The organism is Vibrio sp. QJM3NY_39, from assembly GCF_057785895.1.
This window is the reverse complement of the sequence record NZ_CM173505.1, coordinates 3,111,537-3,169,207: the sequence shown is the minus strand read 5'-3', so window position 1 is coordinate 3,169,207 and position 57,671 is coordinate 3,111,537. Positions and strand designations below refer to the sequence as shown.

At 45.2% G+C, this 57,671-nt stretch carries 50 protein-coding genes and 1 other RNA gene (2 of these 51 cut by a window edge); 38 read left to right on the top strand and 13 right to left on the bottom strand.

All coding sequences use genetic code 11. The annotated features are described in order from the left end of the window. Positions 1-203 carry the 3' portion of an undecaprenyl-diphosphate phosphatase gene (locus AC3CHU_RS14050; RefSeq protein ID WP_004735967.1) on the top strand. The gene continues 601 nt to the left of window position 1, outside the view, so 203 of the gene's 804 nt are visible here — the last part of the coding sequence; its start codon lies off the left edge, out of view; its stop codon occupies positions 201-203. A gap of 99 nt (positions 204-302) precedes the next feature. Here AC3CHU_RS14050 and AC3CHU_RS14045 read toward each other — a convergent pair whose 3' ends face one another. Continuing rightward, the gene (locus AC3CHU_RS14045; protein WP_237291160.1) at positions 303-1,619 is read right to left on the bottom strand and encodes a multifunctional CCA addition/repair protein; all 1,317 of its coding nucleotides are present in this window, start codon (positions 1,617-1,619) and stop codon (positions 303-305) included. Positions 1,620-1,655: 36 nt separating this feature from the next. Between AC3CHU_RS14045 and AC3CHU_RS14040 the strand changes: the two genes are divergently transcribed. Both AC3CHU_RS14040 and AC3CHU_RS14035 read left to right on the top strand, forming a co-directional pair. Further along, complete coding sequence (locus tag AC3CHU_RS14040; protein ID WP_488524761.1) at positions 1,656-3,326, top strand: ExeA family protein; 1,671 nt, start codon at positions 1,656-1,658, stop codon at positions 3,324-3,326. After that, positions 3,326-4,309 (top strand): general secretion pathway protein GspB, encoded by a 984-nt coding sequence (locus tag AC3CHU_RS14035; RefSeq protein WP_488524760.1) that lies wholly within the window; start codon positions 3,326-3,328, stop codon positions 4,307-4,309. The genes AC3CHU_RS14040 and AC3CHU_RS14035 overlap by 1 nt, the downstream gene beginning before the upstream one ends. A 129-nt stretch (positions 4,310-4,438) precedes the next feature. Here the strand turns inward: AC3CHU_RS14035 and AC3CHU_RS14030 are convergent, their stop codons facing one another. From AC3CHU_RS14030 to AC3CHU_RS14020, 3 genes are all read right to left on the bottom strand, one after another. Further along, positions 4,439-5,050 (bottom strand): TIGR04211 family SH3 domain-containing protein, encoded by a 612-nt coding sequence (locus AC3CHU_RS14030; RefSeq protein ID WP_054547835.1) that lies wholly within the window; start codon positions 5,048-5,050, stop codon positions 4,439-4,441. Positions 5,051-5,255: 205 nt separating this feature from the next. Beyond that, positions 5,256-6,518, bottom strand: a complete 1,263-nt coding sequence (locus tag AC3CHU_RS14025; RefSeq protein ID WP_017077661.1) for an inorganic phosphate transporter — start codon at positions 6,516-6,518, stop codon at positions 5,256-5,258. 128 nt (positions 6,519-6,646) lie between these two features. After that, a complete protein-coding gene (locus AC3CHU_RS14020) occupies positions 6,647-7,327 on the bottom strand; it encodes a TIGR00153 family protein (protein WP_004735960.1) in 681 nt (226 codons plus the stop codon). A gap of 207 nt (positions 7,328-7,534) precedes the next feature. Between AC3CHU_RS14020 and AC3CHU_RS14015 the strand changes: the two genes are divergently transcribed. Then, the gene (locus tag AC3CHU_RS14015; protein WP_054547833.1) at positions 7,535-9,052 is read left to right on the top strand and encodes a CYTH and CHAD domain-containing protein; all 1,518 of its coding nucleotides are present in this window, start codon (positions 7,535-7,537) and stop codon (positions 9,050-9,052) included. A 51-nt stretch (positions 9,053-9,103) separates the two neighbouring features. On the opposite strand, the gene AC3CHU_RS14010 is transcribed toward AC3CHU_RS14015, so the two are convergent. Then, positions 9,104-9,853, bottom strand: coding sequence for a potassium channel family protein (locus AC3CHU_RS14010; protein WP_065207216.1), 750 nt, complete (start codon positions 9,851-9,853; stop codon positions 9,104-9,106). A 97-nt stretch (positions 9,854-9,950) separates the two neighbouring features. Between AC3CHU_RS14010 and AC3CHU_RS14005 the strand changes: the two genes are divergently transcribed. The 3 genes from AC3CHU_RS14005 to hldE all read left to right on the top strand — a co-directional run bounded on the left by AC3CHU_RS14005 (position 9,951) and on the right by hldE (position 15,863). Beyond that, the gene (locus AC3CHU_RS14005) at positions 9,951-11,207 is read left to right on the top strand and encodes a methyl-accepting chemotaxis protein (protein ID WP_065207217.1); all 1,257 of its coding nucleotides are present in this window, start codon (positions 9,951-9,953) and stop codon (positions 11,205-11,207) included. A 253-nt stretch (positions 11,208-11,460) separates the two neighbouring features. Beyond that, the gene (gene glnE / locus AC3CHU_RS14000; protein ID WP_065207218.1) at positions 11,461-14,310 is read left to right on the top strand and encodes a bifunctional [glutamate--ammonia ligase]-adenylyl-L-tyrosine phosphorylase/[glutamate--ammonia-ligase] adenylyltransferase; all 2,850 of its coding nucleotides are present in this window, start codon (positions 11,461-11,463) and stop codon (positions 14,308-14,310) included. A gap of 122 nt (positions 14,311-14,432) precedes the next feature. Beyond that, positions 14,433-15,863, top strand: a complete 1,431-nt coding sequence (hldE, locus tag AC3CHU_RS13995) for a bifunctional D-glycero-beta-D-manno-heptose-7-phosphate kinase/D-glycero-beta-D-manno-heptose 1-phosphate adenylyltransferase HldE (protein ID WP_054547829.1) — start codon at positions 14,433-14,435, stop codon at positions 15,861-15,863. Positions 15,864-15,976: 113 nt separating this feature from the next. On the opposite strand, the gene tolC is transcribed toward hldE, so the two are convergent. After that, positions 15,977-17,287, bottom strand: a complete 1,311-nt coding sequence (gene tolC / locus AC3CHU_RS13990; protein ID WP_065207219.1) for an outer membrane channel protein TolC — start codon at positions 17,285-17,287, stop codon at positions 15,977-15,979. 227 nt (positions 17,288-17,514) lie between these two features. On the opposite strand from tolC, the gene nudF reads away from it, so the two are divergent. The 6 genes from nudF to parC all read left to right on the top strand — a co-directional run bounded on the left by nudF (position 17,515) and on the right by parC (position 24,463). Then, the gene (gene nudF / locus AC3CHU_RS13985) at positions 17,515-18,144 is read left to right on the top strand and encodes an ADP-ribose diphosphatase (RefSeq protein ID WP_488524759.1); all 630 of its coding nucleotides are present in this window, start codon (positions 17,515-17,517) and stop codon (positions 18,142-18,144) included. A gap of 4 nt (positions 18,145-18,148) precedes the next feature. Beyond that, a complete protein-coding gene (locus tag AC3CHU_RS13980) occupies positions 18,149-18,589 on the top strand; it encodes a DUF1249 family protein (protein ID WP_017072795.1) in 441 nt (146 codons plus the stop codon). 60 nt (positions 18,590-18,649) lie between these two features. After that, positions 18,650-19,474: a 3',5'-cyclic-AMP phosphodiesterase gene (gene cpdA / locus AC3CHU_RS13975; protein WP_488524758.1), complete on the top strand. Its 825-nt coding sequence runs from the start codon at positions 18,650-18,652 to the stop codon at positions 19,472-19,474. A 1-nt stretch (position 19,475) separates the two neighbouring features. Continuing rightward, positions 19,476-20,081 carry an esterase YqiA gene (gene yqiA / locus AC3CHU_RS13970; protein ID WP_171314917.1) on the top strand — a complete coding sequence of 202 codons (606 nt, stop codon included), beginning with the start codon at positions 19,476-19,478 and terminating at the stop codon, positions 20,079-20,081. Between the two features lie 239 nt (positions 20,082-20,320). Continuing rightward, entirely contained in the window at positions 20,321-22,201 is a 1,881-nt protein-coding gene (gene parE, locus AC3CHU_RS13965) for a DNA topoisomerase IV subunit B (RefSeq protein ID WP_017077669.1), read from the top strand. Positions 22,202-22,204: 3 nt separating this feature from the next. Beyond that, positions 22,205-24,463 (top strand): DNA topoisomerase IV subunit A, encoded by a 2,259-nt coding sequence (gene parC / locus AC3CHU_RS13960; protein ID WP_488524757.1) that lies wholly within the window; start codon positions 22,205-22,207, stop codon positions 24,461-24,463. 174 nt (positions 24,464-24,637) lie between these two features. Here parC and degS read toward each other — a convergent pair whose 3' ends face one another. The 3 genes from degS to zapG all read right to left on the bottom strand — a co-directional run bounded on the left by degS (position 24,638) and on the right by zapG (position 27,798). Beyond that, positions 24,638-25,702: an outer membrane-stress sensor serine endopeptidase DegS gene (gene degS / locus AC3CHU_RS13955; protein WP_473576770.1), complete on the bottom strand. Its 1,065-nt coding sequence runs from the start codon at positions 25,700-25,702 to the stop codon at positions 24,638-24,640. A 158-nt stretch (positions 25,703-25,860) separates the two neighbouring features. Beyond that, on the bottom strand, positions 25,861-27,216 hold the full coding sequence (locus tag AC3CHU_RS13950; protein ID WP_065207222.1) for a Do family serine endopeptidase: 1,356 nt from the start codon (positions 27,214-27,216) through the stop codon (positions 25,861-25,863). Positions 27,217-27,342: 126 nt separating this feature from the next. Further along, positions 27,343-27,798, bottom strand: a complete 456-nt coding sequence (zapG, locus tag AC3CHU_RS13945; protein ID WP_017077673.1) for a Z-ring associated protein ZapG — start codon at positions 27,796-27,798, stop codon at positions 27,343-27,345. A 219-nt stretch (positions 27,799-28,017) separates the two neighbouring features. Here zapG and zapE point away from each other — a divergent pair, with 219 nt between their 5' ends. The 8 genes from zapE to sspB all read left to right on the top strand — a co-directional run bounded on the left by zapE (position 28,018) and on the right by sspB (position 34,359). Beyond that, positions 28,018-29,121, top strand: coding sequence for a cell division protein ZapE (gene zapE / locus AC3CHU_RS13940; RefSeq protein WP_488524756.1), 1,104 nt, complete (start codon positions 28,018-28,020; stop codon positions 29,119-29,121). A gap of 246 nt (positions 29,122-29,367) precedes the next feature. Then, positions 29,368-29,796 (top strand): 50S ribosomal protein L13, encoded by a 429-nt coding sequence (gene rplM, locus AC3CHU_RS13935; RefSeq protein WP_010434689.1) that lies wholly within the window; start codon positions 29,368-29,370, stop codon positions 29,794-29,796. A 15-nt stretch (positions 29,797-29,811) separates the two neighbouring features. Continuing rightward, complete coding sequence (rpsI, locus tag AC3CHU_RS13930) at positions 29,812-30,204, top strand: 30S ribosomal protein S9 (RefSeq protein ID WP_004740758.1); 393 nt, start codon at positions 29,812-29,814, stop codon at positions 30,202-30,204. Positions 30,205-30,535: 331 nt separating this feature from the next. Further along, a complete protein-coding gene (gene petA / locus AC3CHU_RS13925) occupies positions 30,536-31,126 on the top strand; it encodes a ubiquinol-cytochrome c reductase iron-sulfur subunit (protein ID WP_017072804.1) in 591 nt (196 codons plus the stop codon). Then, positions 31,126-32,391, top strand: a complete 1,266-nt coding sequence (locus tag AC3CHU_RS13920) for a cytochrome b (RefSeq protein WP_004729830.1) — start codon at positions 31,126-31,128, stop codon at positions 32,389-32,391. The genes petA and AC3CHU_RS13920 overlap by 1 nt, the downstream gene beginning before the upstream one ends. Then, the gene (locus AC3CHU_RS13915; RefSeq protein ID WP_004729828.1) at positions 32,388-33,125 is read left to right on the top strand and encodes a cytochrome c1; all 738 of its coding nucleotides are present in this window, start codon (positions 32,388-32,390) and stop codon (positions 33,123-33,125) included. The genes AC3CHU_RS13920 and AC3CHU_RS13915 overlap by 4 nt, the downstream gene beginning before the upstream one ends. A 97-nt stretch (positions 33,126-33,222) precedes the next feature. Continuing rightward, a complete protein-coding gene (gene sspA, locus AC3CHU_RS13910; protein ID WP_010434700.1) occupies positions 33,223-33,858 on the top strand; it encodes a stringent starvation protein SspA in 636 nt (211 codons plus the stop codon). Between the two features lie 21 nt (positions 33,859-33,879). Beyond that, entirely contained in the window at positions 33,880-34,359 is a 480-nt protein-coding gene (gene sspB / locus AC3CHU_RS13905) for a ClpXP protease specificity-enhancing factor (protein WP_081280015.1), read from the top strand. 91 nt (positions 34,360-34,450) lie between these two features. Here sspB and AC3CHU_RS13900 read toward each other — a convergent pair whose 3' ends face one another. From AC3CHU_RS13900 to AC3CHU_RS13885, 4 genes are read right to left on the bottom strand one after another with little or no spacing between them, the layout of a single operon-like run. Then, a complete protein-coding gene (locus AC3CHU_RS13900; protein ID WP_004729818.1) occupies positions 34,451-35,056 on the bottom strand; it encodes a BON domain-containing protein in 606 nt (201 codons plus the stop codon). A 16-nt stretch (positions 35,057-35,072) separates the two neighbouring features. After that, complete coding sequence (locus tag AC3CHU_RS13895; RefSeq protein WP_004729817.1) at positions 35,073-35,663, bottom strand: phosphoheptose isomerase; 591 nt, start codon at positions 35,661-35,663, stop codon at positions 35,073-35,075. A gap of 2 nt (positions 35,664-35,665) precedes the next feature. Continuing rightward, positions 35,666-36,064, bottom strand: coding sequence for a YraN family protein (locus AC3CHU_RS13890; RefSeq protein WP_017084761.1), 399 nt, complete (start codon positions 36,062-36,064; stop codon positions 35,666-35,668). Beyond that, the gene (locus AC3CHU_RS13885; protein WP_065207226.1) at positions 36,051-37,868 is read right to left on the bottom strand and encodes a penicillin-binding protein activator; all 1,818 of its coding nucleotides are present in this window, start codon (positions 37,866-37,868) and stop codon (positions 36,051-36,053) included. Before AC3CHU_RS13885 ends, AC3CHU_RS13890 begins: the two co-directional genes overlap by 14 nt. Before the next feature lie 61 nt (positions 37,869-37,929). On the opposite strand from AC3CHU_RS13885, the gene rsmI reads away from it, so the two are divergent. The 17 genes from rsmI to secA all read left to right on the top strand — a co-directional run. Then, positions 37,930-38,796, top strand: coding sequence for a 16S rRNA (cytidine(1402)-2'-O)-methyltransferase (gene rsmI, locus AC3CHU_RS13880; RefSeq protein ID WP_017084763.1), 867 nt, complete (start codon positions 37,930-37,932; stop codon positions 38,794-38,796). A 177-nt stretch (positions 38,797-38,973) separates the two neighbouring features. Next, positions 38,974-39,413, top strand: an RNA gene (gene rnpB / locus AC3CHU_RS13875) — RNase P RNA component class A. Between the two features lie 228 nt (positions 39,414-39,641). Then, positions 39,642-40,592: a 16S rRNA (cytosine(1402)-N(4))-methyltransferase RsmH gene (gene rsmH / locus AC3CHU_RS13870; protein ID WP_054547822.1), complete on the top strand. Its 951-nt coding sequence runs from the start codon at positions 39,642-39,644 to the stop codon at positions 40,590-40,592. Positions 40,593-40,595: 3 nt separating this feature from the next. Next, the gene (ftsL, locus tag AC3CHU_RS13865; protein WP_004735995.1) at positions 40,596-40,913 is read left to right on the top strand and encodes a cell division protein FtsL; all 318 of its coding nucleotides are present in this window, start codon (positions 40,596-40,598) and stop codon (positions 40,911-40,913) included. Next, on the top strand, positions 40,910-42,667 hold the full coding sequence (locus AC3CHU_RS13860; RefSeq protein WP_017077679.1) for a peptidoglycan glycosyltransferase FtsI: 1,758 nt from the start codon (positions 40,910-40,912) through the stop codon (positions 42,665-42,667). Before ftsL ends, AC3CHU_RS13860 begins: the two co-directional genes overlap by 4 nt. A gap of 18 nt (positions 42,668-42,685) precedes the next feature. After that, the gene (gene murE / locus AC3CHU_RS13855; protein WP_488524755.1) at positions 42,686-44,170 is read left to right on the top strand and encodes a UDP-N-acetylmuramoyl-L-alanyl-D-glutamate--2,6-diaminopimelate ligase; all 1,485 of its coding nucleotides are present in this window, start codon (positions 42,686-42,688) and stop codon (positions 44,168-44,170) included. Further along, the gene (locus AC3CHU_RS13850; RefSeq protein ID WP_488524754.1) at positions 44,170-45,543 is read left to right on the top strand and encodes a UDP-N-acetylmuramoyl-tripeptide--D-alanyl-D-alanine ligase; all 1,374 of its coding nucleotides are present in this window, start codon (positions 44,170-44,172) and stop codon (positions 45,541-45,543) included. Before murE ends, AC3CHU_RS13850 begins: the two co-directional genes overlap by 1 nt. Next, the gene (gene mraY / locus AC3CHU_RS13845) at positions 45,540-46,622 is read left to right on the top strand and encodes a phospho-N-acetylmuramoyl-pentapeptide-transferase (protein ID WP_488524753.1); all 1,083 of its coding nucleotides are present in this window, start codon (positions 45,540-45,542) and stop codon (positions 46,620-46,622) included. Before AC3CHU_RS13850 ends, mraY begins: the two co-directional genes overlap by 4 nt. Before the next feature lie 58 nt (positions 46,623-46,680). Beyond that, the gene (gene murD / locus AC3CHU_RS13840) at positions 46,681-47,997 is read left to right on the top strand and encodes a UDP-N-acetylmuramoyl-L-alanine--D-glutamate ligase (protein ID WP_488524752.1); all 1,317 of its coding nucleotides are present in this window, start codon (positions 46,681-46,683) and stop codon (positions 47,995-47,997) included. A 40-nt stretch (positions 47,998-48,037) separates the two neighbouring features. Further along, entirely contained in the window at positions 48,038-49,216 is a 1,179-nt protein-coding gene (ftsW, locus tag AC3CHU_RS13835) for a cell division protein FtsW (protein WP_488524751.1), read from the top strand. 12 nt (positions 49,217-49,228) lie between these two features. Then, positions 49,229-50,290 (top strand): undecaprenyldiphospho-muramoylpentapeptide beta-N-acetylglucosaminyltransferase, encoded by a 1,062-nt coding sequence (gene murG / locus AC3CHU_RS13830; RefSeq protein WP_488524750.1) that lies wholly within the window; start codon positions 49,229-49,231, stop codon positions 50,288-50,290. 13 nt (positions 50,291-50,303) lie between these two features. After that, positions 50,304-51,764: a UDP-N-acetylmuramate--L-alanine ligase gene (murC, locus tag AC3CHU_RS13825; protein ID WP_488524749.1), complete on the top strand. Its 1,461-nt coding sequence runs from the start codon at positions 50,304-50,306 to the stop codon at positions 51,762-51,764. A gap of 278 nt (positions 51,765-52,042) precedes the next feature. Then, positions 52,043-52,735, top strand: a complete 693-nt coding sequence (locus AC3CHU_RS13820) for a cell division protein FtsQ/DivIB (RefSeq protein ID WP_004729846.1) — start codon at positions 52,043-52,045, stop codon at positions 52,733-52,735. Then, positions 52,728-53,996, top strand: a complete 1,269-nt coding sequence (ftsA, locus tag AC3CHU_RS13815) for a cell division protein FtsA (RefSeq protein ID WP_004729844.1) — start codon at positions 52,728-52,730, stop codon at positions 53,994-53,996. Before AC3CHU_RS13820 ends, ftsA begins: the two co-directional genes overlap by 8 nt. A gap of 31 nt (positions 53,997-54,027) precedes the next feature. Further along, positions 54,028-55,257 carry a cell division protein FtsZ gene (gene ftsZ, locus AC3CHU_RS13810; protein WP_017084771.1) on the top strand — a complete coding sequence of 410 codons (1,230 nt, stop codon included), beginning with the start codon at positions 54,028-54,030 and terminating at the stop codon, positions 55,255-55,257. 96 nt (positions 55,258-55,353) lie between these two features. Then, positions 55,354-56,271, top strand: a complete 918-nt coding sequence (lpxC, locus tag AC3CHU_RS13805) for a UDP-3-O-acyl-N-acetylglucosamine deacetylase (protein WP_017087510.1) — start codon at positions 55,354-55,356, stop codon at positions 56,269-56,271. A gap of 388 nt (positions 56,272-56,659) precedes the next feature. Beyond that, on the top strand, positions 56,660-57,671 hold the 5' portion of the coding sequence (secA, locus tag AC3CHU_RS13800) for a preprotein translocase subunit SecA (RefSeq protein WP_171308558.1). It continues 1,715 nt past the right edge of the window; the window shows 1,012 of its 2,727 coding nt (coding positions 1-1,012); it begins with the start codon at positions 56,660-56,662; its stop codon lies beyond the right edge, outside the window.

Sequence of the window (57,671 nt, the reverse complement as noted above, 5' to 3'; positions counted from 1 at the left end):
GTTACTTAGGTCTGAAGTTAGTGACCAGTGGTGACCCTATCCATGTTGGCACCTTGCTAACGGGTATCGTGGTTTCTTTCATCAGTGCTTATATCTGTATTCACTTCTTCTTGAAGCTTATCTCACGTATGGGTATGACACCGTTTGTTATCTACCGCCTGATTCTAGGTTTTGGTCTATTTGCTTTCTTGATGATGCAGTAGAATTCGACTTACGTAGACAAATGTTCCGCTCTACAGATTGAAACGAAAAACCCGCTTAGTCGCGGGTTTTTTAATGCATGGTAAGCAGCGCTATGGCGATTAATTATCAGCGATTTCTGATAGGGCATTTTCAATTGCGATGGATCTACGTTTCTCTTGTTCTTCTCGAATATCTTTACCTTGAAAACCATCGGCAATGATCACTTTGACTTCGACTTGAAGCGCTGCTTGGTAAGCGACTTCAAAACGCGCTTTCTGAGGGTAAGGCTGATCTTCTAACCCTTTACGACCAGCATGATCGGCTTGGCAGCAAAGCAGTATGTCGTTGAGCCTGTCTGGTTTACGCCAAACATCAAACTTGTTCAGAACCTTGAGAAAGGTGGTTGGCTTGAGCTCGCCTGCGCGATGGATATTAGAGTGTTGCTCGCAAACTAACAGTGCGAGATCTCTGAATTCATTGGGCACTCTGACTCTTTCACACAGCTTCTTAATGATTTTTAAGCCTGTATGGCAATGCATTTTGTGGCTTGGCCACTCACTTTCTGGCGTGACGCCTTTACCTAAATCATGTACTTGAGCGGCAAAACGCACGGGTAATGATGAGCTTAATCGAGCAGCTTGTTGAGCAACCATCAGAGTGTGGATGCCCGTGTCGATCTCAGGGTGCCATTTTTCAGGTTGAGGCACACCAAACAGCGCGTCAATTTCAGGCAACACAACAGCCAATGCACCACACTCTTTCAGTACAGAAAGGAACACTTCAGGATGCGGAGTGCTAAGGGATTTATGCCACTCTTGCCAAACTCGCTCTGCCGTAAGATGTGCCAGTTCACCGGATTGGACGATCTCGCTCATCATCACCATGGTTTCTGGTGCAACCGTAAAGTTGAGATGATGGAGTTTGGCGGCGAAGCGAGCCACACGCAGTACACGCAGAGGATCTTCAACAAAAGCATCCGAGACGTGTCTTAGAACACGATCAGAGAGATCTTTCTGGCCATGGTAAGGATCGTAAAGCTGGCCTTTATCGTCTTGAGCAATGGCGTTGATGGTCAAATCTCGACGCATGAGATCTTCTTCCAAACTCACATCTGGTGCAAAGTAACATTCGAAACCCGTATAGCCAGAACCTGATTTTCTCTCGGTACGAGCCAGTGCGTGCTCTTCTTTGGTTTTTGGGTGTAAGAATACAGGGAAATCTTTCCCGACAGCAGTAAATCCAAGGCTTTCCATTTCTTGAGGGGTACTTCCTACCACGACCCAATCTCTATCATAGCTATCAATATTGAGCAGTTTATCGCGTACCGCTCCACCGACAAGATAGCGTTGTACCCCATTCTCTTTTGGTAGGCTATCGAATATTTGCAACTTATCACCTCGAAATGTTTTATCACTGCTGGACTTTACTGCAAGCAATGGTACTTTCCATTAATCGTAATTATAGGGCAGCACATGTATAAGGAATATTTTGGCTTCGTTGAGATGCCATTTTCGATTGTACCAAATTCTCGCTACTTGTTTTTGAGTCAGCGTCACCAAGAAGCGATGCAGAACCTACAAGCCGGTTTAGGCGAAGGAGGGGGCTTTGCGATGCTTACTGGTGAAGTCGGTACAGGAAAAACAACGGTCGCCAAAGCGATGTTGTCATCACTCGATAATCAGACTCAAGCTGGCCTTATACTTAACCCTACGTTTTCCAATACGGATTTACTGGAAGCTATCTGCGATGAGTTTGAGGTCGAGTACCCTGAACAAGCATCGTTGAAACAGCTGAGTCAGGCCATTCATCACTTCCTGCTCGATAGTCATGCTGAAGGCATTCAAACCTTACTGGTGATTGATGAAGCCCAACATCTCGCAGCTGATGTGCTGGAGCAGCTGCGCCTTCTGACCAATTTAGAAACCGACAGTCGCAAGCTGTTAAAAGTACTGTTGGTCGGCCAGCCGGAATTACAACAGCACTTACAAACCACTCAATTACGTCAGCTAGCACAGCGTATTACAGGTCGCTATCACTTACTGCCTCTTAATACTGAAGAGACAGGCAAGTACATCGCGTTTCGTTTAGAAACGGCGGGTGGCGAGCAGATGCTGTTTTCGAATCGTTCAATCAAGTTGATCGCCCAATATACTCATGGTATTCCAAGGCTCATTAACTTGGTGTGTGACAAAGCCCTGCAATTGGCTTTTCATGATGGTGAGCCATTACCGAATAATGAAACGGTTAACCGAGCGTGTCAGCAAGTTATGTCGTTTCAGGCCGATGTGTATCATGTCGAAAAGCCTCGAGCTTCTCTCGTCGTACCCAAGTTATTCCAATACGCTGGGATTGCTACATTAAGTGTCGGCCTCGCAATGGCGACCTTTAATTTTGCTCCAAGCTATATCAATTCATGGCAGTCGGCTGAGACTTCAAGTGAAAGGAAAACAGAAGTGTCTGCACAGACTCAGCGCTCTTTGGTGGCGAATGAACCTCAGTTGGTTGCTGAGCCAAAACCTTCCAAGTTTGCTTTACCACAAGATATTCAACAGCACTTGATGCAGGGAACCAATCGTTCTCTCGCTATTAAGGACTTGTATACGCTCTGGGGATATCAGTCTTCACTGCGTGATGGCTTGTGCTTAAGTGAGCCGCAAAGTGTCTTTGTGTGCGAGCAACAACAGTCAAATTTGGATACATTGTTAGATCTTGGCGTACCCGTGGTCCTTAATCTGAATATCGTTCAAGAGCCAGTGTTTGCTGTGCTTTATGGTGCGTCTGAGGAGTCTGTCGAGCTCCTCGTTAACGAAAAGCTTTTGGTGATGCCTAAGCGTACCTTAAAGAAAATCTGGCAAGGTGATTATGTCGCGATTTGGAAACAGCCACTCAGAGAGACGCTCAAAGAGGGTTATCAAGGTGAGGCGATTGCACTACTTGATCTGCTATTGTCTGAAGTTTTGGGTGAAGACGTATCGGGCAGTGATGTATTTGACTATGAGTTAAAAATGAAAATTGAAGCGTTTCAAATGTGGCAAGGCATGTCAGTCGATGGCATTGCAGGAAAACGCACGCTGGCAAGATTACAAAGATTGGCTCAACTCGACTCGCCTAAGTTGATGTCACTCGATGGAGGCGCAAGTTAATGTCACGCATTATGCATGAGCTTAATCAGTCGTCTGCTAAGCAGCCGCCTCTTAACCAAGCGTCTCTTAAACAATCATCTTTTAATAGCCCCAGCTTCAAAGGCTACCAAAATCATCATGTGCCAAGTTCTGTTACAGGGATTAGCAATAAACGAGGCTCATCGTTAGGCATGGGGTTACTCCTTATCTTGGTGCCTTCTTTGTTGGTGGGTGGTGTTCTGGTTTATCAATCGTATAACCAACAACAAAACTCGGCTAGCCATGCTGCCTATGTCGCTCTGCCTGAATCAAAATCTCAATCAGACCTAGAGCCTCAAATCGCTGATGCAGATATAAACAATGTGGATGTTGTGTCAGTGGATGCAGAAGATGAAATATTATTCGCTGTTCGCCCAGCACCAGTAAGCCAACCTTTGAAAGCATTGCCACGCCAAGAGGTGTATGCGCAGATTGGCTCTGAAAGTACGAATGTCGCTGGTGGAGCTATTGTGCCTGTGGCTAGTTCAGAGAGTCGTGCGCGAACATCAGAAGAGTCAGAGTTATCACTAGCTCAGCAAGAGGTTCAGCCAGGTGTAAGCAATGAGAATACGGCTCTGCAATCGGACAGTGATTTACTGCAAGGGCTAGATCTCAGTGAGTTACCACCTGATTTGGCCTTAAAGCTTGAATCAATGATGGGTGAGCAACAAAGCGCACCTGAGCCAATGGACTCACGTCCAGCAGGGCAGGTAGGGTCTCAGGTCATAGAGTTAGAGTCTCACAGCAATAGTTTATCTGGGGTATTACCTAAGCTAGACCTGCAAACTCACATGTATTCGAGTAGTGAAACCAAGCGTTGGGTAAAAGTGAATGGCCAAGAAGTGGCGCAAGGAGATTGGATTGGACAAGACATTCAATTACTGGAAATTAAGCCACAATCAGTGATTATCGAGTTCAATCAACAGAAAATAGAAATCCCCGCTCTGTACGAGTGGAAAGGCTAAAAGCTAGATAGCCCCAGAGACTTAGAGAACAGACAAATAAAAAGGAGCACCGAGGTGCTCCTTTTTGATATTCGATACTGAATTTACTCTGTTTAGCGCAAGATAAGCCAAACAGGTAGAGTGACCAGCTTACGACCAGCCGTTTGGTGACTTTCTGCGACGAGGTATAATGTGTGGCAGGACAAGACCAAGAAGTAGACCAATACCAGCAACACCACCACCATACATAAAGTATTTCAGTAGTAGATCATCTTTTTGAGTGTCTAGCTTAGCGCGTAGCTCACGGTTCTCTGTTTGAGAGCTCGTAAGTTGTTGGCTAATCTCGCTGTAGTTTTGCTCAAGTTCAGAAATTTGCTTGTTACGAGAGTCTAGAGAGCTCGCTAGGCCAGCTTTTTCGCTGTCAGCACTTTGACGTGCATTCGCTAGCTTGCCTTTAACTTCAGTTAGCTCTTTCTCTAGCTTAGGCATACGCAGAGCCATGCTTTCTTGAGTGCTTACAAACTTACTTTCTACCCAGCCTTTACGGCCGCGGCTGTCTTGAACCTGGGTGTAACCCGTGCTCTTGTTAGTTTGTAGGTAAGTAATCTTTTCACCAGCATCAACACTACCGATGATACGGAATGTGTTGTTTGGGCCAGAATGCATATAAGTAAATAGTTTGTCAGCAATATAACGGTCTTGTGCAAAGGCAGCTGGAGCCGCAAGCATTGCGAGCAAAACTAAGCTAATCAGTTTTTTCACAGTAAATCCCTTAACGATTCAAATTGGGTAGGCGTATGAGTCAGCCTCAATGAGCAAATAATATTTAGTTTCTTTATGCGGTGCAACAAAGAAGGGAGGCAAAGCCTCCCTTTCTGTGCGTTTGAGTCAATAATGACATGGTATTTACATATCATTACCGAAGCTCACCGTTTTCTGACGCTAATATTTACTAACGCCAGGGCTATTACATAGTAAACATAGCCTGAATTGCGTAGAAGAACACAACAGCAAGTAGAGCACCTGCAGGTAGCGTTACAATCCACGAAGCAACGATGTTACGCACAACGCCTAGGTTGAGTGCTGCGATACCACGAGCAAAACCGACACCTAAAACCGCACCAACCAATGTTTGCGTGGTTGAAATCGGAAGGCCAGTACCAGAAGCCAGTACAACCGTACATGCCGTTGCTAGTTGAGCGGCAAAGCCACGGCTAGGTGTTAGTTCTGTAATACCAGTACCCACGGTTGCCATTACTTTATGACCCATGGTAGCAAGACCAACAACGATACCAATACCACCTAGTGGAAGAATCCACCATGCGATAGTGCTCTTACCTGAGATTTCACCCATGTGCTCAACCGTTGAAACAACAGCAGACAGTGGACCAATCGCATTCGCAACGTCATTTGAACCGTGTGCGAATGCCATCGCACAAGCTGTGATAACCATTAGTACGCTGAAGATACCTTCAACGCCAGCAAAGCCATGGTCTTCTTCGCGATTAGCAAATTTCTTTTGAATGTATAAGTAACCGCCAACCATGACTAGAGCAGAAACACCAGCTGCCCATAACCAGGCTTCAGTGCCGCTTAGGTGAAGGCCAACGTGCTTAAGACCTTTCTTAATTGTTACAAGTGCAATGACCATTGTCGTAATGAACATGTACACAGGCACAAAACGCTTAGCGTTAAACAACGGATTTTCTGTATCGAATATCAGTCGTTGGGCACTGACAAAAATAAGATAGGCGAAGATGCCGGAAATCAACGGTGTGACAATCCAACTACCCACAATACCTTGAACGCTGTTCCAATCTACAGCTTCTGTACCTACAGACACACAAGCAAAACCGATGATTGCACCGATGATCGAGTGAGTCGTTGATACTGGCCAGCCCATGTATGATGCTAGAAGCAACCATGTACCAGCAGCCAGTAGCGCCGACATCATGCCGTACACAAGTACATCAGGTTGATGAGCGAATAGAGACGTTTCGATAACACCTTTACGGATCGTGTCTGTTACTTCGCCGCCCGCAAGATAAGCACCTGCGAATTCAAAGATCATTGCGATAATGATCGCTTGTTTAACGGTTAGAGCTTTAGAGCCTACTGAAGTGCCCATTGCATTCGCAACGTCATTTGCACCAATACCAATAGCCATCAAGAAACCGAAAGCTGCTGCAACAATAATCAGGACAGTGCCGTAGTTAGCAAGGATATCCATCGTAATACCTAGTTGTTTGATAACAAGCGGAACAAATTTAGACGCAAAAAACCGCTCAGCGAGAGGAATACTCAGCGCATAAGTGGTTTGGTTAAAAAATGCTCTTCGTTATATAGTTAGCGTATGATTTAAGATCGAGAAAGCATTACTTCAAGACGAGCGCCTACACGCTGTGCTTGATCTGCAATACCACCAACCCATTCAAGAATTTTGTATAAGAACATGATGTCAACTGGATTCATATCGTCTTCAATCGCCATTAATTGTTGGCGTAATTCGATCTGCATCGCGTCCGTGTCATCTTCAATTACATCTAACTGATGAATCATTTCAGCAACGAGTGTTACTTCACGGCCCTTAAAGCCAGTTTCAAGTAATTCGTCTAATTCATTGATTACGTTTTGTGCTTGGTTCGCTGCATCTAGACAACGTTTAACGTAAGCGATGAAGTTTTCTTGCATTGGAGCAGGAATGACAAGTTGACGACCATATACACGGCCAGCAATGTCTTTCGCTAGGTTTGCGAGTTTGTCTTGTTGAGTTAATAGCTCCAACATATCGGTGCGATCAACTGGCATAAACAAACCACGAGGAAGTTTAAGGCGAATTTCACGTTTTAGTACGTCAGCTTCTTTCTCAAGGTGAGAAATTTGAGCTCGAATTTCTGATGCTTTCTCCCAGTCACCCTTTGAAGAAACTTCAAAAAAATTAACTAGGTGAGAACAACATTCGTTCACGCATACTACGTGACGCTGCAAAGGTTTAATTGGGGACTTTGCAAATAACCCCATAATTGTATTTACTGGCATGGTCATCCAACCTAATAAATAATAACCTTAAAACAACATACACCATATTCATGGTGAAATGTTAAGCGATGGCTACAAAGTCGCGCATGTTAACCTAATCAATGTCTCATTAAAACTGTTTTAGATCATCATAAGGGCGATATTTCTGACTTGCTGAGTTTTCAAATTGGCAATATCCTGTCCCTATCTTCACAGAAAGGTATAACTATGGAAACCGAGATAGAACTGAAGTTTTTTGTTTCTCCTGATTTTTCAGAGACTTTACGCAATAAAATTGCTGAAACTAAAGTACTTCAGCACAGTTGTCGCGAGCTAGGTAACATCTACTTTGACACCCCTGACAACTGGCTACGTAAGCACGATATTGGCTTGCGTATTCGACGTTTTGATGACGTATTTGTACAAACCGTAAAGACGGCTGGTCGTGTGGTTGCTGGCTTACATCAAAGGCCTGAATACAATGCAGAACACGATAGCAATGAACCTAAGCTAGCCCTACATCCAGAGGATATCTGGCCAGCGGATAAAGACATCGAAACGTTGCAAGCTGAGCTGACTCCTCTGTTCTCTACCAACTTCACTCGTGAGCAGTGGTTGATTGGTATGCCAGATGGCAGCCAGGTTGAGGTTGCGTTCGACCAAGGCTTCGTTGAGTCAGGCGATCTGCAAGAACCGATTTGCGAAGTCGAATTGGAACTTAAATCGGGTCAAACGGATGCTCTATTTACATTGTCTCGTCAATTCTGCGAACAAGGTGGCATGCGTTTAGGGAATCTCAGCAAAGCTGCTAAAGGTTACCGCCTTGCTCAAGGTTATCAAGGAGATGAAGTCACTCCTTTGACCTTAGTTGATACTGACAAAAGTGATACTGTTGAATCATGTTTCATTCAATCTTTAGAGCATGCTCTCGCTCATTGGCACTCTCACGAGCAGATCTTCACCGAGCGTCAATCGATTGAAGCGTTACATGAGATAAGCCATTCGCTAAGTTTTATTCGTCAAACCTTCACTATCTATGGTGACATTGTTCCAAGACGCGCGAGTGCTATTTTACGCCAAGAACTTAAGTGGCTTGAGCAAGAACTTGATTGGCTAAAAAGTTATGACCACTTCGAAGATTTGCTCGAAGATAAAGGCCACGTGCTGCGTAAGCTAGATGCACGTAAGTTCTTGGTCGCTGAGCTTAAAGAGATGCAAGAGCAACTGCCAGATCGTGAAGACCTGCTGACCTTGCTGAGTTCTGCTCGATACACCGGTTTATTATTAGATCTGAGCCGTTGGATCTTGTCTCGTGGCTGGCAACCTTTCTTAGATGAAAAAGCACGTGAGCAAATGGCTCGTGGTATCGAATGGTTTTCCGTGCAGCAACTCGATCGCACATGGGCCGATTTGATGGAAGCTTTCCCGCCAGAGCGAGTGATGACCAGCCAAGCGTATATTGATCAGCAATACCGTTTGATGCGTAATCTGTATTCTGGCGTAGGTTTCGCGAGCTTGTATGATGACGATGAACGAAACAGCTTCCGTTTGCCATGGGCCGATATGGTGCAAGGCATTGATGACTTGCTGGCACTCAAAACATTGGAGCCTTTGACTGAGAAGTTGGAAGGCGATGAGAAAGTTCAGCTAGAGCGTTGGTTGGCTCGCCAAGAAGTGTCTATTCTGCATGCGATGGAGCAGACACGACAAATCAGCGTTGAGGTTGAGCCATACTGGCAAGACTAAACTCAATACCGATATCAGTATAAGTATGAATTTGAAAATAGGGCTTCGGCCCTATTTTTTTGTTTGTTGCTCGAGCTTTTCTAGTCGCTCTAGTATTTTTTGTTGTTGCTCTATGATCTTTTCAAGATGCTTCTCTTTGTTTTCTGCTCGTTGATTCTCATGGTGAGTTGGGGAGGTGATCAGAGAAGTAATCAAGCCTGAAATCATACCAAAAACACCCACACCGCAAACAATCACCAGAGACGCCACTAATTTTCCTGAACTCGTTACTGGATAATGGTCGCCATACCCCACAGTACTGATGGTAACGAAAGCCCACCACAAAGCATCTTGGCCAGTGGTAATGTTGGCATTGGGATCTTTGTGTTCTAACAGCAGGATTGTTCCTGCTCCTATGGTTAGGAGAATAACCAGCAGCAGAATAATTGAGGCGAGTGTGGTTTCTTTGCGATTACGAAACAGCTCTCTAAAAACACGTTTACCCGAGCGGAGCACAAGAATGACACGCAGGATCTGAAAAATGCGAGCGAAACGAAGTGGTTCGATCATTGGGATACTTGCTAAGAAATCGATCCAGTGTACTTTTAGATATTCTTTCTTATTTTGTGATCTCAATAGATCAATCGTGAGCTGAAAAAGAAAAACACTACAGATTATAAAATCGAGGCCGATAAGAACTTGTTTTGATTCTTTATCAATCGGTGCAAACAATAAGCCTGAGATCACAAATAACGCTAAGAAAGAGAGAATCAGTGATAATAAGCTCATCGGCTTGGTTGTGTCTTTGATACTATTTGACATTCATACGAGGCTCAAAATAAATCGCGAACTTTGACTGACATAGCCACCTCGCGGATATAGAAGCCATCAATATATAAGAATTAATGGAGAACTGACAATGACTAAACTGTCATTCAAGCCGTGGGAAAGGATAATCTCTGACGTTCGTCTCGTTCCAAAAATGGTCATGCTGATGATATTCAGCACTATCTTGATCATTTCGAAGCAGTTATGGGACGCAAGTACGTTTTACGATTCATTGCTTGCTGTAACCAATAATGCGCAAGTTGCACAGCAGCATTATGAGACTTACCTAGTTCAAGTGGCTTGGCAAACAGCCTTGATGATCATTGTGTTTGTGGTCCTTCTATTAGCGGCGGCGCGCGTTATGCTTCGCCAAACTCAGTACCTTAATGACGCCATTAAAACCATGGCCGATAAGAATCTATCAGTGCCGATTGAAATGGACTGTAAAGATGAATACGGCGATGTGGCACGCGAACTTGAAAAAACTCGGGTCCAACTGAACGACATGATCAAAACTCAAGTGGCCTCTTCAGACGAGTTATTTGCTCTGACAGAAGTGATGACCATTAGTATGTCAGAGACCAAAGATTCGGCTCAAGAAGAGTTCGACGAGATCGATCAGCTAGCGACAGCTATGAGTGAAATGACTTCGACCGTACAAACTGTCGCTGAGCATGCACAAAGTGCGTCTTCATTGACTGAACAGGCATCAGGCCAAGCATTGACCGGTCAGAAGTTCGTTCAAGGCTCAGTTTCTAAAATGAGTGAGCTATCTTCAGATATCGCAGCATCTGCAGCAGCGGTAAACCAAGTAGAAGAACGTGTTGATTCGATTGGCAGCGTTGTGGGTACTATCCAAGGCATTTCAGAGCAAACGAATCTGTTAGCACTGAACGCAGCGATTGAAGCCGCGCGTGCAGGTGAAGCGGGACGTGGTTTTGCGGTTGTTGCCGATGAGGTTCGTAACCTTGCGCAGCGAACTCAACAAGCGACAGTCGAGATTCAAGACATGATCAGTCACCTACAAAGTAGCGCTAACTCTGCGGTAGAGTTGATGGAGAAGAGTGTTGTAGAAGCGGCTGAAGGCGTTGATCTGGTAACCAATGCTGGTTCAGAGTTGGATGGCATCGTAAGCCAAGTCAACCAAATCAATGATATGAACTTCCAAATCGCGACCGCTGCAGGCCAACAGAGCAGTGTTGCTGAAGAGATGAGTGTTAACCTAACGAATGTTCGTGAGCTTGTTGAAGCGTCTGTAGTGGTCGTTGGTGAACTGTTAGAGACTTCTCAGCTCATGGAAACCAACGCACAAGAACTGGACGGTAAGATTAAACAATTTAAGGTTTAATCATGGGGTCTTGGCCTTTACTCCTCAGAGGTACTTCTAGTATTCGATAGCTAGGAAAGACCCGATTCGATAAGTTAACCGATAAAACGCCCACATTGCTAATGTGGGCGTTTTTTATTGGCGTAACTTTGGTATAACTTATCCTTAGATATTAAAACAGGTTCTCAAAGCTCGTTGTTAAACTTGCCTGTTAAAACTATTTACTAAAGAACAGAACCAATTGTTCGGCGCGCAGCTTACACAAGGAAGAAACATGCCATTGCCTTCTCAACTCACCACGCATTCCCAGTCTACTTTTGAGCAATTATTAGAGCATCAAAGTGAAGCCATCAATGCTTGGCCAGAGCCAATGATTGAAGATCTTAAACGTGTACTCGGTTTAAGTTGTTTTGTCGCTGATTGCTTACAGCGTGATACGGTTTTATCTAACTCTCTACCTGATATGCTGGCATGTGAAGAGCGTGCTGAAGGGTATCGTCAGCGATTAGCCGAGTTACTTTCAGGTTGTGCCGATGAAATGAGTGGCCAGCGTGTGCTGCGTCAATTCCGTAATCGAGAAATGACCTACATTGCTTGGCGTGATTTTTTGGGCGAGTGGGAGCTAGAGCAGAGCTTAAGCCATCTATCGATGTTGGCAGAGGCGATGATCTTCGAGACCTATCAGTGGCAGTATGATATTTGCTGTAAAGAGTGGGGCACGCCTTGTAATGATCAGGGTGAAGCGCAGCCGATGTTGATCATCGGTATGGGCAAGTTGGGTGGCGGTGAGCTTAATTTCTCGTCTGATATCGATCTGATTTTTACCTACCCTGAGAATGGTGAAACACAAGGTGCGCGACGAAGTATCGCCAACGCCCAATTTTTCACGCGTTTAGGGCAACGGATTATCAAGGCGCTTGATCAGCAAACCTTTGATGGATTCTGTTATCGAGTAGATATGCGTCTGCGTCCATTCGGTGAGAGTGGCCCACTGGTCATGAGTTACGCTGCGCTAGAAGATTACTATCAAGAACAAGGCCGAGATTGGGAACGCTACGCGATGGTTAAGGCGCGAGTGATGGGTAGTGAAATGTACCCTGAATATCAAGAGCTTCGTCAGATGCTGCGCCCGTTTGTGTTTCGTCGTTATATCGATTTCAGTGCCATTCAATCTCTGCGTCGAATGAAGTCGATGATCAGCAGTGAAGTTCGCCGTCGTGGCCTCTCTAATAACATCAAGCTTGGTTCTGGTGGTATTCGTGAAGTTGAATTTATTGCGCAAGTTTTCCAATTGATTCGTGGCGGGCGTGAGCCTAGCTTGCGTGGTCGAGGGTTACTAGAGACGTTAAGTGCTATTGAGTCTCTCAATTTATTAGAGACCAAAGAAGTCGGTCATTTACGTGAGGCCTACCTGTTTTTACGTCGCCTTGAAAACTTATTGCAAGCGATGTCTGACAAGCAAACTCAAACCTTACCTGATGGTGAGCTTGAGCAACTGCAGCTCGCTGTTGCAATGCAATTTTCTGATTGGGATAGTTTGATTACGGCAACTCGTGTTCATATGGCGAATGTACATACTGTGTTCGAAGATCTGATTGGTGTCGATGAAGACGACGCCAATCCAATCGCGAGTCACTTTAGTGAACTGTGGGATATGGCCCATAAGCAAGACGTGATTGAGCAGGTTCTTGAGCATGACATCGCGATTGCTAACCCGCTGGAAGCGGCGAAAACCATTATCCAGTTTAAAGCGGATTTAGCGAAGAAAACCCTTGGACCACGTGGGCGAGAGGTTTTAAATCGCTTGATGCCTAAAGTGTTCCAGGCGTTGTACACCGCCAAGGATGCAGAGTTTGGTTTGTCTCGAGTGTTGCACCTTCTCCATAAAATAGTCACGCGTACCACTTACCTTGAGCTATTGGATGAACACCCAGCCGCGTTAACTCAGTTAGTTCGTTTATGTACTGCGAGCCCGATGATTTCGGAGCAGCTTGGCCGTTATCCAATTCTATTAGATGAACTTATTGACCCTCAACAACTCTATAATCCAGTACCTTTAGAGTCTTACAAGACTGAGCTGAGAGATTACCTAGCTCGAATTCCTGAAGATGATATGGAGCAACAGATGGAAGGTCTGCGTCAGTTTAAGCAGACTTGTATCTTGAGGATTGCAGCCGCGGATATTGCAGGTGCTCTGCCAGTCATGAAGGTGAGTGATCACCTGACCTATTTAGCCGAAGCGATTGTTGAGGCGGGTATTAACCAAGCTTGGTTACAAGTATCGGCCAAGTTTGGTGAGCCGACTCATGTCAAAGATCGTGAAGGCCGCGGCTTTGCGGTTGTTGGTTATGGCAAAGTTGGCGGCTGGGAGCTTGGCTATAACTCCGATCTCGATATCGTGTTCATGCACGATTGCCCGGTACACATCTATACTGACGGTAAGAAAGAGATTGATGGACGCCAGTTCTATTTAAGGTTGGCACAGCGAATTATTCATATTTTCTCAACGAGAACCGCTTCCGGTATTTTGTATGAGGTCGATACTCGTCTACGCCCTTCAGGTGCCTCTGGTCTATTGGTTAGTCCAACCGATGCATTTGACGAGTATCAGCACAATGATGCGTGGACTTGGGAGCACCAAGCTCTAACTCGCGCTCGCATGATTTACGGCGATGACTTATTGGCTTCGGCATTCAACAAAACTCGCCATGAGGTTCTGTGCTTGGCTCGTGATGAGGCAACGCTCAAAAAGTCTGTTGTGGATATGCGTGAAAAAATGCGCGGTCATTTAGGCGGTAAAAAAGCCGATCGATTCATGTTGAAACAAGATGCGGGCGGTATTACTGATATTGAGTTTTTGGCGCAATACTTAGTGCTGAGATACAGCAACGAAAAACCTAAGCTCACCCGTTGGTGTGACAATGTACGAATCTTTGAAAGCCTGTTGTCACAGGGGATTATGGACGAGCAGCAAGGCATCGCATTAACCAACGTCTATACGACGTTAAGAGATGAAATCCATCACCGTAATCTACTCAACCTTGATGCGGATGTGGCGATTGAGAAGTTTGAGATGGAAAGGGAACATGTTGTTCAAGCATGGAAGCAGTGGATGGAAGCTTAACCCTAGTTATGGCTTGTATGACACAGCCCTTATTTCGGTAAGCGTTTGCTAATTTTTCTATGGTTTAGCCTCTGTAATCAGTGTGCTAGACTCTAGCCAGATTTGATTTTTGGAGATCAATAATGAAACCAATTCTACCTGACTACAGCCAATCAGGTGTTCTTATTGTCGGTGATGTAATGCTTGATCGTTACTGGTATGGTCCAACTGGCCGTATTTCACCAGAAGCACCTGTACCCGTTGTGAAAGTAGAAAATAACGAGGAGCGCCCTGGTGGTGCTGCCAACGTAGCAATGAATATTGCTTCTCTTGGTGGTCATGCTCATGTCGTTGGTTTAACTGGTAAAGATGAACCCGCTGAGGTGTTAAAAAACACCTTAGGAGCGCTCAATGTTAAGTGCGACTTTGTTGAGTTGGACGATTACCCAACTATCACTAAACTGCGAGTAATGAGCCGCGGTCAACAGCTGATCCGTCTTGATTTTGAAGACAAATTCGAGAACACGGATCCTGAGTTAGTTCTGTCTCGCATGGAACAAGCGCTTCCCAATGTACGTTCGGTGATCCTATCTGATTACGCAAAAGGTGCCTTGGAGCATGTGCAAAGTTTTATTCAAAAAGCACGCGCAGCAAAGGTTCCGGTATTTATCGATCCGAAAGGTGCTGATTTAGAGCGATACCGTGGTGCAACTTTGCTTACGCCAAATATGGCTGAGTTCGAGCTGGTTGCAGGTAAGGTCAAATCAGAAGAAGATCTTATCGAGAAAGGCATCGCATTGATCGAGAAATACGACTTTGAAGCTTTGTTAGTGACTCGTAGCGAGCATGGTATGACGCTACTTCGTAAAGATCAGGCGCCATTCCACTTGCCGACTCAAGCGAAAGAAGTGTATGACGTGACAGGTGCGGGTGATACGGTGATCTCGGTACTCGCGGCTTCTGTTGCTGCTGGTAAGCCACTGGATGAAGCGTGTGCATTAGCGAACGCTGCTGCAGGTGTGGTAGTTGGCAAACTTGGTACATCGACGTTATCTACGATTGAATTAGCGGAAGCGATTCATGGTAGCCAAGACACTGACTACGGCGTGATCTCTGAAGCGGCACTGGTTGAAGCGGTGAAGCGTGCTCGTGCGAAAGGCGAGACAGTGGTTATGACCAATGGCTGCTTTGATATTCTGCATGCCGGCCATGTTTCTTACATGAACCACGCGGCTGAGCTGGGTGATCGTTTGATCGTTGCAGTGAATACCGATGAATCAGTCAAACGCTTGAAAGGTCCGGGTCGCCCTGTGAACCCAACTGATCGTCGTATGGCGGTATTGGCTGGCTTAGGCGCTGTTGATTGGGTGGTTCCGTTTTCTGAAGATACACCTCAACGTTTGATCTCTGAGGTTCTACCAAGCATTCTAGTGAAAGGTGGTGATTACAAACCTGAAGAGATTGCTGGTGGTGAAGAAGTGATTGCGGCTGGTGGTGAAGTGAAAGTACTTAACTTTGAAGATGGTTGCTCTACGACTGAAATCATTAAAGCGATTAAAGGTGGTCGAGGTTAGTTCTTAGTTTTTGGCGTTGAGCTTTTAGTTAGGCAGTAAATCTCGCTTTAATCGATAATAAAAATGCCGCTCATTGAGCGGCATTTTTGTAATGGTAACTGAGTAATTAAGAATTACTTACTTGCTACTTTTAGACCCGCGTTTACATCAACAATGTCTTGTTCGCTTAATGTACCAACCGCTTGACGAAGCTGAAGAACACTTAGGATGTAGTTGTAACGAGCATCTGAAAGATTTTTGTTCGCATCGTATAGACGACGAGTCGAATCTAGTACGTCAACGATAGTACGAGTACCGACATCAAAACCTGCTTCTGTTGCTTCTAGAGCAGACTGAGCAGAGACAACAGACTGTTCGTAAGCGCGTAGAGCGCCGATCGAAGCTGTGATGTTGTTATTGAATGCACGAACGTCTTTTACAACGCTACGATAAGTGGCTTCTAGATCTTCACTTGCTGCAACATAGTTGTATTCAGCCTGTTTAGTCAAAGAAGTTGTATTACCACCCGTATATAGAGGTACAACTAAGTTCAAACCTAGGTTTAGGTTATCTTGGTCGTAATTATTTGAGCTATTTGATTGATCCGCAAGAGAGTAACTACCATCTAACGTCAAGCTTGGTAGGTGACCAGAACTTGCTAGTGTGATGTTATCTTTCGCTACATCTTGAGAAATACGAGATGCTAAAAGGCTCAGGTTCTTTTGCTCTGCTTGTTCAACAAGTGCTGCTGCAGATTCAGAAGATTTGCTTGCTGAGAAACGATCAGTGTCTAGGATGCTTAGGTTAGAGTGTTCCTGACCTGTAATCTCACGTAGACCTTCGTAGTTATTAATCAGAGTGTTCTCTGCTAAAACTTCATCAGCTAAAACGCCATCGTACTGAGCTTGCGCATCATGTACATCGGTGATTGCTGAAAGACCTACTTCAAAGCGCTGCTTTGTTTGTTCTAGTTGACGAGCAACAGCGGCTTTCTCTGCACGAACAAATTCTAGGTTATCTTGAGCTCGAAGTACTTCAAAGTATGCCGTTGCTACACGTAGGATCAAAGCTTGTTGCTCTGCCGCGTACGCTGAATCAGATTGGCGAGCAGTTTTCTCTGCCGTATCTAGCGTGATCCATGAAGAGCGTTGGTAGAGCTCTTGAGAAAAGTAAATCCCAGCTCCCCATTGGTTATTGTCATTGTTTTTATCGCTTAAATCACCACGGTTGATATCGTAGTTAGCTCTTAAATCAATTTGTGGTAGCAAATCACTACGGCTTGACGTTACTGCTTCAAAAGCGGCATCGCGCTGCGCTGCGGAACGAAGAAGTTGTGGATCGTTCTGTTTTGCTTGGTCGTAAACTTCAGCTAGCGTATCAGCAAAAGCTGATGAACTCAGGCTGCCGATTGCTGCACTGATAAATAGTGGAAGCAGTTTTTTCATTTTCCTATTCCTGCCTTTAATGGAATTTTCTTCAAAAGAGTTTAACCCAGTTTGGTGGTAATTTACTCGAAACTTTGCACTTTTTTACATTTAACTATCCACTTGTGCAATATTTATTTTTTAAAACTTAACTTTAATTATAAATTTTATATAAAAAGTTGAACCTTATCCTTGGTAGTTAACTCGGACAATGAGTAAACTATAAAGATCACTTAGTGAGGTACCAAATGCAACAGTATGACAATCAACGACATGAGTTTACTCCTCAAGATGTGGAAATAGTCTCAAAAGAGACGCTGTTTCGTGGTTTTTTCAAAATGGTTAAATACACATTTAAACATAAGCTGTTTGAGGGGGGCTGGAGCCAACCAATAGAGCGCGAAATGTTTGAGCGTGGTCATGCTGCCGCTTTGTTACCTTATGATCCTATTCGTGATGAAGTGGTGATCGTTGAACAGATCCGTGTTGGGGCTTTAGAGCATGAAAACCCATGGCAATACGAAATTGTTGCAGGGATTATTGATACGGATGAATCACCACAAGATGTTGCCCGTCGTGAAGCAATGGAAGAGGCGGGAGTTGAAGTCGGATCTGTATTGCCTATCACTTCGTATTACCCTTCGTCTGGCGGTTGTTCAGAAAAGCTCGATGTCTTTGTCGGCTGTATTGATGCCACGACAGCCAAAGGGGTACACGGATTGGATTACGAAGGTGAGGATATTCGTGTGCAAGTGATGACTCGCGATGCGGCTTATCAGTTAGTAAAAGAAGGTGTGTTTGAAAATGGAGCCACGATCATTGCGCTGCAGTGGCTACAATTGAACTACCAAGAATTACAGTCAAAGTGGAACGGTTAACGTCATGCCAAATATCGCGGTCAAAAAGCCGTATCATGTTGATCTTGCTGAATTGATGCGAGTTTACGAGACTAACTATGCCAAACTTAACGCTCTGTTACCTGTTGGGCATGAGGTTGGTGATGTTCGCTGTTACCAAGCCGTTAATATGGTGTATCAATTGACAGTGAATGAGGTCACAAAATACACCACATTAATAGATATATGTCAGAGTGACGAGACACCAGTGTTTCCTTTGCCAAAAATGTCTGTCAGGCTATATCACGACGCTCGAGTTGCAGAAGTGTGCGCCAGCGGGGATTTTTCGCGTGTTAAAGCGAAATATGACTACCCCAACGCTAAGCTTATGCAAAAGGATGAGAAATTTCAGTTGAACAAATTTCTTGGAGAATGGTTAACGTTTTGTTTAAAAACGGGTATCAGCCGTTCGCCAATGCCTTTTTAATTGAGCCCATTGTAAGAACACTTTTAAAGTTTAAACAGTAACGTATCTGGATTTGTTATTTTGGAATTATCACACACTTCAAAATTTGATGAGAGCACTATTAAGCTCGTGCAGCTAACGGACACGCATTTATTTGCGCCGAGCAACGGCAGCTTATTAAGCATCAATACACAAGATAGCTTTCGTGCTGTAGTCGATGGCATAGTTAACCAAGGCTTCGACTATGAAGCGATCTTGGCGACGGGTGATATCTCTCAAGATCACAGTGCTGAGTCATACCAAAAATTTGAATCAGGCATTCAACCTTTGGAAAGGCCATGTTATTGGCTGCCAGGTAATCATGATTTCAAGCCTAATATGGGCAGTGTTTTACCATCACCACAAATACAATGTGTTGAGCATGTCTTGCTAGGCGATAACTGGCACATGGTTATGCTGGACTCGCAAGTGGTGGGTGTACCTCACGGGCGCCTTAGTGATCAACAGATTGACCTACTAGAACAAAAGCTGACTGAATTCCCTGAGCGTAACACCTTGGTTTTGCTGCACCACCACCCTTTACTGGTCGGTAGTGCGTGGCTTGATCAACATAACCTGAAAGATGCTGAGCAGTTTTGGGATGTGGTTCAACAGCACACCAATGTGAAAGCGGTACTTTGTGGTCATGTTCATCAAGATATGAATCGCAATCATCATGGTGTACAAGTCATGGCAACCCCATCGACTTGTGTTCAATTCAAACCAAACTCGAACGACTTTGCGGTTGATACTTTATCTCCTGGCTGGCGAGAGATTGAATTGCACCAAGATGGTACGGTAACTACGCAGGTTCGCCGTTTGCCTAATGGGCAGTTCTCGCCAGACTTTGATGCAGGTGGTTACTAATATGCCGGACCTTAATCAGCAAACCGCTAAGCCATCGCTGCTTCTTTATATTCACGGTTTTAACAGTTCATCACGTTCTCACAAAGCGAATGTGATGGCGGATTACTGTGTGGAGCATCGCGCTGATATTAAAGTCGTAACGCCTCAACTACCGAGCTTCCCTCAGCAAGCAGCTCTGCATTTACAGCAGCTGGTGGAGCAATATAAAGATCAATATCAGATCGCGTTAGTCGGTAGCTCGTTGGGTGGCTATCTTTCAACATGGTTAAATAGCCACTATGGTTTCAAGGCGGTGGTTGTAAATCCAGCCGTGAAGCCGTATGAGCTTCTGGCTGATTATTTAGGTGAGCAAGTAAACCCATACACAGATGAACGATATGTACTGGAAACAAAGCATATCGATGAACTGAAGGCGTTAGAGGTTCCGGCTATCGCTAAGCCGAGTGACTTCTGGTTACTTCAGCAAACGGAAGACGAAGTTCTGGATTACCGACAAGCGGTAGAGAAGTACCAAGGTGCGACACAGACAGTAGAAGAGGGCGGGGATCATAGCTTTGTTGATTTTGAACGTTACCCACAACAAATCGTCACTTTTCTAAACCTCTAATCTGTTTCATCAACAGAGTGATTTTCTCTTGTTTGCCTGTTATTTCATCTATCAATGGTGAAATATCATAGTTTGATGTCTTAGTTTTTGAACTAGCTTGACATCATTACTCAGCTTCCAGACTATATTCCCCAATACTTCGCTCGTTCGCTCTACTATGAAGGTTCATAGTAATGATTTTGCTTTAGTGAAACTAGAGCCAGCGAACAGACGCAAACTTTTTGAGTAAACTCCGTATTATGACTGAACAATATAATGCAAAAGACCTCGAGGTACTTGAAGGTCTCGATCCCGTGCGACACCGCCCGGGAATGTATACAGAGACAGAAAGACCAAACCACCTTGCCCAAGAAGTCATTGATAACTCGGTCGATGAAGCACTAGCGGGACACGCTAAGAAAATTAAAGTTGTGCTTCATGCTGACCAATCGTTAGAAGTTACCGATGATGGCCGTGGTATGCCGGTTGATATCCACCCTGAAAAAGGCATCTCGGGTGTTGAGCTGATTTTAACTAAGCTCCACTCAGGCGGTAAATTCTCAAACAACAACTATAAGTTTTCAGGTGGTTTGCACGGGGTAGGTATCTCGGTGGTAAACGCGCTGTCAAAACGTGTTGAAGTAACGGTTCGCCGTGACGGTCAGGTACATGAAATCGCCCTTGAGGGTGGTCATGCTGTAACTGACCTTACGGTTACGGGGACTTGTGGTCACCGTAATACCGGTACTACCGTGCATTTCTGGCCAGATCCAAAATACTTCGATAGCTCTAAGTTCTCTGTTTTACGCCTTATTAATAACCTGCGAGCTAAAGCCGTACTTTGCCCTGGTTTAGAAATCACCTTTATCGACAAGGTTGGCGGTGAAGAGCATAAATGGTTCTATGAAGATGGTCTAAAAGACTACCTTGCTGAAGGTGTGAAAGGTTATACCTTATTGCCTGAAGAACCTTATGTTGGCGAATTCGTTGCTGAAACGGAAATGGCGAACTGGGCGATCATTTGGCAGCCTGAAGGCGGTGATATGATCACCGAGAGTTACGTGAACTTAGTACCAACTAAGCAAGGTGGTACGCACGTAAACGGTCTTCGCCAAGGTCTGCTTGATGCGATGCGTGAGTTCTGTGAATTCCGTAACCTGTTGCCTCGTGGCGTTAAGCTAACGGGTGATGACATCTTTGACCGTTGTTCTTACGTTCTATCGGTGAAGATGCAAGATCCACAATTTGCAGGTCAAACAAAAGAGCGCTTATCTTCTCGTCAAACTGCTGCGTTTGTTTCTGGTGTAGTGAAGGATGCTTTCAGCTTGTGGCTGAATGAAAAGCCTCAGCTAGCAGAATTACTTGCAGAAGCTTGTATTGCTAACGCACATCGTCGTATGCGCGCAAGCAAAAAGGTTGTACGTAAAAAGATTGCTTCTGGTCCAGCACTGCCGGGTAAGCTAACCGACTGTTCGGTTCAAGATTTAAGCCGTACCGAAATCTTCTTCGTGGAAGGGGACTCGGCAGGTGGTTCTGCTAAACAAGCACGTGATCGTGAGTTCCAAGCGGTTATGCCACTTCGCGGTAAGATCCTAAATACGTGGGAAGTGTCAGCAGACCAAGTATTGGCTTCACAAGAAGTACATGATATTTCAGTTGCTCTAGGTATCGACCCAGATAACGATGATTTGTCGGGCTTGCGTTACGGTAAGATCTGTATCCTTGCCGATGCGGACTCGGATGGTCTTCATATCGCGACACTGCTATGTGCACTATTTACTCGCCATTTCCATGCTTTGGTTGAAGCGGGTCATATCTATGTGGCAATGCCTCCTCTGTATCGTATCGATTGCGGTAAAGAAGTGTTCTACGCACTCGATGACTCAGAGAAAGATGGTGTGCTTGAGCGACTATCGCAGAAGAAAGCCAAAATCAACGTGCAACGATTTAAAGGTCTGGGTGAAATGAACCCACTTCAGTTACGTGAAACCACTATGGATCCAAATACTCGTCGCCTTGTTCAATTAACGATTGATGACAACGACGCGACCAACGAGATGATGGACATGCTGCTTGGTAAGAAACGTGCAGATGATCGCCGTACATGGCTACAGACTAACGGTGATATGGCCGAGGTATAATGGATGTCTAACGAAATTACATATGATGGCGTTGAACAGTTGCCAATGCGCAAGTTCACCGAAGATGCCTATTTAAATTACTCAATGTACGTGATCATGGATCGTGCATTGCCTTATATCGGTGATGGCTTGAAGCCAGTACAGCGTCGTATTATCTATGCGATGTCTGAGCTAGGCCTATCCGCTGCATCGAAATATAAAAAATCAGCTCGTACTGTTGGTGACGTGTTAGGTAAGTACCACCCACACGGTGACTCTGCTTGTTACGAAGCCATGGTATTGATGGCACAACCATTCTCTTACCGTTACCCATTGGTGGACGGTCAAGGTAACTGGGGTGCACCTGATGATCCTAAATCATTCGCGGCGATGCGTTATACCGAAGCAAAGCTGTCGAAATTTGCTGAAGTCCTGCTTGGTGAGTTAGGTCAGGGTACCGTTGATTGGCAACCAAACTTTGATGGCACGATGAAAGAGCCTCAAATGTTGCCAGCTCGCCTGCCTCACATCTTGCTGAACGGTATTACCGGTATCGCGGTAGGTATGGCGACCGATATTCCGCCACACAACGTGCGTGAAGTAGCGAATGCAGCGATTCATTTGATTGATACGCCGAAAGCTGAACTTCCAGATGTGATGGGTTTCATTCAAGGGCCAGATTACCCGACAGAAGCTGAAATTATTTCGCCGAAGTCGGACATCGAAAAGATCTACCGTACAGGCCGTGGCAGCATCAAGATGCGCGCGGTATGGCACAAGGAAGGCTCTGATATTGTTATCACGTCTTTACCTCATCAAGTGTCAGGTGCGAAGTTACTTGAGCAAATTGCGAACCAGATGCGAGCTAAGAAGCTCCCTATGGTGGACGATCTGCGTGATGAATCAGATCACGAGAATCCAACACGTATCGTCGTGGTTCCTCGTTCAAACCGTATCGACTGTGACCAACTGATGAGTCACCTGTTTGCGTCGACGGATCTTGAGAAAAACTTCCGCGTTAACTTGAACATGATTGGTTTAGATAACCGTCCTCAAGTTAAAGGTCTGGTTCAAATCCTGAAAGAGTGGATTGAGTTTCGTCGTTCGACCGTTCGCCGTCGTTTGCAATACCGTTTAGATAAAGTACTTGCACGTTTGCACATCTTAGAAGGCTTACTTGCCGCTTATCTAAATATTGATGAAGTGATTGAAATCATTAGAACAGAAGATGAACCATGTCCTGTTTTGATGAACCGTTTCAACATTTCTGAAATTCAAGCCAATGCGATTCTCGATATTAAACTTCGTAACTTAGCTAAGTTAGAAGAATTTAAAATTCGAGCTGAGCAAGAAGAGCTTGAAGCTGAACGTGAAAAGCTTGAAAAACTACTAGGTTCAGAGCGTCGCTTGAATACGCTGATCAAAAAAGAAATCCAAGCAGATGCAGATAAATATGGCGATGATCGCCGCTCACCGTTGATTGAACGTGCTGAAGCAAAAGCGCTAACAGAACGTGACTTAGTTCCAAGCGAACCAATTACGGTTGTACTTTCTGAGAAAGGTTGGATTCGTCATGCTAAAGGGCATGAAGTTGACGCTGAAGGCTTGAACTACAAGTCAGGTGATAAATTCTTAGCAAGCACTAAGGGTAAGAGTAACCAACAAGCGGTGTTCCTCGGCAGTGATGGCCGAAGCTACTCCCTTGAATCTCACTCTCTGCCATCGGCGCGAAGCCAAGGTGAGCCAATTACAGGTCGCTTGAACGTCAGCCCTGGTACGTCTATTCGCCAAGTAGTGATGGGAGAGAATGAACAGTTATGGTTAGTCGGTTCTGATGCGGGTTATGGCTTTGTTTGTAAAGGTAGTGATCTGCTGTCTAAGAACAAGAGCGGTAAAGCGCTGGTTAACTTGCCTCAAGCTTCAGAAGTGATGTTGCCAAGCCCGATTGCTGACTTGGACACTAACCAGATTCTGGCGATTACTAACCAAGGTCGTATGTTGTTGTTCCCGATTAAAGACCTACCTCAGTTGAGCAAAGGTAAGGGTAACAAGATCATCAATATTCCTTCTGCGAAAGCAAAAGAGCGTGAAGAGTTTGTCTCGCATCTAATGGCTATCCCAGAGAATGCGACGCTGACAATCTATGCGGGTAAACGCAAGCTTGGCTTGAAACCTGCGGATCTTGAAAATTTCCGTGGTGAACGTGGTCGTCGTGGTGGTTTACTACCAAGAGGACTACAACGAGTGACGCGCATTGATATCGATGAACCTAGCGACGCTTAGTTATGACACTTAGCAATGACGCTTAGTTATATAGTTAGTTTTCATTGAGTTTATAATTCGCTTGATTGATAAAAGAAAACCCAGCTTAAGAGCTGGGTTTTTTGTGTCTGTACTTTTTGTATCTGTAATTGGCGGTTTGAGTTGCTAGCTATTAGCAATCAAACTAAATACAGGCTACAGGCGTGTGTCTTCGGTAATGGTGACCTTGAGTGTCTTGTTTTCACCTTTGCGTAATACACCAACATCAATGACAGTTCCTGGGCGCAGATCAGTAACAATGTCCATTACGCTCTGTCGTCCACTAATCTGGGTATTATTGATGCTGATAATAATATCTTGTGCTTCAAAGCCTGCATCAGCCGCAGGACCGTTCGGGTCTATCCCTAGTACCACAATACCGCCGATATTCTTATTGCCGAGTAAGCGTGACGTCACCGAGTTGATGTCTTGTCCGTCTATGCCAATATAACCACGAATCACACGACCATCAGCGATGATTTTTTGCATGATTTTATTCGCTAGTGGGTAGGGGATAGCAAATGAAATCCCGTAGGTTTCCATGTCGGTAGCTTGTTGGAAAGACGCGGTATTGATACCGACTAACTCACCTTGTGAATTGACAAGTGCACCACCGGAGTTACCTTCATTGATTGCCGCATCGGTCTGGATAAAGGCTTGATGACCATCGGCACTGATTGAAGAGCGACCGGTTGCCGAGATAATACCAAAGGTTGTGGTTTGACCTAGGTTATACGGGTTACCGATAGCGAGAACCACATCTCCGACATTTGCAGTGTAATCTTGGTTCAGTGGAATCACTGGTAAGTTGTCACCGCTGACTCTGAGTATCGCGATATCGGTGCGCTTGTCTGAACCGACAAGCTGTGCGGCGGCTACTCGTCCGTCTTGAAGTGCCACAACTATTTGGTCGGCTTGAGCAACAACGTGAAAGTTGGTAATGATGTAGCCTTTTTCGCTAACAATGACCCCTGAACCCAAACCTTGAGTCAGTAGCTTATTGCGATCGCTTTCTGCGTATTTACGACTATAAATATTGACCACAGCGGGTGCAGCACGTCGCACCGCTTGGTTAAATGAGATCTGAAGAGAGCCAATATTATCGACTTGAGGACTAGTGACATCTGAAACTATAGCTGGCCTTAAGCTCGGAAATGCGAGAAGAATAAGTGCCGCTGAAACGAGTCCAAGGGAAATAGAACGAAATAGAAAGGACAGCATGTTTCCCTCTTCAACAAGTAAGGTATGGAGCATCCGTCAATGGATGACTGACTTGATTACGAGTGAAGCATAGCATTTTGATTGATCTAAAGAAAAGGGAGACTGAGTAAGTTTAAAGCAAACTTACTGAGCCTCCCTGTAATTGCGCTGACGTATGACTATCGAATAACTAGATAGATAGTCCTGTCGCCTCTTTGGATATTAAGCGCCAACACGCCAGGTTGTTTTTCAAGAATCTTTCTAAATTCAGCAAGGTTCTTAACGGATTGGCGGTTTACCCCGATGATGATGTCATCTTTAAGGAGTTGATAGGCTTCTGCTGGCGAACCTTGAGCGACACTTGATACCTTGACGCCTGTCGTTGAGTCGCTGTCGGTTGTGTTGGTGAGCTCTGCACCGGCAAGTCCTTCATGGAGCTTTTCAGCTTGTGTCTTACTATTGGTGGATTCACCCAGAGTTACATCAAAGGTCTTATTCTTTCCGTCACGAACGACACCAAGTTCGATCTGTTTACCTGCGCCGAGGGTTGCGACTTTGGCTCTTAACTCGCTAAAAGTATCAATGCGCTTACCATTTATAGAGACAATGACATCGCCCGCTTTCAGTCCGGCTTTGTCCGCAGCACTGTCGGGTACAATTTGGCTAACAAAAGCACCTTTGCTGGACTCATAACCAAGCGCTTCCGCCAATTCAGAGGTCACCTCTCCGCCTTGAACACCCAGCATACCGCGTTTTACTTCACCGAAATCGAGAATTTGTTCTGTCAGGTTTTTCATCATATTGGATGGGATTGCAAAGCCGATACCGACATTGCCTCCGTTAGGGCCAAGGATAGCCGTGTTGATACCAATCAGCTCACCGTTGAGATTCACTAACGCACCTCCAGAGTTACCACTGTTGATAGCTGCATCGGTTTGAATGAAGTTTTCAAAGTTCTCTAGATTTAGGCCGCTACGACCGAGAGCAGAAACGATCCCGGATGTCACGGTTTGACCGAGTCCAAATGGGTTGCCGATAGCGACACTGAAATCACCGACTCTTAACTTGTCGGAGTCTGCGACTTTTATCTGGGTAAGGTTCTTGGCTGTTTCGAGTTTTAATAGCGCGATATCCGACATCTGGTCGCCGCCGATGAGCTCGGCATCGTACTCTCGACCATCATGAAGTTTTACTTTGATATCGTCGGCACCATTGATGACATGGTAATTGGTGACAATATGGCCTTTCTTGGCATCAATGATCACGCCAGAGCCTAGCCCGCGGAATGGGCGTTCTCGTGTTTGTTCTGGACCAAAAAAGAATTGAAATTGTTCAGGGATTTGCTGACGTTGTACCTGTTTGCCTTCTACGGCAATACTAACCACAGCGGGGGTCACTTGTTCAAGCATAGGTGCAAGGCTCGGTAATTGTTCATTACCCACACTTAATGGCAGTGCGGCCGTTGCTTGAATGGGGGTGATGATTGAACTTAAGCTTAAAGTCAGTACCGATAAAGCAAGCAAAGGTTTTTTCATCATAAACTCCTCTCTAGTTTAGGTCTTAACCCTCTTATACGTTTAATAAGTATGAGAAGTTTCAAATGACCTGAGTGAAAGTTATGACTCAAAAACCTTTGTAAAGTTCACAGAAGTGTTAAATGTTTACGATGCTTTTGCTGTTACAACATCGGGAGCATCCATGATTTCTTTCTTCTGCTCTGTAAATAAACCCGTTGCGCCATTAGCGTAATCTTTCGGTTGTTCTTCAAGTGTCGCCTCTTTAACTGAAGGCTTGTCTTGTGATTTGTCCGAATGGGCTGCGGCTGTTTTCACAAATGGATTATCTTGCTCTGGCAAATTAGGGATCAGCTCTGAGCTTGTTTTTTCCATGTGTTGGTACAGTTTTGTGTAGTCCTTACCTAAGGTATCTAACATTTCTGCTGATTTAGCAAAGTGGTCAGCAAGTTCTTGTCGTTGCTGCTCAAGGGCAAACTTTGCACTATCTAATTCTTTTTGTACGTTCTTTTGTTTTTTGTATTCAGGCGTCATGAGACGAGAAATAGCGACCCCTAAGATAACTCCGACTAGTAAACCGGCAACGGCATACATCCAAGGCATAACAGCTCCTTATTATTGTTTTTTAACATGTTTGTTACTGCTTAGTTACACGTGATACGGCTCCATGGTACTATGAGAAAGCCGCAGTATAAAGAGAAATGCGTGTGCGCTGGATAGCAGTTTAGTGTTGCTTTATTCATCGCACCAAACCATCTCTCGTGCTGTTTGGGCACCTTTTTCTTCGCTGTCTGATATCGCTTTCATTGTGGAAATGTCGTCATGAATCCCGTTAAAAAATACGAACAAGATATAAAAGAACATGGATTTCAAAGAGATCCAGCACAAGAGCAAGCAGTTAAATCTTTAGATGAACTCTTTCATCAATTCCAAGATTACATGAATACCCCAGTTCCTCAACTTACGCGATTCCAGAAATTGCTAGGTAAAAAGCCCGAGTTGCTAACGCCTCCCAAAGGCCTCTATTTTTGGGGCGGTGTAGGGCGTGGCAAAACTTATCTAATGGATACGTTTTACGAAGCCTTACCGACCACTAAAAAAATGCGAGTTCACTTTCACCGCTTTATGTATCGAGTTCATGATGAGCTGAAAGCGCTCGGTAATGTGATTGACCCGTTACCACTGGTGGCTGACAAACTAAAGCAAGAAGCCGACATTATCTGTTTCGATGAGTTCTTTGTTTCAGACATTACAGACGCCATGATCTTAGGGACTTTGTTCCAAGAGCTCTTTGCGCGTAACGTTATCTTGGTGGCTACTTCTAATATCCCACCTGCAGATCTGTATCGTAATGGCTTACAGCGTGCACGCTTTTTACCTGCGATTAAGCTGATTCAAGAAAACTGTCACATCCTTAATGTAGACAGCGGTATTGATTACCGACTGAGAACCTTAGAGCAAGCTGAGATCTATCATTACCCATTAGATAACCAAGCCAATATCAATCTAGAGAAATACTACGCGCAGTTGGTCGGTGAAGATAAAGAGAAGCTCAAGCAGATCGAAGTCAACCATCGCCAATTGGATGTCATTGAAGCGAGTGATGGGGTGTTGCATGGTACTTTTGCACAACTTTGTCAGTCAGCCCGTAGTCAGAATGATTACATCGAACTGTCTAAGGTTTACCACACGGTTTTATTAGCGGATGTTTTACAGATGGGGGCGACGTCAGATGACGCGGCGAGGCGCTTTATTGCGTTAGTCGATGAGTTTTATGAGCGCCACGTGAAATTAATCATTTCAGCGGAAGTTGAGTTAGAAAAATTGTACACCAATGGTCAGCTAGAGTTTGAGTTTAAACGTTGTCAGTCGCGTTTAATTGAAATGCAGAGCCATGAATATTTGGCAAAAGAACACTTAATTTAGCGCTTATTATCTCGAATACGAAAGAGAATTAAAAAAATCGTGATTTTGTTCAAAAAGAGGTGATTTTTTCTTCGCTCTTCTCTATAATCCTGCGACCTACCGTTACTGCGGGCCTCTAGCGATGAGTAAAATCACGTTATGCCAAGAGTTTTCCAACACTCGAAGGGGTGATGATGGTAACTCTTAGACAGTGGGAATACGCGAGTATTCCTTAAGTGTAAATTTTTTAAATAGGTAATTATTAGCATGAAAACTTTCGTTGCTAAACCAGAAACTGTAAAACGCGACTGGTATGTTGTAGACGCTGAAGGCAAAACTCTTGGCCGTCTAGCAAGTGAAATCGCTTCTCGCCTACGCGGCAAGCACAAAGCAGAATACACTCCTCACGTAGACACTGGTGATTACATCATCGTTGTTAACGCTGAGAAAGTAGCTGTGACTGGTAACAAAGCTAAGGGTAAGGTTTACTACCGTCACTCTGAGTTCCCAGGTGGTCTTAAGACTATCACTTTTGAAAAGCTAATTGCTAAGAAACCAGAAATGGTTCTTGAACTAGCAGTTAAAGGTATGCTTCCACGTGGTCCTCTAGGCCGCGCGATGTACCGTAAGCTTAAAGTATACGCTGGTACTGAGCACAACCATGTTGCTCAACAACCACAAGTACTAGACATCTAATTGGGGATTAAGACAATGGCAGAGAATCAATACTACGGCACTGGTCGTCGCAAAAGCTCAGCAGCTCGTGTTTTCATCAAACCAGGCTCTGGTGAGATCGTAATCAACAAGCGTAGCCTTGATGTTTACTTCGGTCGTCCAACTTCTCGTATGGTTGTTAAGCAACCTCTTGAGCTAGTTGAACTAACTGAGAAACTTGACCTTTACATCACTGTTTCTGGTGGTGGTATTTCAGGTCAAGCTGGCGCAATCCGCCACGGTATCACTCGTGCTCTTATGGAATACGATGAAACTCTACGTCCTGCTCTACGTGCAGCTGGCTATGTTACGCGTGACGCTCGTTGCGTTGAACGTAAGAAAGTTGGTCTACGTAAAGCACGTCGTAAACCTCAATTCTCTAAGCGTTAATTTTTCCTTACCGAAAAATACACGCGACCAGTTTTATTACTGGAATTGTGGTTCAAAGCTCGGCTATATGCCGGGCTTTTTGTCTTTCTGGCTCCCGCTAAACGCTTCCCCCTCCTCGTTTTATTCCTAAATTCTTATATTTTGAAAGCTTTTGTAACCCAATGTGCGCTTTGCCTCATGATTGTTACAAAAAGGTAGCTTTATCTTGTCAAAAAGTAGGGTTTTATTTATCATTTGCCGTCAATAAATAGAACTAAATACATATTTTGTTAGCCATGCTCTTTAATCGGAATTATTTCAATCCATAAGGAGCAAATGGGAGAATGTTTGGATGAGCAACGCGCCTTTAAATAACGGTCGCAGGCGTTTCTTAACCGCAACAACAGCCGTTGTTGGTGGTTTGGGAGCAGCTGCTGTAGCCGTGCCTTTTATTAAATCATGGAACCCGAGTGCCAAAGCGAAAGCTGCGGGCGCGCCGGTGGAAGTGGAAGTCAGTAAGTTAGAACCGGGACAAATGGTTCGTGTCGAGTGGCAAGGTAAACCTGTATGGGTTGTACGCCGTGCTGAGTCGGTACTAGAGAACCTAAAAGCGATCGGTGGTCAACTTCGTGACCCTCAATCTGAAACTGAACAACAACCAGACTACGCACAGAACGAGTTTCGTTCAATTAAGCCGGAGTTCTTCATTGCTGTTGGTTTCTGTACGCACTTAGGTTGTTCTCCAACTTACCTGCCAGATTCTTTTGCAGAACAAGTTCAGGGCGTTAAGTCTGGTTTCTTCTGTCCTTGTCATGGTTCAAAGTTTGATATGGCAGGTCGAGTATTCCAAGGCGTACCAGCTCCATTGAACCTTGTAGTGCCAAAGCATATGTATTTGAGTGACACTAAGATCATGATCGGTGTGGACGAGGGAGACGCATAATGCAAGGATTGCTTGATTGGGTAGAAAAACGTCTACCCGCAATGAATGCTTATAAAAAGCATTTATCTGAATACCCAATGCCTAAGAACTTTAACTTTTGGTACCTTTTCGGTTCTTTGGCAATGTTGGTACTGGTTAACCAAATCCTTACAGGTATTTGGCTAACAATGAACTACGTTCCGTCTGGTGATGGCGCATTTGCATCTGTTGAATACATCATGCGTGATGTGGAATACGGCTGGTTACTGCGTTACATGCACTCGACAGGTGCTTCGGCATTCTTCGTGGTTATCTACCTGCATATGTTCCGTGGTCTAATCTACGGTTCTTACCAAAAGCCTCGTGAGCTACTTTGGCTCTTCGGTATGCTGATCTTCTTAGTGCTTATGGCTGAGGCTTTCATGGGTTACTTACTACCATGGGGTCAAATGTCTTACTGGGGGGCTCAGGTAATCATTTCTCTGTTTGGTGCGATTCCTGTTATTGGTGATGACCTAACGCTTTGGATCCGTGGTGATTACATCATCTCTGGTGCAACGCTGAACCGTTTCTTCGCACTGCACGTTATCGCTCTACCAATCGTACTTCTGCTGCTTATCGTACTTCACGTACTAGCACTGCACGAAGTGGGTTCGAACAACCCAGACGGTATCGAGACTAAGCTTCCTAAAGGCACAATGGGCGACGACTACAAAACTCAGTTCCCATTCCACAAGGATTACACTAAGAAATACGACATCATTGACTCTGTTCCTTTCCACCCATACGGGACGGTGAAAGATATGGTCGGTGTTGCTGGTTTCCTATTCTTGTTCTGTTACGTGCTGTTCTTTAACCCAGAGATGGGTGGATACTTCCTTGAGCCGCCTAACTTCGAAGCTGCTAACCCACTGAAAACACCTGAGCATATTGCTCCAGTTTGGTACTTCACGCCGTTCTACGCTGTACTTCGTGCTGTTCCTGATAAGCTGATAGGTGTAGTTGCAATGGGGGCATCTATTGTTGTGCTATTCCTACTGCCATGGTTCGACCGTTGTAAAGTGCGCTCTTACCGTTACCGTAGCAAACTGCATTTGATTAACATCATCCAATTCACAATAAGCTTTATTGCGCTTGGTGTACTTGGTGCGCTTCCAGCAACGCCAACGTATACGCTACTGGCTCAGATCTTTAGCTTAGGTTATTTCATGTTCTTCGTTCTACTGTGGTTCTACAGTAAAAATGAAGCGACGAAACCATTACCAGAAAGGGTGACATTCAAATGAAAAAGTGGATTGTAATTTTATTTGCTATGTTGCCGTCACTGGCGATGGCAGCGGGTGCAGGCGTACCATTAGACAAAGCAAACAATGATTTAACAGATAAAGCCTCATTGCAAAATGGCGCTAAGATGTTCATGAACTACTGTTTTGCTTGTCACTCAACGCAGTACCAGCGTTATGAACGTGTTGCGAATGATTTAGAGATCCCTGTAGATCTAATGAAGGAAAACCTGATTTTCGACCCTGAAGCGAAAATCGGTAGCTTGATGGTTAATGCTATGCCCTCTGATCAAGCGGCAAGTTGGTTTGGTGCTCCGCCGCCAGATCTAACTTTGGTTGCTCGTGTTCGTGGCGCAGATTGGCTATACACGTACCTTCGTACCTTCTATGAAGACCCATCTCGTCCGTTTGGCGTGAACAACATTGTTTTCCCAAGTGTCGGTATGCCGCACGTTCTTGAAGAGCTGCAAGGTATTCCAACACCAATCTACGATACTCATATGGTAGATGGCGAGGAAGTGACTACTGTTGTTGGCACTGAAACTGACGGTTCTGGTGAATTAAGTGCTGGTGAATACGACGAAGCAGTTCGTGACCTTGTTAACTTTTTGGTTTACTCGGGCGACCCAGTTCAACTTGAGCGTCATGCAATGGGTTGGTGGGTAATGGCCTTCTTAGTAATCTTCACTATCATCGTGATTTTGCTGAAGAAAGAGTATTGGCGTGATGTGCACTAATTATGCTATAATACCGTGCTAATTCCCAAATTATGTTAATGTTCAATGGAGGCTTTAGGCCTCCATTGTTTTTATTTAAAGTGTACTGGAGGGCTCCATGGCTGTAGCTGCCAATAAACGTTCTGTAATGACTCTTTTCTCAAGTGCTTCTGATATGTATAGCCATCAGGTGCGCATTGTTCTTGCTGAAAAAGGCGTAAGTGTTGAAGTTGAGTTGGTTGATGAAAAAAATCTACCAGCAGAGCTTGTTGAACTGAACCCGTACAAATCAGTACCTACTCTTATTGATCGTGAGCTTGCTTTATATGACTCAAAGATCATTATGGAGTACTTAGATGAGCGTTTCCCTCATCCACCGTTGATGCCTGTATACCCGGTTGCTCGTGGTAATAGTCGTCTAATGATGTACCGCATTGAGCGTAACTGGTATTCAGTTGCAGAGAAGATCGTTAAAGGCAACGCTGAAGAATCTGAAGCAGCTCGCGTTAAACTGCGCAACGACCTACTGACTCTTGCTCCTATCTTCGCTGAGTATGAATACTTCATGAGCGAAGAGTTTAGCCTAATTGATTGTTACCTAGCTCCGCTACTATGGCGTTTACCTGAGCTTGGTATCGAATTAATTGGCCCTGGTTCTAAAGAGCTTAAGATTTACATGAACCGCGTATTCGAACGTGATTCATTCCTAGCTTCTCTAACTGAAGCTGAGCGTGAGATGCGACTCGTTCGCTAAGCGTTTATGGATATTTCAAATATGACTCCACGCCGACCATATATGCTTCGTGCATTTTATGAATGGCTGGTTGATAACGAATTAACTCCACACCTTGTTGTTGAAGCAACATTGCCGGGTGTAAGAGTTCCAGAAGAGTTTGTTCAAGATGGTCAGATCATTCTGAACATCGCGCCTCGTGCGGTTGGACAACTTGAACTGGGTAACGAAGCTGTGACGTTTAGTGCTCGCTTTAGTGGTCGTCCACATTCTGTGATCGTGCCGCTTTACGCAGTACAAGCGATTTATGCTCGTGAGAATGGTGCTGGTACCATGTTTGAACCTGAAGAGGCTTACATGGAATCTTTTGAAGAAGGGATTGAAGAAAGTCCTTTTGAAGAACAAGAGAAAGGCCCATCTTTGAGTGTAGCAACGGCAGACGTAGATGCTGAAGAGCCTGACTCAGATCCTGAGCCTCCTCGTCCAGTTAAAGGTCGCCCAAGCCTTCGTGTTATCAAATAACGTTAGCTAAATAACGACTCAAATAAAAAAGCAGCGACTCGTCGCTGCTTTTTCTTTTCTGCTAAATAGCATTTAATTGGTTGGCTTAAGGCTAGTTAACGGCCGTCTCTTCTTCGCCATATTCAAACGCTCGAATCACCTGCTTTACGCCTGAAACATTACGCGCAACTTCTGTCGCGATATCAGCATGCTCGCGAGATACTAACCCAAGTAAAAACACCTCTGAATCTTCAGTGATGACTTTAACCTTGATGCCGTTGAGATCAGCGTTTGCTAGAAGGGCTGACTTCACCTTGGTAGTAATCCAGCTGTCATTACTAATGGCACTGATGGTCAATGGCTCTTTTACTCGCACCTGATTATGGATGCTTTCTACACCTGCCACTTCTTTGGCTTGGTTTTCAAACGCGCGACGCTCTGAGTCAGTGGTTGCTTGCCCCATCAATACAACCGAACCTCGGTAAGAGCTCGCTGTGATACGAACGTTACCACGATATGGCTGCTTGTTGGTGATGGCTGCGACTTCAAATTCGATATTGTTATCGTTCCAGATTTGCTTGGTGGTTCGTGTGTCAGTGACTAAGTTCGCTGTGGTTGCAGCACCAGCAATGAAAATGCCAGCACAACCAGACAGGGACAGTGTAAGTAGCGAAACACTAATCAGCTTAAACAGCCTCATAGAGGTTAATGATTTCATTGTGATGCTCCGTATATCACTCTTCGTGAGCAGGGAAGAGTACTTGATCGATTAGGTCACATAGGCAATGCAGTGTCACCATGTGTACTTCATGAATGCGTGCTGTACGGTGTGAAGGGATACGAATTTCTACATCGTGTTCGCCAAGTAAGCCTGCCATTTCACCACCATCTTTACCCGTAAAGGCGATGATCGTCATGTCACGTGTTACCGCTGCTTCCATCGCTTTGATGATGTTTTTGCTGTTACCGCTAGTAGAGATAGCCAGTAAAATATCGCCAGTTTGACCAAACGCACGTACCTGCTTAGAGAAGATCTCTTCGTAGTGATAGTCGTTGGCTACTGCCGTTAGCGTGGTGTTGTCTGCTGTGAGAGCCATTGCTGGGAGGCTAGGGCGCTCTGTTTCAAAGCGATTAAGTAGGCACGATACAAATTGCTGAGCATTCGACGCCGAACCACCATTACCACAACAAAGAATTTTGTTTCCGTTAAGCAAGGTCGCAACCATGGCTTGAGCGGCATGCGTGATTGCGTCTGGCAGTGCTTCTGCAGCCGCAATTTGGATCTGAATACTTTCTGTAAAACTTTCTTTAATGCTGTCTAGCATGTTTATCCTTGGGTAATCGCGTTTTGAATCCAGTCGATATTGTCATTCGGCCCTTCTATGGCAACGATATCAAACCTGAAATCTGTAGAGTGCACCGACAAGCCTTGCTGCATAAGCCAAACATTGGCTGTTTTGAGCAGCTTCTGTGACTTCTTTGCTGTCACCATTTCGGCGGCATGTCCGTAGCGGGTTTGCTTGCGGTATTTTACCTCAGCAAACACAACCGTATTGTTATGGCGCATTATAAGATCAATCTCGCCACATTTAGCTATGAAGTTTTCTTGAATTAACGATAATCCGTGGCCAACTAAATAATTTTTAGCCACGGTCTCGTATTTATCACCCACTTGTTTGTGGGTGATTGTTGGTTTGGACAGGAACTTTCGGCTAAAAAGCCCCATGCTCTGCCCAGCTGATTTCACGTTGAACAACACAGTTGTTGTCGATGGTTAACACGCCGGTTTCACCTGGAATGCTGTAACCCTGTACGGCTTTCATCTGTGGCAATGCATCCATTAGGTAGTAGGCATCCATCCCCAGTGCTTGCAGACGTTTTTGGCCGTTTGAATGTGCAGGCCATAGGTCGTTTAGCTCTTTGTTAAGCTCGTTCTTGCTCTCAACCAATAGTGGGATGTCACTGTAGAACACACCCGTTAGATCTTCGTACTGCTTGTCACCGCTGTTGCTGCGTGAGTTTGAGAACAAGGCTGGTTGGTCAGCATCTGGGTTAATCGCGACTTCAATGAAAGGTTTAATCAACGTAAGCTCTGAGTTCTTCGCCACAATGTAAACAGAGTCGATATCACGACGGCTGCGTGGTTCTGTTTCTAGGTCTAGGTTAAGTAGCCCATCCATTTGAGCGATACGCTGTTGGCTCTCTTGTAAGCCGAATACCTGATTCACATTACGCTGAAGTTGGCGCTTGTCAGAGAATAAGGTAATCGCGACTTCGTTGTTGCTGTATTTTTTCCACTCTTTCTCAAACGCTTGCTTAACGCGGTCACCTAAACGCCCTTTTGGCGCAAGAATAAGCGGGTACTTGTAGCCTTGAGCAAAAAGGTGTTTCGCTGCCTGAGCGACTTCTTGCTCTGGCGATAGAGCGAGATAGCAAATATTGGTATCAGGTTCTAGCTGCGTCGGAATATTTAGAGCTAAAGCTGGAATCGAATTTTCGTGGTTTTTCTGCGCTTGCTGAAGCTTGGTAATATTGCTCTTAATCAGCGGGCCAACGATGAAATCTACCTTGTTCTCTTCCAGTGTCGCTTTAATTTCAGCAGCACTTTGTACGTTGGTGTCCATAACCGTTAGCGTTGCGTTTTCTTCGCGCTCTTTGTCATTCATCATCGCAAAGATGAAACCATCACGCACAAGCTGTGCTTGCTTGCCGTACTTACCCGTGAGCGGCAGTAATAGCGCAGTGCTGGTTGGTTTGCTGATCTCTAGCGCCAATATGTCAGTGATCGCCTGAGGTGTGTAGGTTGCTGCAGGATGACGAGGGTTCTCAGCCAGCCAATCAGACAGGGTTTTCTGTAGGTCTGGAAGGTTAGAGTTCAGCGTCTTCATATAAATAGCCAGTTGTAACCAACCTGCTAGAACGTCTTCTGTCGGAGAAGTCTTAAGTTCTAGAATCTCATATTGAGAGTAGCTATTCAGGTTCTGCCAAATACGGTCGGCAGTTATCTGTTGGCTTTCGTCATCAGCGTCTACGTATTCTGAATAAAGGACTAACTCACGGCTTGCTTCGAAATACTCGTTTTGCATTTCAGAAATGTTAGCGCGTAGCTCGTGATAATCTTTCCACTGCTCGTTCGGAAGCTTCCACCAAGGCTGAAAGTTCAGCTGGCTGTACGCTTGCTGTGGTTGCGAGTTATTCACCAGCAGTTGAGCGCGAGCTAATTGCCATTCTGCTTGTTGAATTTCACTCAGCTCTTGTTTGGCTAAGCGCTTGATAAGCAGAGTCGCTTGATCGGTTTTTCCAGCTTGCACAGAAGCCTTAAGTGCCATGATTAACCAGTCGTTTTGTAGACTTCCTTTGCTACTATCCGCCTGCATCATGTAACTTTCAGTTGATTGCGCTGGATCTAGTGTAATATCAACACGCGTTGGTGCTTGAGGACCTGAAGAACAAGCCGCCAATGTAATTGCTAATGCAATTGGAGTTAGTAAGCGTGGTACACTGAGTCTCTTATGGTTCATCGTTGCCATGAGTTCTTTAAATTCCGTATAAATTTGTATCTATATTAATCGTTGAAGTGATGGTAAACAAATGACAGATAACAAAACCTTGCTCACAGAGAGCCCAACTCTCTACATTGTGCCAACCCCAATCGGAAATTTGGGAGATATCACTCAAAGAGCAATTGAAATTTTATCAAGTGTCGATGTTATTGCAGCCGAAGACACACGCCACACGGGTAAGCTGCTTGCTCACTTCAATATATCAACCAGAACGTTCGCTTTACATGATCATAATGAACAAACTAAAGCACAAGTTCTAGTCGAAAGGTTATTAGAAGGTCAGTCTATCGCATTAGTCTCTGATGCGGGTACTCCTTTAATCAGTGATCCAGGTTACCATCTTGTCTCACAATGTCGTCAAGCGGGTGTGAGAGTTGTGCCACTTCCTGGTGCTTGTGCTGTGATTACCGCACTAAGTGCGTCAGGTTTACCGTCGGATCGTTTCAGCTTTGAAGGCTTCTTGCCACCAAAGAGTAAGGGGCGCAAAGATAAGTTCTTAGAGATTGCAAAAGCAGAGCGCACATGTATTTTCTACGAATCACCGCACCGTATTACGGATTCTCTGCAGGACATGCTAGAGATCTTAGGACCAGACCGTGAGGTCGTGTTGGCTCGTGAGCTAACCAAGACATTTGAAACCATTCAAGGTTTACCATTAGGTGAGTTGATTGAGTGGATAGAAGAAGACTCGAACCGCAAACGTGGTGAGATGGTGTTGCTGATCCATGGTCACCGTGAAGAAGCGAGCACCGATCTGCCAGACGAAGCAACTCGCACCCTTGGTATTCTAACCAAAGAGTTACCCCTTAAAAAAGCGGCGGCGATGACAGCAGAAATCTACAATCTGAAAAAGAACGCTTTATACAAATGGGGCTTAGAGTATCTAGACAACTAGATACCTCTTTATAGAGTAGATAACCTTTATTAAAAAAGCTTCTGAGGAATGATGGTATTACCGTTATTCCTCTTTTTTTGTCTAGATTGTGTAAAAATTATGCGTTCGATTAGAGGTTTGCAGCATATTTGTGATCTCGCTAGACACTGCTCACTAATCTCTATACAATCCGCCCTCGGAGTTGAACGGGTAATCGCTGCTTTGCTGATGTCCTTCGGGAGACTGACGTTGAGGTCCTTCGGGAAACTGACGTTGAAGTCCTTCGGGAGACTGGTAGAGGGGAGGAACGTCCGGGCTCCATAGAGCAGGGTGCCAGATAACGTCTGGGGGGCGCGAGCCCACGACAAGTGCAGCAGAGAGAAGACCGCCGATGGCCTCATTTCTTCGGAAGAGGCACAGGTAAGGCTGAAAGGGTGCGGTAAGAGCGCACCGTGCGGCTGGCAACAGTTCGTAGCAAGGTAAACTCCACCCGGAGCAAGATCAAATAGGCCCTCGCATTGCGCTGCTCGCGTATGGGGGCGGGTAGATTGCTTGAGCCTGTGAGCGATTGTAGGCCTAGACGAATGGTTACCGCCGCGCAAGCGGAACAGAACCCGGCGTATGTGTCAACTCCACCTATATAAAGAACCCATCATTACTTAACGGTAGTGATGGGTTTTTTGCTTTATATTGACGTAAATTATTTAGATTTCCTTAGAATCCTTCACCCTGATATGAGCTTGGGTCAAAAATTCCCAAAGCCTATACACAATATGGTGGAGATACGGCGTGAAATCAGTACACTAAAACGTTAATAGAACAAATTATTGCCGAACTAATGGCTCAATCCACTCACTGAGAAGACTATGACAGAAGCATTCAAACATATTTCAGTATTGCTTAACGAATCTATTGACGGACTTGCGATCAAACCTGACGGTACCTACATCGATGGTACTTTTGGCCGTGGTGGTCACAGCCGTACAATCCTGTCTAAACTGGGCGAGAATGGACGACTCTTTAGTATCGACCGCGATCCACAAGCGATTGCTGAAGCTCAGAAGATTGATGATCCCCGTTTTACGATTATTCACGGCCCATTCTCAGGTATGGCTGAATATGCAGAGCGTTATGACTTAGTCGGTCAAGTGGATGGTGTTTTACTGGATTTAGGTGTTTCTTCACCACAGCTAGATGATGCAGAACGTGGCTTTAGCTTCATGAAAGATGGCCCGCTAGACATGCGTATGGATCCAACAACGGGTATTCCGGTTTCTCAGTGGCTAGTTGATGCGGATCTTGATGACATTACATGGGTTATTCGTGAGTTCGGTGAAGACAAACACGCTCGTCGTATCGCGAAAGGCATCATTGCTTATCAAGAGAACGAAGAGAACGAACCGTTAACACGTACTGGCCAATTGGCTAAGCTTATCTCTGATGTCGCTCCAAAGAGCTTCAAAGAGAAAAAGCACCCAGCGACACGTGCTTTCCAAGCATTCCGTATCTACATCAACAGCGAACTTGAAGAGATCGATACCGCACTGAAAGGCGCAGCAAGCATTCTTGCTCCTCAAGGTCGTATCTCTGTTATCAGTTTCCACTCGCTTGAAGACCGTATGGTGAAGCGCTTTATTCGTAAAGAGAGCCAAGGGCCACAAGTTCCTCACGGTTTACCGCTAACAGAAGATCAAATTAAAGCTTTAGGCAGTGCCGATCTAAAACCAATTGGTAAAGCGATCAAGCCTTCTAAAGATGAAGTGGATGAGAATACTCGTTCGCGTAGCTCAGTACTACGAATCGCAGAAAAGCTATAGTCAATGAAGACCTCCAAGCCTAACTTAGCCAAGATAATATTTTTTGATTTGATCTCCGTGGGCAAGGTTCCATTGGTACTTCTTATCTGTATCTTTGCGAGTGCGATGGGGGTCGTTCTTACGACACATAATTCACGTCAGGCGATCACGAAAAAAGACATGGCATTAGTGGAACGAGAACAGCTTGATGATGAGTGGCGAAATTTAATGCTTGAAGAGACGGCTTTGGCTGAACATAGCCGCGTTCAAGCATCGGCAAAACGAGAGCTAGACATGAAACGTCCAGACTCTGACAAAGAAGTTGTGATCACACTGAAATGACCGGTAAAAAGGAAAAAGCACCCGCCAAGCCCGTTAAGAAATCAACGAAAGAGCGAGTGAAGAGCGAAAAGGATTCGGATCCAATTCTTATCAAATGGCGTTTCAACGTCGTTATTGCTTTCGTGTTTCTTGCCTTTGCTGCACTCGTTGGTCGTGTGGCTTACATCCAAATTATTGAACCAGATAACTTAATCCGTCAGGGCGATCTTCGCTCGGTACGTGTTAAGGCTATTCCTTCCGCCCGCGGCATTATCTCAGACCGCAATGGCGAACCGCTTGCTGTGAGTGTTCCAGTAGAGGCGGTATGGGCCGACCCGAAAACGATTTTCGATAAAAATGGCATGGCCCAGATTGATCGCTGGTATGCGCTAGCTGATGTACTTGGCTTAGAACGACAATCGATGATCGACAAGATCTCTAGCAACAAATCCCGCCGATTTGTTTACTTACAAAGACAAGTTAGCCCAGCGATGGCTAAGTATATTCGTGAACTAAAGCTGGTGGGTGTTGGCCTGAAAGCGGAATCTCGACGTTACTACCCCGCAGGCGAAGTCAGTGCACACCTTATCGGTGTTACCGGCATTGACGGGCACGGTTTGGAAGGCGTTGAACGCAGCTATGACAAATGGCTCACGGGCGAAGCGGGTAAGCGGACGATTCGTAAAGATCGCTATGGACGCGTTGTTGAAAACATTGCTTTAGAAGAGCGTGAAGAAGGCAAACCACTCGAATTAACGATCGATCAACGATTACAAGCCATTGCTTATCGCGCGATTAAGCAAGCTGTGGCCGATCACAAAGCGACTTCAGGCTCTGCGGTACTACTCGATGTAAAAACGGGTGCCGTGTTAGCCATGGTTAATGCCCCTTCTTATAATCCGAACAACCGCGCTGACTTACAAAGCTTCAAAATGCGTAACCGCGTGCTCACCGATGCAATGGAACCTGGCTCTACCGTGAAGCCTTTTGTGGTTTTGGCGGCGCTGGAGAACGGTACTGCAGATCCAGATATCGTTATTGATACTGGCAATGGCATTATGCAGATCGGTGGTAGCCGCGTGCGAGACTCTTCCAAAGTTGGCAAAGCTGACTTAGCGCTGATCCTCAAAAAGTCGAGTAACATCGGTGTTGCGAAATTGGCGCTTAACATGCCACTTGAAGCCTTGCTTGGGATGTACAGTTCGGTTGGTCTAGGCGAGATGTCTGGGCTCAATTTGGTTGGTGAAACGAGCGGTATTTTCCCGAATCGCCGTCGTTGGTCAAAGTTTGAAATTGCCACCTTAGCGTTCGGTTATGGCTTGTCTGTTACGCCGATGCAGTTGGCACATGCCTATGCGACGTTAGCTAACAAAGGTTTGTATGAGCCGATTCATATTATTAAGAGTAACGACCAAGATTTTTCTAAGCAAATCATCAAGCGCGAGAACGCTGAACTGGTTTTGAATATGCTAGAAGGGGTGACTCAAAAAGGCGGTACGGCGACAAGAGCTGCCGTTCCGGGTTACCGCGTTGCAGCCAAAACGGGTACCTCTCGTAAGGCTGAAGCTGGCGGCTACAGTGATGAATACATCGCGGTTACCGCAGGCTTTGCTCCAGTTAGTGATCCAAGAGTGGCATTGGTTGTTGTGGTCAATGAGCCTCAAGGCGACCTTTACTATGGTGGTTCAGTCGCAGCCCCCGTCTTTTCTGAAATCATGAAGGGCGCACTGCAAATAATGAACGTCCCTGCTGATGAAAATAAGTTTCAAGAATAGAGTTAATCAGGATTCAATATGAGTAATAGCCTCACGCTGTCATCTTTACTTTCTCCTTGGGGAGACTTTAGTTCACCTGAACTGGAGTCGATTGCTGTTGAGCAATTGGAGCTAGATAGCCGAGCCATCAAGGAAGGTGATATTTTTGTTGCCGTAGTCGGACATGCTGTTGATGGCCGTCGTTTTATCGACAAAGCGGTCGCACTGGGAACTCATGCTGTTATTGCACAGGCCGATGCTGAAAAACCTCATGGTCTGATTGAATGGTTGGATACTGTCCCTGTTATTTACATTAACAACCTTAACTTGGTGCTATCTGAGTTAGCTGGTCGTGTTTACTCGTCTCAAGCGACTAAGTTGATTGGTGTTACCGGCACCAATGGCAAAACCACCATCACCCAATTGATTGCTCAATGGCTTGATCTCGTCGGGCAACGTTCTGCGGTAATGGGCACGACAGGTAATGGTTTCTTAGACAAATTAAAAACCGCAGCGAATACCACAGGCAGTGCCATCGAAATACAGCGTACGCTGAGTGAATTAGCTGCAGAAAAAGCGGTGTATACCGCAATGGAAATATCTTCTCATGGTTTGGTGCAAGGTCGAGTAAAGGCTTTGGACTTTGAGGCTGGTGTATTTACTAACTTGAGTCGTGATCATCTTGATTACCATGGCACGATGGAAGAGTACGCTCTGGCTAAGAAGAGCTTGTTTACTCAACACAAATGCAAGCACGCAGTGATCAATGTGGATGACGAAGTGGGTAAAGCTTGGATGCCGGACTTATCCAATACCATTGCAGTCTCACTGTTACCGCTAACGGGCTATCAACAGTCGGTGTGGGCATCTGATGTCGCTTATGCAGAAACCGGTATCAAGCTCTCTTTCGATGGTAGTTGGGGACAAGGGAAGCTTTCTGTTCCACTGATTGGTCAGTTCAACGCATCAAACGTACTGGTTGCTTTTGCTACTTTGCTTTCTTTGGGTATCGAAAAGCAAATCTTGGTCGACACTGCGCCTCAGCTTCAACCTGTGATTGGCCGTATGGAGCTTTTCCAAGTTCCGAGTAAAGCCAAGGTGGTTGTCGATTACGCTCATACGCCCGATGCGCTAGAGAAAGCATTGGCAGCACTGCGTGTGCATTGCTCAGGAAAACTGTGGGCAATCTTTGGTTGTGGTGGAGACCGCGACACTGGTAAGCGCCCTATGATGGCAGCGACCGCAGAGCAGTTCTCCGATAAAATCATTATTTCAGATGATAACCCTCGTAGCGAAGAACCGGCACTGATTGTCAAAGACATGCTGGCTGGCTTAAGTAAACCTGAAGCTGCGTTTGTCGAACACGATCGCTATCAAGCCGTTAAGTTTGCGCTTGAGCAGGCAGGCAGCGATGACATTATTCTTCTGGCTGGTAAAGGCCATGAGGATTACCAAGTATTGAAAGATAAAACGGTACATTACTCAGACCGAGAGTCTGCGCTTCAACTTTTAGGTATTTCATAATGATTGATGTATCACTTGAGCAAATCTGCTCCGTGGTCAGTGGTGAGCTGATCAAAGCGGGCAACTCGAACAATAACGTAATCAATGCAGTTTCAACGGATACTCGTACCGTTGAAGAAGGCGCCTTGTTTGTCGCTATCGTTGGAGAGCGTTTCGACGCGCATGACTTTTGCCATCAAGCCGTTGAAGCAAACGCGAGCGCGTTGTTAGTCGAACGAAAACTTGACCTAAATATTACTCAAGTTGTTGTCGAAGACACTAAACTTGCTTTAGGTGAACTAAGTGCTTGGATTCACAAACAATGTGACGTGCCAACGATGGCGATTACAGGCAGCTGTGGCAAAACGACCGTTAAAGAGATGGTGGCGAGCATTTTACAGCAGCGTGGCAAGGTGCTGTTTACGGCGGGTAACTTCAATAATGATATTGGTGTGCCTTTGACCTTGTTACGCAGTGAATCAAGTGATGACTATGCTGTGATCGAATTAGGCGCTAACCATATTGGTGAAATTGCCTACACCACTCAGCTAGTGAAGCCACAAGTTGCCTTAGTTAATAATGTAGCCGCGGCTCATTTAGAAGGCTTTGGTTCGATTGATGGTGTGAAACAAGCGAAAGGTGAGATCTTTCAGGGTCTTGCTGCCAGCGATACTGCTATTGTTAACTTAGAGAGCAACGGTGGTGACTTTTGGAATGAAGCACTCGCGGATAAAACGGTACTGACATTTTCTGAAAGTAGCTGTGAAGCCGATTATTTTGCTGAAAATATCGAAATCAACGATCAAGGCGAAGCTTGCTTTGATATGCAAACGCCACTAGGTGTTACAGCTATTGAACTTGGCATTATTGGTCAGCATAACGTGGCGAACGCGTTGGCGGCTGCAGCGTTGAGCATTCAATTTGGCGCAACGCTTGATGAAATAAAAAGTGGTTTAGCGAATCTTATCTCGGTTAAAGGACGAGTTGAGGTTCAACAATTAAGTCAGAATATCAAGCTGATAGATGACAGTTATAACGCCAGCGTACCCGCGATGAAGGCGGCAGCCAAACTGCTGTCGAGCTTCAAAGGTCAACGTTGGTTGATTTTAGGCAATATGGCTGAATTAGGCGACGAAAGTCTTGCACTTCACCGTCAAGTCGGTGAATATGCTGCCCCATTCGCTTTTGAGCATGTACTCACTTACGGTGATGATACCAAGGTGATTAGTGAGGTCTGTAACGGTACCCACTTTGCAACGCATCAAGCGATGATCGCGCACATAGAGCAGCACTTACGCTTGCCAGAAAATGCGTCACATACCTTGTTGGTAAAAGGCGCGAATAGTGCAGGAATGAGTAAAATAGCCGCTGCTTTAAAGGAGAACTTTTCATGATAATTTGGCTTGCAGAGCTACTACAGCCACACCTTTCTTTTTTCCGTTTGTTCGAATACCTATCGTTTCGTGCAATCGCGAGTATTTTGACGGCTTTATGTCTGTCGCTGTGGATGGGACCTCGTTTAATTGAGCGTCTGCAAATGCTACAAATTGGCCAAGTTGTTCGTAATGACGGCCCTGAATCTCACTTTAGCAAACGTGGTACACCAACCATGGGTGGCGTGATGATCCTAGCTGCCATTATTATTACAGTATTAATGTGGGCTGATCTTTCTAACCCTTACGTTTGGGCGGTATTAGTGGTACTTGCTGGTTATGGCGTGGTCGGCTTTGTTGATGACTACCGTAAAGTGGTTCGTAAGAACACCGATGGCTTGATTGCTCGCTGGAAGTACTTCTGGCAATCGGCTATTGCATTGGTTGTGGCGTTTGCTCTATACGCTCATGGACACGATACCGCGGCAACACAATTGGTTGTTCCTTTCTTTAAAGATGTGATGCCACAGTTAGGCTTGTTCTACATAGTGCTAACGTACTTTGTTATTGTGGGTACCAGTAACGCGGTAAACCTAACGGACGGCCTAGATGGCTTGGCAATTATGCCAACGGTTATGGTTGCGGCTGGCTTTGCTGTGATTGCATGGGCGACAGGTAACGTTAACTTCGCGGCATACTTACACATTCCATATATCCCATACACCTCTGAACTGGTTGTGGTTTGTACGGCTATCGTGGGTGCTGGTCTTGGTTTTCTATGGTTCAACACTTACCCAGCCCAAGTATTCATGGGCGATGTGGGCTCTCTTGCACTTGGTGGTGCATTAGGTGTGATTGCTGTGTTAGTTCGCCAAGAATTGGTACTGGTTATCATGGGCGGTGTGTTTGTAATGGAGACCTTGTCAGTTATTCTGCAGGTGGGCTCTTACAAATTGCGTGGTCAGCGTATTTTCCGCATGGCACCGATTCATCACCACTACGAACTTAAAGGTTGGCCAGAGCCGCGTGTAATCGTGCGCTTTTGGATCATCTCAATGGTATTAGTATTGGTTGGCCTAGCGACACTGAAAGTTCGTTAATCCTATATGAGCCTCTTGATTAGAGGCTCTTTAAAACTATTAAGAGCATCTTGTTTAAATGGAACGTTGGCAAAATATTCAAAATGTAGTGGTTGTGGGGCTCGGTATTACCGGGCTCTCTGTCGTTAAACATCTCGTAAAATATCAGCCTCATACTCATGTGAAGGTGATTGATACTCGAGAGCTACCACCAGGAAAGGAATCTTTACCTGAATCGGTAGAACTGCATTCTGGAAGTTGGAATAGCCAATGGTTAGCGAAAGCTGATTTGGTGATTGCTAACCCAGGTATCGCCTTAGCGACGCCTGAAATACAAGATGTTATTCAAGCGGGAACTCCGGTTGTTGGCGATATTGAACTGTTTGGCTGGGCGGTAGACAAACCCGTCGTGGCAATAACAGGCTCCAATGGTAAGAGTACGGTGACAGATCTAACGGGTGTGCTTGCTAAGGCTGCTGGTCTTAACGTTGGTGTCGGTGGCAACATCGGTATTCCTGCCTTAGATCTTTTAGAGCTTGATGCCGATCTATATGTCCTTGAGCTTTCAAGCTTTCAGCTAGAGACAACATCTAGCTTGAACCTAGCAGCGGCGGCCTTTTTGAATTTGTCAGAAGATCATATGGATCGCTACCAAGGCATGGCCGATTACCGCGATGCTAAATTGAGAATCTTTAACAATGCTCAGTGCGCGATTGTAAACCGCGACGACAAAGAAACTTATCCAGATCACGAGATGCAGGTAGTGACATTTGGTCTCGATGACCAAGAGTTTGGTGTGGCAACAATTGATGGCACTGAATGGCTAATCGATAACGCTAAGCCAGTACTTCCTACCCAAGATTTGACATTGGTTGGACGTCATAATGTGGCGAATGCGTTAGTCTCGTTGGCACTACTTAAGCTAGTCGGTATCGATTACAACAAAAGCCTTGAAGCTTTGAAAACCTACAACGGTTTAACTCATCGTTGCCAAGTGGTGGCAGATAAACGCGCTATCAAATGGGTTAACGACTCGAAAGCAACCAATGTAGCCAGCACATTAGCCGCTTTGTCGGGGCTAGAGTACCAAGGTACTTTATATCTTTTGGTTGGTGGCGTGGGTAAAGGTGCCGATTTCAGTGAGCTTGAACCTGTGTTGTCACAGCTAGAACATGTTCAACTGTGTTGCTTCGGTGAAGATGCCGCGCAATTTATGCCATTACATCCATCGGCGAAGACGTTTGATACCATGCGTCACATCATCGAGAGTATCTCTGCACAACTAGCCTCGGGTGACATGGTGATGTTGTCTCCTGCGTGTGCGAGCTTCGATCAATTTAATAACTTCATGGCGAGAGGTGATGCGTTCACTGACCTTGCCCATGAGTATGCCTAACGTGTTGAAGGACTAACATTCAGTGCAAAGAGTGAAAGAGATGAATCAATCCATTTGGCAATGGCTAAACCGTGCCACACCAGAGGCGCTCTACGATCGTCAGTTGGTTTGGATTGCTCTTGGACTGATGCTGACCGGATTGGTGATGGTGACGTCTGCTTCGTTCCCAATCAGTGCTCGTTTAACCGATCAGCCGTTTCACTTTATGTTCCGCCATGCCATTTTTCTTGTGTTGGCGTTAATCGTATCCAGCGTCATATTGCAAATTCCAATGAAGCGTTGGTTTCAATACAGTATGTACCTATTGGGCTTATCTTTCTTTTTGCTGGTCGTGGTATTGGCTGTCGGTAAGTCGGTTAACGGTGCATCGCGCTGGATCCCTCTTGGATTATTTAACTTGCAACCCGCTGAAGTCGCTAAGTTGTCGCTGTTTATCTTTATGGCGGGTTATTTAGTTCGTAAACAAGACGAAGTGAGAAAAACCTTCTTCGGTGGCTTTGGTAAACCGATCATGGTATTCGGTGCTTTTGCTGTGTTACTACTTGGCCAGCCCGATTTAGGTACAGTAGTTGTAATGCTGGTGACCTTGTTCGGAATGTTATTTATCGCAGGAGCCAAGCTTTCACAGTTTATTGCCTTGATGGTGGCGGGTATTGCTGCGGTCGTTGGCTTGATTGTTATAGAACCTTATCGTGTTCGACGTGTTACCTCATTTTGGGAACCGTGGAATGACCCGTTTGGCAGTGGCTACCAGTTAACTCAATCGCTAATGGCATTTGGTCGTGGTGATTGGATGGGGCAAGGCCTTGGAAACTCGGTTCAGAAGTTAGAATATTTACCAGAAGCACATACCGATTTTGTGTTTGCGGTATTAGCTGAAGAGTTGGGTTTTGTTGGCGTGACCTTAGTGCTGATCCTTATTTTTAGTTTGGTGCTTAAAGCCATTTTAATTGGCAAAAAAGCCTTCGAGAACGACCAGTTATTCAGTGGTTATCTTGCCTTGGGTATTGGTATTTGGTTTGCTTTTCAGACGCTTGTTAACGTAGGTGCCGCTTCAGGTATCGTTCCAACCAAAGGTCTGACATTGCCATTGATCAGTTACGGCGGGTCAAGTTTGATTGTGATGTCGGTGGCGGTTTCGATGCTGCTACGTATCGATCATGAGTGCCGAATACAACAAAAAGAACAAGCCGACAATCAAAACGAATTAGTAGAATAAGAATCTAACGTGATGAAAAAAAACAAAAAACTTTTAGTGATGGCTGGTGGTACTGGCGGTCACGTTTTCCCTGGCTTAGCGGTGGCTAAAAAGCTTCAGCAACAAGGTTGGGAAATTCGCTGGTTAGGAACTGCGGACAGAATGGAAGCGGATCTGGTGCCAAAACATGGTATTGAGATCGACTTCATTAAGGTGAAAGGCCTGCGTGGTCAAGGCATTAGCAAGCTAATTAAAGCGCCATTCCAGATTATTAATGCCATACTTCAAGCAAGACAGCACATCAAAGCATGGCAACCAGATGTGGTGCTTGGAATGGGTGGTTACGTGAGTGGCCCCGGTGGCATTGCGGCATGGCTATCCGGTATTCCCGTGGTTCTTCATGAACAAAATGCCGTGGCGGGTTTAACCAACCAATGGCTATCTAAAATTGCGAAAAAGGTATTCCAAGCCTTTCCTAGTGCTTTCCCTGCCGCAGAAGTTGTGGGGAACCCAGTACGAGAAGATGTTGTTGGCTTATCTGAACCCGAGCAACGCATGGCAGAGCGTGACGGCGATATTCGTATCTTAGTTATGGGTGGCAGCCAAGGTGCTAAAATTCTTAACGATACTTTGCCTGTGACATTGGCTCAGTTAGGCGCTGGTTTTACTGTGATGCACCAAGCTGGTAAAAACAATCAGCAGCAAGTGATTGAACAATACAAATCACATTCTGTAGATAATGTTCAAGTGACTGAATTTATTGATGATGTGGCGCAAGCTTATGAGTGGGCAGATCTATTAGTGTGTCGCTCAGGTGCATTAACCGTATCTGAAGTGTCTGCAGCCGGTGTGGGTTCTATCTTCGTTCCGTTTATGCATAAAGACAGACAGCAAGCGTTGAATGCCGATCACCTAGTTGAATGTGGCGCAGCGTTAATGATTGAACAGCCTCAATTGACGGCTGATAAGCTAGCGAACACTATTGCTCAGCTTGATAGAAATGAATTAAAAATGATGGCAACAAAAGCTCGTCAAGCCGCCAAGCTTGATGCTGATGTGACTGTCGCTGAAGCGATTAAAGCTTTGGCAAAATAATGAGATTGAATTGATGACGATTGAACATACCCAAGACTTAGCGCAAATCCGTGCAATGGTGCCAGAGATGCGCCGTGTTAAATCTATCCACTTCATTGGTATTGGTGGCGCAGGAATGAGCGGGATTGCTGAAGTCTTGCTTAATGAAGGCTACCAGATCACGGGTTCTGATATTGCTCAAAACCCGGTGACCGATCGTTTAGTTAGCAAGGGTGCGACCGTTTACATCGGTCACCAAGCAAGTAACGTTGCCGACGCAAGTGTGGTAGTGGTTTCAACCGCTATCAACGAAGAAAACCCAGAAATTATTGCCGCTCGTGAAGCGCGCACACCTATCGTTCGTCGTGCAGAAATGCTGGCTGAGCTGATGCGTTTTCGTCATGGCATTGCTGTGGCAGGTACGCACGGTAAAACAACGACCACTGCGCTAGTAACACAGATTTACTCGGAAGCGGGCTTAGATCCAACTTTCGTAAACGGTGGTTTGGTCAAGAGTGTGGGCACGAATGCTCGCCTAGGTTCGAGTCGTATTCTTATTGCTGAAGCCGATGAAAGTGATGCGTCATTTTTACATCTGCAACCAATGGTTAGTATCGTGACTAACATTGAAGCGGATCATATGGATACCTACGGCGGCGATTTTGAAACGCTAAAGCAGACGTTTATTGATTTCTTACACAATCTGCCATTCTACGGTCAGGTTGTGATGTGTGTTGATGATCCGGTAGTACGTGAGCTTATTCCTCAGGTTAGCCGTCAAGTGATTACCTACGGCTTCTCAGAAGACGCTGATATCCGCATTGAAAACTATGTACAACAAGGTCAGCAAGGCAAGTTTACGGTTGTTCGCAAAGGTAAAGCCAATCTCGATATTACGTTGAACATTCCCGGTCGTCATAACGCACTGAACGCATCAGCGGCGATTGCGGTTGCGACGGAAGATGACATCAGCGATGAAGCGATTCTAAAAGCGATGGCTGGAACGGAAGGCACTGGCCGTCGTTTCGATCACCTTGGTGAATATGAAACGGGTAAGGGTGTTGCAATGCTGGTCGATGATTACGGCCATCACCCAACCGAAGTTGACGTCACCATTCAAGCTGCACGAAGTGGTTGGACTGATAAACGTCTTGTGATGATCTTCCAACCGCACCGTTATAGCCGCACTCGCGATCTGTATGATGACTTCGCGAACGTTCTTGAGCAGGTTGATGTGCTTATTCTGTTAGATGTTTATTCTGCAGGTGAGAAACCTATTGCAGGGGCTGACGGACGCTCGTTAAGTCGAACTATTCGTGGTCGTGGTAAGATTGATCCCATCTTTGTTGCTGATATCAACACGCTGCCGTCGGTTTTAGCCAACGTTATTCAAGGCGGAGACCTTGTTTTAACACAGGGTGCTGGTGATATTGGTCGTGTAGCGAAGCAACTTGAATCGCTACAATTAGACATTAATAAGATGCAAAACGCGTAACAGAATACTGTATACAGACTGTGGTTGATCGCTCACTTCTTGCGATTGACCTAAAATTGACCAAAAATCTTATTATCAACGTTTGATAGTTTGATTTTGCTCAGTATAATTCATAGGTTAAAGTAAGTGCTTTTACCTCTATTACGAAGATAGGGAATAGAATTGCGAACCAACGACAGGGAATGCGGGCTTTGGTAGAAAGTACTTTTAGCGAAAACCGCCACCTATTCAGTTTACCATCGCTAAAGAAACACGCTGTAGGCGGGTCTTTTTTTGTCATGGTACTGCTATTCATTGGATTTCTTTTCTATACCACACTGACTTGGATGTGGGACGATCAGCGATTGCCTCTCTCCAAAATAGTACTTCAAGGCGACTTAACTTACGTAACCGCTGGTGATGTTCAACATGCCTTTGGCGAGCTAGAGCATATTGGCACGTTCATGTCGCAAGACATCGGTGTTTTGCAAGACAGTTTAGAAGCGTTACCTTGGGTTTCAGTGGTGTCCATTCGTAAGCAGTGGCCAGACACAATAAAAGTATTTTTGACTGAGTATCATGCAGCAGCAATCTGGAACGGTAACATGCTGTTGAATGATAATGGTCAGGTGTTTAATGGTGATATCGGTCTTTTGAAGGGCGATAGAGTCAAGCTTTACGGCCCAGACGGCACCAGCCAAAAAGTGATAGAAAAGTGGCGACAAATAACTCCTTTGATTAACAATCTAGGGTTAACCGTTACTTCGCTCGTTCTCAATGAGCGTCGCGCTTGGCAAATAATCCTAGATAACGGTATCCGTTTAGAACTAGGTAAAGATTCTTTAGATGAGCGTGTTGAACGCTTCATTTCGCTTTACAACGAACTTGGTAGTAAAGCGAATCAAGTGAGCTACATCGACCTCAGGTATGATACGGGAGCCGCTGTAGGCTGGTTTCCAGAGCAAGAGTTAGAAGAGAGCACAGATGACTAAGACCGCAGATGACAACATAATCGTTGGTCTTGATATAGGCACTGCGACCATATCAGCTCTAGTTGGTGAAATATTGCCTGATGGTCAAATCAATATCATTGGTTCAGGGCAAAGCCCATCCAGAGGTATGGATAAAGGTGGTGTAAACGACCTAGAGTCGGTAGTGAAGTCAGTTCAGCGAGCCATTGATCAAGCAGAGTTGATGGCTGAATGCCAAATCAGCAATGTGTTTATCTCGCTATCGGGCAAACATATCGCAAGCCGAATTGAAAAAGGCATGGGCACTATTTCTGATGAAGAAGTGTCTCAAGACGATATGGATCGAGCGATCCATACCGCGAAATCAATTAAAATAGGTGATGAGCAGAGAATTCTGCACGTGATTCCACAAGAATTTACCATCGATTATCAAGAAGGGATCAAGAATCCACTTGGTTTATCTGGTGTTCGAATGGAAGTCAGTGTTCATCTAATTTCTTGCCACAGCGACATGGCGAGAAACATTATTAAAGCTGTTGAACGATGTGGTCTCACTGTAGAACAAATCGTGTTTTCAGGACTTGCCTCAAGCAATGCGGTAATTACTGACGACGAGAGAGAGCTTGGAGTATGTGTTGTTGATATTGGTGCTGGTACGATGGATATTTCCATTTGGACTGGCGGCGCATTGCGACACACAGAAGTCTTTTCCTACGCAGGAAATGCAGTAACCAGTGATATTGCCTTCGCTTTCGGCACGCCAGTGAGCGATGCTGAAGAGATAAAAGTAAACCACGGTTGCGCTCTGAGTGAACTCGTAAGCAAGGATGATTCTGTTAACGTCCCTAGTGTAGGTGGCCGTCCATCGAGAAGTTTGCAAAGACAAACTTTGTCGGAAGTGATTGAACCACGTTACACTGAACTTATGGGTCTCGTTAACCAAACTATTGATACGGTTCAATTACAGCTACGAGATGAAGGTATTAAACACCACCTTGCAGCTGGCGTCGTTCTCACTGGTGGAGCGGCACAAATTGACGGATTGGTAGAGTGTGCGGAACGTGTTTTCCGCAATCAAGTTCGAGTTGGTAAGCCGTTAGAAGTTAGTGGCTTAACTGACTATGTTAAAGAGCCGTATCATTCTACGGCGGTTGGTTTACTTCATTACGCAAGAGATTGTCAGATAAGTGATGAGGGTGATTACAGCGAACCTAAGCGTTCAGCACCTTCTATGTCAGGCTTGTTTGGTAAATTGCGTAATTGGATACAAAAAGAGTTTTAACCTGAGTTGCAGGAAAAAACGGAGATAACACATGTTTGAACCGATGATGGAAATGTCTGACGATGCAGTAATTAAAGTCGTTGGAGTTGGTGGCGGTGGCGGTAATGCTGTTGAGCACATGGTACGTGAATCGATCGAAGGCGTAGAGTTCATCAGTGTTAATACTGATGCACAAGCCCTTCGTAAAACGAGCGTGAGCAGCGTGATCCAAATTGGTGGTGATATCACTAAAGGTTTGGGCGCTGGTGCAAATCCACAAGTAGGCCGTGATGCAGCTCTCGAAGATCGAGAAAGAATTAAAGAAGTTCTAACTGGCGCCGATATGGTATTTATCGCAGCTGGTATGGGCGGTGGTACAGGTACAGGTGCTGCTCCAGTTATTGCTGAAGTTGCGAAAGAGTTGGGTGTGCTAACGGTTGCTGTTGTAACTAAGCCATTTAGCTTTGAAGGCAAAAAGCGTTTAGCGTTTGCTGAGCAAGGTATCGAAGAGCTTTCTAAACATGTGGATTCTTTAATTACGATTCCAAATGAAAAGCTACTTAAAGTACTTGGCCGTGGCGTAACACTGCTAGAAGCTTTCGCAAGTGCAAATGATGTACTTAAAAACGCTGTACAAGGTATCGCTGAGCTAATTACTCGCCCTGGTATGATTAACGTCGATTTCGCGGATGTTCGCACTGTGATGTCGGAAATGGGTCATGCAATGATGGGTAGCGGTATCGCAAAAGGTGAAGACCGTGCTGAAGAAGCTGCTGAAACGGCAATTTCTAGCCCATTACTAGAAGACATCGACCTAGCTGGCGCGCGTGGCGTTCTTGTGAACATCACTGCAGGCCTAGATATGCGTTTAGATGAATTCGAAACTGTGGGTAATACAGTTAAGGCATTCGCTTCTGATAACGCAACGGTTGTTATTGGTACCTCTCTAGACCCTGATATGACGGATGAAATCCGTGTAACTGTTGTTGCAACAGGTATCGGCACAGAGAAAAAACCAGACATTACTCTAGTTGCTGGTGGTAAAGCAAAAGTAGCGCCAACGCCTCAACCTCAAGTTGCTGTTCAAACAGCAGCAAAAGTGGAAGAGAAAGTGGCACAGCCATTGCAGGAAAAAACTGAGGTAAAACCTCAAGTTAAACCACAGCCAACAACGTCACCTGTTTCTTCGGGTACAGGCGCTAGCCAGAGTGCAGCACCTAAAGCTGAGAAAGAGAGCGGATATTTAGATATTCCAGCATTTTTACGACGTCAGGCTGATTAATAAATACCCAAAATTTGACTATCGTCGAATTAATGGTAAAATTCGCGGTTGGTAAATACTGACCGTGATTTGTAGCACTGATAACGAGGCAAGCAGATGATCAGACAACGTACTCTGAAAGAAATTGTGAAAACAACTGGTGTGGGTCTCCACTCTGGTCGTAAAGTCACACTTACTCTTCGCCCGGCAGCTGCAAATACAGGTATTGTTTATCGTCGTACAGATGTAAATCCACCTGTAGATTTCCCAGCTGATCCTGCATCAGTTCGTGACACTATGTTATGTACTGCTCTTGTTAATGACGAAGGCGTACGTATCTCTACAGTGGAGCACCTTAACGCAGCTCTAGCTGGAATGGGTATCGACAACATTATTGTTGAAGTCGATGCTCCAGAAATTCCAATTATGGATGGTAGCGCAAGCCCATTTGTATACTTGCTACAGCAAGCGGGTGTTGAGACACTGAATGCAGCGAAGCGTTTTATTCGAATCAAAAAGCCTATCCGTTTTGAAGATGGCGATAAGTGGGCAGAGTTTGTGCCATTTAACGGCTTCCGTATGGACTTTGAGATCGACTTTAACCACCCTGCGATTGAATCGGATGAGCAACGTTTGTTGTTTGATTTCTCATCACAAGGTTTTGTGAAGCAGATTTCTCGCGCTCGTACTTTCGGTTTCATGCGCGATATTGAGTACCTTCAGTCTCAAAACCTAGTACTTGGCGGTAGCTTTGATAATGCTATCGTACTGGACGAATACCGAATTCTTAATGAAGAAGGCCTTCGTTTCGACAATGAGTTTGTAACTCACAAAGTATTGGATGCGATTGGTGACCTTTACATGTGTGGACACGCTATTATTGGTGAGTTCCGTGCATACAAATCAGGTCACGGCCTAAATAACCAACTTTTACGCGCAGTTCTTGCTGACGCCGAAGCTTGGGAATGGGCAACATTCGAAGAAGAAGCTGGTTCTCCAGTTGCTTTCGCAGAACCGGGTATGGTTCTAGCGTAATTGTTGTTTACAACAATATAAGATTTCAAAAACCAGGCCATCGGCCTGGTTTTTTTGTATCTATTTTCCAGATACAGTGTCGTTAACCTCCGGAAATTGCTGGCTAATGGGCTGCTGTCTGCTTAATCCATCAGCAATTAGAAAGAAAAGTTCCAAGCACATCAAACAAATGGTGTTCTAAATGGTCGTTAGTGCGAAAATTACTTACACTAAAGGGCATTAATTTTAACTCAAGCCTTGAAAACTCTACTCTCAAGTACAATATCAAAGATACTAGATTTATCTCAGTATCCTTGGTTAGTAACTGAAGACTAGTTCATAGCTAGTAGAGACTGACGGCATTTAAAATAGATCGCGGACGATCTGAGAACGAAGAGATTCCAAGCACATGATTACTAAGCTGCTGACAAAGGTAATTGGCAGTCGCAATGACAGAACACTGCGCCGCCTTAGAAAAATTGTAAAAGAAATTAATAACTACGAACCAACGTTTGAAGCACTTTCTGATGAAGAGCTAAAAGCAAAAACGGTTGAGTTTCGTGAGCGCTTAGATAAAGGTGAATCGTTAGATCAACTTCTACCTGAAGCTTTCGCTACGGTACGTGAAGCGTCTAAGCGTGTTTACGGCATGCGTCACTTTGACGTGCAAATGATTGGTGGCATGGTTCTAAATGCTGGCCAAATTGCAGAGATGCGTACTGGTGAAGGTAAGACACTTACCGCAACCCTACCAGCTTATCTAAACGCGCTACCAAGCAAAGGTGTTCACGTAATAACGGTGAACGATTACCTAGCGAAGCGTGATGCGGAAACAAACCGTCCATTATTTGAATTCCTTGGCATGACTGTTGGCGTGAATGTGGCAAACATGGCTCCGCCAGAGAAAAAAGAAGCGTACCAAGCTGACATCCTATACGGAACAAACAACGAGTTTGGTTTTGATTACCTTCGTGACAACATGGCTTTCCGTGCTGAAGACCGAGTTCAACGTGAGCGCTTCTTCGCTGTAGTCGATGAGGTTGACTCAATCTTAATTGATGAAGCTCGTACTCCGTTAATTATCTCTGGCCCAGCTGAAGATAGTTCTGACCTTTATACGCGCATTAACACTCTAATTCCTTCTCTAGAGCGTCAAGATAAAGAAGATTCAGAAGAGTACCGTGGTGAAGGTCACTACACCATGGACGAAAAATCAAAACAGGTTCACCTGACTGAAAACGGTCAAGAATTTGTAGAAGAACTAATGGTCAAAAACGGCTTGATGGAAGAGGGTGACACACTTTACTCTCCAACCAATATCAGCCTATTGCACCATGTGAATGCTGCGCTTCGTGCACACGTATTGTTTGAGAAAAACGTCGACTACATCGTTACTGAAGAAGGCGAAGTGGTTATCGTTG

Coding starts and splice junctions, on each gene's coding strand:
- AC3CHU_RS13900 (WP_004729818.1), bottom strand. CDS start 35,056: ATGAAATCATTAACCTCTATGAGGCTGTTTAAGCTGATTAGTGTTTCG.
- parE (WP_017077669.1), top strand. CDS start 20,321: ATGACTGAACAATATAATGCAAAAGACCTCGAGGTACTTGAAGGTCTC.
- zapG (WP_017077673.1), bottom strand. CDS start 27,798: ATGCCTTGGATGTATGCCGTTGCCGGTTTACTAGTCGGAGTTATCTTA.
- yqiA (WP_171314917.1), top strand. CDS start 19,476: ATGCCGGACCTTAATCAGCAAACCGCTAAGCCATCGCTGCTTCTTTAT.
- ftsA (WP_004729844.1), top strand. CDS start 52,728: ATGACTAAGACCGCAGATGACAACATAATCGTTGGTCTTGATATAGGC.
- glnE (WP_065207218.1), top strand. CDS start 11,461: ATGCCATTGCCTTCTCAACTCACCACGCATTCCCAGTCTACTTTTGAG.
- AC3CHU_RS13895 (WP_004729817.1), bottom strand. CDS start 35,663: ATGCTAGACAGCATTAAAGAAAGTTTTACAGAAAGTATTCAGATCCAA.
- hldE (WP_054547829.1), top strand. CDS start 14,433: ATGAAACCAATTCTACCTGACTACAGCCAATCAGGTGTTCTTATTGTC.
- murE (WP_488524755.1), top strand. CDS start 42,686: ATGAGTAATAGCCTCACGCTGTCATCTTTACTTTCTCCTTGGGGAGAC.
- ftsW (WP_488524751.1), top strand. CDS start 48,038: ATGAATCAATCCATTTGGCAATGGCTAAACCGTGCCACACCAGAGGCG.
- petA (WP_017072804.1), top strand. CDS start 30,536: ATGAGCAACGCGCCTTTAAATAACGGTCGCAGGCGTTTCTTAACCGCA.
- degS (WP_473576770.1), bottom strand. CDS start 25,702: ATGCTGTCCTTTCTATTTCGTTCTATTTCCCTTGGACTCGTTTCAGCG.
- murD (WP_488524752.1), top strand. CDS start 46,681: ATGGAACGTTGGCAAAATATTCAAAATGTAGTGGTTGTGGGGCTCGGT.
- ftsL (WP_004735995.1), top strand. CDS start 40,596: ATGAAGACCTCCAAGCCTAACTTAGCCAAGATAATATTTTTTGATTTG.
- AC3CHU_RS14015 (WP_054547833.1), top strand. CDS start 7,535: ATGGAAACCGAGATAGAACTGAAGTTTTTTGTTTCTCCTGATTTTTCA.
- ftsZ (WP_017084771.1), top strand. CDS start 54,028: ATGTTTGAACCGATGATGGAAATGTCTGACGATGCAGTAATTAAAGTC.
- sspB (WP_081280015.1), top strand. CDS start 33,880: ATGACTCCACGCCGACCATATATGCTTCGTGCATTTTATGAATGGCTG.
- zapE (WP_488524756.1), top strand. CDS start 28,018: ATGAATCCCGTTAAAAAATACGAACAAGATATAAAAGAACATGGATTT.
- nudF (WP_488524759.1), top strand. CDS start 17,515: ATGCAACAGTATGACAATCAACGACATGAGTTTACTCCTCAAGATGTG.
- AC3CHU_RS13820 (WP_004729846.1), top strand. CDS start 52,043: ATGGTACTGCTATTCATTGGATTTCTTTTCTATACCACACTGACTTGG.
- AC3CHU_RS14035 (WP_488524760.1), top strand. CDS start 3,326: ATGTCACGCATTATGCATGAGCTTAATCAGTCGTCTGCTAAGCAGCCG.
- rpsI (WP_004740758.1), top strand. CDS start 29,812: ATGGCAGAGAATCAATACTACGGCACTGGTCGTCGCAAAAGCTCAGCA.
- sspA (WP_010434700.1), top strand. CDS start 33,223: ATGGCTGTAGCTGCCAATAAACGTTCTGTAATGACTCTTTTCTCAAGT.
- AC3CHU_RS14005 (WP_065207217.1), top strand. CDS start 9,951: ATGACTAAACTGTCATTCAAGCCGTGGGAAAGGATAATCTCTGACGTT.
- AC3CHU_RS14010 (WP_065207216.1), bottom strand. CDS start 9,853: ATGTCAAATAGTATCAAAGACACAACCAAGCCGATGAGCTTATTATCA.
- AC3CHU_RS14025 (WP_017077661.1), bottom strand. CDS start 6,518: ATGGATATCCTTGCTAACTACGGCACTGTCCTGATTATTGTTGCAGCA.
- AC3CHU_RS13850 (WP_488524754.1), top strand. CDS start 44,170: ATGATTGATGTATCACTTGAGCAAATCTGCTCCGTGGTCAGTGGTGAG.
- AC3CHU_RS13860 (WP_017077679.1), top strand. CDS start 40,910: ATGACCGGTAAAAAGGAAAAAGCACCCGCCAAGCCCGTTAAGAAATCA.
- AC3CHU_RS13885 (WP_065207226.1), bottom strand. CDS start 37,868: ATGGCAACGATGAACCATAAGAGACTCAGTGTACCACGCTTACTAACT.
- AC3CHU_RS13950 (WP_065207222.1), bottom strand. CDS start 27,216: ATGAAAAAACCTTTGCTTGCTTTATCGGTACTGACTTTAAGCTTAAGT.
- mraY (WP_488524753.1), top strand. CDS start 45,540: ATGATAATTTGGCTTGCAGAGCTACTACAGCCACACCTTTCTTTTTTC.
- rsmH (WP_054547822.1), top strand. CDS start 39,642: ATGACAGAAGCATTCAAACATATTTCAGTATTGCTTAACGAATCTATT.
- lpxC (WP_017087510.1), top strand. CDS start 55,354: ATGATCAGACAACGTACTCTGAAAGAAATTGTGAAAACAACTGGTGTG.
- AC3CHU_RS13920 (WP_004729830.1), top strand. CDS start 31,126: ATGCAAGGATTGCTTGATTGGGTAGAAAAACGTCTACCCGCAATGAAT.
- AC3CHU_RS14020 (WP_004735960.1), bottom strand. CDS start 7,327: ATGCCAGTAAATACAATTATGGGGTTATTTGCAAAGTCCCCAATTAAA.
- tolC (WP_065207219.1), bottom strand. CDS start 17,287: ATGAAAAAACTGCTTCCACTATTTATCAGTGCAGCAATCGGCAGCCTG.
- AC3CHU_RS13980 (WP_017072795.1), top strand. CDS start 18,149: ATGCCAAATATCGCGGTCAAAAAGCCGTATCATGTTGATCTTGCTGAA.
- parC (WP_488524757.1), top strand. CDS start 22,205: ATGTCTAACGAAATTACATATGATGGCGTTGAACAGTTGCCAATGCGC.
- AC3CHU_RS14040 (WP_488524761.1), top strand. CDS start 1,656: ATGTATAAGGAATATTTTGGCTTCGTTGAGATGCCATTTTCGATTGTA.
- AC3CHU_RS13915 (WP_004729828.1), top strand. CDS start 32,388: ATGAAAAAGTGGATTGTAATTTTATTTGCTATGTTGCCGTCACTGGCG.
- rplM (WP_010434689.1), top strand. CDS start 29,368: ATGAAAACTTTCGTTGCTAAACCAGAAACTGTAAAACGCGACTGGTAT.
- rsmI (WP_017084763.1), top strand. CDS start 37,930: ATGACAGATAACAAAACCTTGCTCACAGAGAGCCCAACTCTCTACATT.
- murC (WP_488524749.1), top strand. CDS start 50,304: ATGACGATTGAACATACCCAAGACTTAGCGCAAATCCGTGCAATGGTG.
- AC3CHU_RS13890 (WP_017084761.1), bottom strand. CDS start 36,064: ATGGGGCTTTTTAGCCGAAAGTTCCTGTCCAAACCAACAATCACCCAC.
- murG (WP_488524750.1), top strand. CDS start 49,229: ATGAAAAAAAACAAAAAACTTTTAGTGATGGCTGGTGGTACTGGCGGT.